Annotated in this window: 46 protein-coding genes (1 of these 46 only partly in view); 4 read left to right on the top strand and 42 right to left on the bottom strand. The window is 46.1% G+C overall.

The features are described from left to right. Nucleotides 1-1388: the 3' portion of a protein kinase domain-containing protein gene (locus tag ACRJJO_RS01940; protein ID WP_431064292.1), read on the top strand. It extends 496 nt beyond the left edge of the window; 1388 of the gene's 1884 nt are visible here — the last part of the coding sequence; its start codon lies off the left edge, out of view; it ends in the stop codon at nucleotides 1386-1388. On the opposite strand, the gene ACRJJO_RS01935 is transcribed toward ACRJJO_RS01940, so the two are convergent. The 27 genes from ACRJJO_RS01935 to ACRJJO_RS01805 all read right to left on the bottom strand — a co-directional run bounded on the left by ACRJJO_RS01935 (nucleotide 1385) and on the right by ACRJJO_RS01805 (nucleotide 36642). Then, nucleotides 1385-1606, bottom strand: a complete 222-nt coding sequence (locus ACRJJO_RS01935; protein ID WP_431064291.1) for a Uma2 family endonuclease — start codon at nucleotides 1604-1606, stop codon at nucleotides 1385-1387. The two genes, ACRJJO_RS01940 and ACRJJO_RS01935, sit on opposite strands and share 4 nt — an antisense overlap. A gap of 9 nt (nucleotides 1607-1615) precedes the next feature. Beyond that, nucleotides 1616-1786, bottom strand: a complete 171-nt coding sequence (locus ACRJJO_RS01930) for a hypothetical protein (RefSeq protein ID WP_431064290.1) — start codon at nucleotides 1784-1786, stop codon at nucleotides 1616-1618. Nucleotide 1787: 1 nt separating this feature from the next. Further along, the gene (locus tag ACRJJO_RS01925) at nucleotides 1788-2408 is read right to left on the bottom strand and encodes a DUF6484 domain-containing protein (RefSeq protein WP_431064289.1); all 621 of its coding nucleotides are present in this window, start codon (nucleotides 2406-2408) and stop codon (nucleotides 1788-1790) included. Next, the gene (locus tag ACRJJO_RS01920) at nucleotides 2377-2700 is read right to left on the bottom strand and encodes a contractile injection system protein, VgrG/Pvc8 family (RefSeq protein WP_431064288.1); all 324 of its coding nucleotides are present in this window, start codon (nucleotides 2698-2700) and stop codon (nucleotides 2377-2379) included. The genes ACRJJO_RS01925 and ACRJJO_RS01920 overlap by 32 nt, the downstream gene beginning before the upstream one ends. Nucleotides 2701-2763: 63 nt before the next feature. Next, nucleotides 2764-3324 (bottom strand): papain-like cysteine protease family protein, encoded by a 561-nt coding sequence (locus ACRJJO_RS01915; protein WP_431064287.1) that lies wholly within the window; start codon nucleotides 3322-3324, stop codon nucleotides 2764-2766. Nucleotides 3325-3441: 117 nt separating this feature from the next. Further along, entirely contained in the window at nucleotides 3442-3693 is a 252-nt protein-coding gene (locus ACRJJO_RS01910) for a PAAR domain-containing protein (RefSeq protein WP_431064342.1), read from the bottom strand. Between the two features lie 210 nt (nucleotides 3694-3903). Further along, complete coding sequence (locus tag ACRJJO_RS01905) at nucleotides 3904-4491, bottom strand: DUF6931 family protein (protein ID WP_431064286.1); 588 nt, start codon at nucleotides 4489-4491, stop codon at nucleotides 3904-3906. 10 nt (nucleotides 4492-4501) lie between these two features. Continuing rightward, nucleotides 4502-6445, bottom strand: coding sequence for a type VI secretion system Vgr family protein (locus tag ACRJJO_RS01900; RefSeq protein ID WP_431064285.1), 1944 nt, complete (start codon nucleotides 6443-6445; stop codon nucleotides 4502-4504). A 125-nt stretch (nucleotides 6446-6570) separates the two neighbouring features. Next, on the bottom strand, nucleotides 6571-7185 hold the full coding sequence (locus ACRJJO_RS01895) for a hypothetical protein (RefSeq protein WP_431064284.1): 615 nt from the start codon (nucleotides 7183-7185) through the stop codon (nucleotides 6571-6573). 656 nt (nucleotides 7186-7841) lie between these two features. After that, nucleotides 7842-8573 (bottom strand): hypothetical protein, encoded by a 732-nt coding sequence (locus ACRJJO_RS01890; RefSeq protein ID WP_431064283.1) that lies wholly within the window; start codon nucleotides 8571-8573, stop codon nucleotides 7842-7844. Between the two features lie 57 nt (nucleotides 8574-8630). Then, nucleotides 8631-11348, bottom strand: coding sequence for a type VI secretion system ATPase TssH (gene tssH, locus ACRJJO_RS01885; RefSeq protein ID WP_431064282.1), 2718 nt, complete (start codon nucleotides 11346-11348; stop codon nucleotides 8631-8633). Nucleotides 11349-11500: 152 nt separating this feature from the next. Beyond that, entirely contained in the window at nucleotides 11501-12517 is a 1017-nt protein-coding gene (gene tssG / locus ACRJJO_RS01880; RefSeq protein ID WP_431064281.1) for a type VI secretion system baseplate subunit TssG, read from the bottom strand. Then, nucleotides 12481-14361: a type VI secretion system baseplate subunit TssF gene (tssF, locus tag ACRJJO_RS01875; protein ID WP_431064280.1), complete on the bottom strand. Its 1881-nt coding sequence runs from the start codon at nucleotides 14359-14361 to the stop codon at nucleotides 12481-12483. Before tssF ends, tssG begins: the two co-directional genes overlap by 37 nt. Before the next feature lie 3 nt (nucleotides 14362-14364). Next, nucleotides 14365-14865, bottom strand: a complete 501-nt coding sequence (gene tssE / locus ACRJJO_RS01870; protein WP_431064279.1) for a type VI secretion system baseplate subunit TssE — start codon at nucleotides 14863-14865, stop codon at nucleotides 14365-14367. A 3-nt stretch (nucleotides 14866-14868) separates the two neighbouring features. Continuing rightward, on the bottom strand, nucleotides 14869-15672 hold the full coding sequence (locus ACRJJO_RS01865; RefSeq protein WP_431064278.1) for a type VI secretion system accessory protein TagJ: 804 nt from the start codon (nucleotides 15670-15672) through the stop codon (nucleotides 14869-14871). 350 nt (nucleotides 15673-16022) lie between these two features. Beyond that, nucleotides 16023-16514: an Hcp family type VI secretion system effector gene (locus tag ACRJJO_RS01860; protein ID WP_431064277.1), complete on the bottom strand. Its 492-nt coding sequence runs from the start codon at nucleotides 16512-16514 to the stop codon at nucleotides 16023-16025. Between the two features lie 118 nt (nucleotides 16515-16632). Further along, nucleotides 16633-18132: a type VI secretion system contractile sheath large subunit gene (tssC, locus tag ACRJJO_RS01855; protein ID WP_431064276.1), complete on the bottom strand. Its 1500-nt coding sequence runs from the start codon at nucleotides 18130-18132 to the stop codon at nucleotides 16633-16635. 3 nt (nucleotides 18133-18135) lie between these two features. Next, complete coding sequence (tssB, locus tag ACRJJO_RS01850; protein WP_431064275.1) at nucleotides 18136-18666, bottom strand: type VI secretion system contractile sheath small subunit; 531 nt, start codon at nucleotides 18664-18666, stop codon at nucleotides 18136-18138. Nucleotides 18667-18713: 47 nt separating this feature from the next. Continuing rightward, nucleotides 18714-19766 carry a type VI secretion system protein TssA gene (tssA, locus tag ACRJJO_RS01845; RefSeq protein WP_431064274.1) on the bottom strand — a complete coding sequence of 351 codons (1053 nt, stop codon included), beginning with the start codon at nucleotides 19764-19766 and terminating at the stop codon, nucleotides 18714-18716. A 27-nt stretch (nucleotides 19767-19793) separates the two neighbouring features. Then, entirely contained in the window at nucleotides 19794-21392 is a 1599-nt protein-coding gene (tagF, locus tag ACRJJO_RS01840; protein WP_431064273.1) for a type VI secretion system-associated protein TagF, read from the bottom strand. Continuing rightward, nucleotides 21392-24961: a type VI secretion system membrane subunit TssM gene (gene tssM, locus ACRJJO_RS01835; protein ID WP_431064272.1), complete on the bottom strand. Its 3570-nt coding sequence runs from the start codon at nucleotides 24959-24961 to the stop codon at nucleotides 21392-21394. The genes tagF and tssM overlap by 1 nt, the downstream gene beginning before the upstream one ends. Continuing rightward, a complete protein-coding gene (gene icmH, locus ACRJJO_RS01830) occupies nucleotides 24958-26319 on the bottom strand; it encodes a type IVB secretion system protein IcmH/DotU (protein ID WP_431064271.1) in 1362 nt (453 codons plus the stop codon). Before icmH ends, tssM begins: the two co-directional genes overlap by 4 nt. 5 nt (nucleotides 26320-26324) lie before the next feature. Next, nucleotides 26325-27662 (bottom strand): type VI secretion system baseplate subunit TssK, encoded by a 1338-nt coding sequence (gene tssK, locus ACRJJO_RS01825; RefSeq protein WP_431064270.1) that lies wholly within the window; start codon nucleotides 27660-27662, stop codon nucleotides 26325-26327. 340 nt (nucleotides 27663-28002) lie between these two features. After that, a complete protein-coding gene (gene tagH / locus ACRJJO_RS01820) occupies nucleotides 28003-29475 on the bottom strand; it encodes a type VI secretion system-associated FHA domain protein TagH (RefSeq protein WP_431064269.1) in 1473 nt (490 codons plus the stop codon). A gap of 1154 nt (nucleotides 29476-30629) precedes the next feature. Further along, the gene (locus ACRJJO_RS01815; protein WP_431064268.1) at nucleotides 30630-35324 is read right to left on the bottom strand and encodes an NAD-glutamate dehydrogenase domain-containing protein; all 4695 of its coding nucleotides are present in this window, start codon (nucleotides 35322-35324) and stop codon (nucleotides 30630-30632) included. A 545-nt stretch (nucleotides 35325-35869) separates the two neighbouring features. Next, on the bottom strand, nucleotides 35870-36295 hold the full coding sequence (locus tag ACRJJO_RS01810; RefSeq protein WP_404361229.1) for an ATP-binding protein: 426 nt from the start codon (nucleotides 36293-36295) through the stop codon (nucleotides 35870-35872). Between the two features lie 8 nt (nucleotides 36296-36303). Beyond that, on the bottom strand, nucleotides 36304-36642 hold the full coding sequence (locus ACRJJO_RS01805) for an STAS domain-containing protein (RefSeq protein ID WP_341328712.1): 339 nt from the start codon (nucleotides 36640-36642) through the stop codon (nucleotides 36304-36306). Between the two features lie 546 nt (nucleotides 36643-37188). Between ACRJJO_RS01805 and chrA the strand changes: the two genes are divergently transcribed. Then, nucleotides 37189-38523, top strand: a complete 1335-nt coding sequence (chrA, locus tag ACRJJO_RS01800; protein ID WP_431064267.1) for a chromate efflux transporter — start codon at nucleotides 37189-37191, stop codon at nucleotides 38521-38523. Here chrA and ACRJJO_RS01795 read toward each other — a convergent pair. Continuing rightward, nucleotides 38513-38902: a C40 family peptidase gene (locus tag ACRJJO_RS01795; RefSeq protein ID WP_431064266.1), complete on the bottom strand. Its 390-nt coding sequence runs from the start codon at nucleotides 38900-38902 to the stop codon at nucleotides 38513-38515. The two genes, chrA and ACRJJO_RS01795, sit on opposite strands and share 11 nt — an antisense overlap. A 566-nt stretch (nucleotides 38903-39468) precedes the next feature. Between ACRJJO_RS01795 and ACRJJO_RS01790 the strand changes: the two genes are divergently transcribed. Then, the gene (locus ACRJJO_RS01790) at nucleotides 39469-39831 is read left to right on the top strand and encodes a hypothetical protein (protein ID WP_431064265.1); all 363 of its coding nucleotides are present in this window, start codon (nucleotides 39469-39471) and stop codon (nucleotides 39829-39831) included. Between the two features lie 86 nt (nucleotides 39832-39917). On the opposite strand, the gene rplI is transcribed toward ACRJJO_RS01790, so the two are convergent. The 6 genes from rplI to ACRJJO_RS01760 form a co-directional block, all read right to left on the bottom strand. Beyond that, nucleotides 39918-40364 carry a 50S ribosomal protein L9 gene (gene rplI, locus ACRJJO_RS01785; RefSeq protein WP_431064264.1) on the bottom strand — a complete coding sequence of 149 codons (447 nt, stop codon included), beginning with the start codon at nucleotides 40362-40364 and terminating at the stop codon, nucleotides 39918-39920. A 57-nt stretch (nucleotides 40365-40421) separates the two neighbouring features. Then, the gene (locus tag ACRJJO_RS01780) at nucleotides 40422-41321 is read right to left on the bottom strand and encodes a hypothetical protein (RefSeq protein WP_431064263.1); all 900 of its coding nucleotides are present in this window, start codon (nucleotides 41319-41321) and stop codon (nucleotides 40422-40424) included. Nucleotides 41322-41337: 16 nt separating this feature from the next. Further along, the gene (rpsR, locus tag ACRJJO_RS01775; protein ID WP_341328708.1) at nucleotides 41338-41565 is read right to left on the bottom strand and encodes a 30S ribosomal protein S18; all 228 of its coding nucleotides are present in this window, start codon (nucleotides 41563-41565) and stop codon (nucleotides 41338-41340) included. A gap of 24 nt (nucleotides 41566-41589) precedes the next feature. After that, a complete protein-coding gene (gene rpsF / locus ACRJJO_RS01770) occupies nucleotides 41590-42027 on the bottom strand; it encodes a 30S ribosomal protein S6 (RefSeq protein WP_431064262.1) in 438 nt (145 codons plus the stop codon). A gap of 525 nt (nucleotides 42028-42552) precedes the next feature. After that, a complete protein-coding gene (locus tag ACRJJO_RS01765; RefSeq protein WP_431064261.1) occupies nucleotides 42553-43275 on the bottom strand; it encodes a dienelactone hydrolase family protein in 723 nt (240 codons plus the stop codon). Between the two features lie 392 nt (nucleotides 43276-43667). Continuing rightward, nucleotides 43668-44150 (bottom strand): low molecular weight protein-tyrosine-phosphatase, encoded by a 483-nt coding sequence (locus tag ACRJJO_RS01760; RefSeq protein WP_404361222.1) that lies wholly within the window; start codon nucleotides 44148-44150, stop codon nucleotides 43668-43670. A 1498-nt stretch (nucleotides 44151-45648) separates the two neighbouring features. Between ACRJJO_RS01760 and ACRJJO_RS01755 the strand changes: the two genes are divergently transcribed. Next, nucleotides 45649-47394 carry a methyl-accepting chemotaxis protein gene (locus tag ACRJJO_RS01755; protein WP_431064260.1) on the top strand — a complete coding sequence of 582 codons (1746 nt, stop codon included), beginning with the start codon at nucleotides 45649-45651 and terminating at the stop codon, nucleotides 47392-47394. Nucleotides 47395-48017: 623 nt separating this feature from the next. On the opposite strand, the gene ACRJJO_RS01750 is transcribed toward ACRJJO_RS01755, so the two are convergent. From ACRJJO_RS01750 to ACRJJO_RS01715, 8 genes are all read right to left on the bottom strand, one after another. Then, complete coding sequence (locus ACRJJO_RS01750; RefSeq protein WP_431064259.1) at nucleotides 48018-49859, bottom strand: V-type ATP synthase subunit A; 1842 nt, start codon at nucleotides 49857-49859, stop codon at nucleotides 48018-48020. Nucleotides 49860-49869: 10 nt separating this feature from the next. Beyond that, a complete protein-coding gene (locus tag ACRJJO_RS01745; protein WP_431064258.1) occupies nucleotides 49870-50556 on the bottom strand; it encodes a DUF2764 family protein in 687 nt (228 codons plus the stop codon). Further along, nucleotides 50553-51242 (bottom strand): hypothetical protein, encoded by a 690-nt coding sequence (locus tag ACRJJO_RS01740; protein ID WP_431064257.1) that lies wholly within the window; start codon nucleotides 51240-51242, stop codon nucleotides 50553-50555. The genes ACRJJO_RS01745 and ACRJJO_RS01740 overlap by 4 nt, the downstream gene beginning before the upstream one ends. 11 nt (nucleotides 51243-51253) lie before the next feature. Next, nucleotides 51254-51703, bottom strand: a complete 450-nt coding sequence (locus ACRJJO_RS01735) for an ATP synthase subunit C (protein WP_014148134.1) — start codon at nucleotides 51701-51703, stop codon at nucleotides 51254-51256. Beyond that, nucleotides 51703-53499: a V-type ATP synthase subunit I gene (locus ACRJJO_RS01730; RefSeq protein ID WP_431064256.1), complete on the bottom strand. Its 1797-nt coding sequence runs from the start codon at nucleotides 53497-53499 to the stop codon at nucleotides 51703-51705. Before ACRJJO_RS01730 ends, ACRJJO_RS01735 begins: the two co-directional genes overlap by 1 nt. Further along, nucleotides 53500-54102 carry a V-type ATP synthase subunit D gene (locus ACRJJO_RS01725; protein ID WP_431064255.1) on the bottom strand — a complete coding sequence of 201 codons (603 nt, stop codon included), beginning with the start codon at nucleotides 54100-54102 and terminating at the stop codon, nucleotides 53500-53502. Beyond that, nucleotides 54083-55444, bottom strand: a complete 1362-nt coding sequence (locus ACRJJO_RS01720; RefSeq protein ID WP_404361215.1) for a V-type ATP synthase subunit B — start codon at nucleotides 55442-55444, stop codon at nucleotides 54083-54085. The genes ACRJJO_RS01725 and ACRJJO_RS01720 overlap by 20 nt, the downstream gene beginning before the upstream one ends. 669 nt (nucleotides 55445-56113) lie before the next feature. Beyond that, a complete protein-coding gene (locus ACRJJO_RS01715) occupies nucleotides 56114-57262 on the bottom strand; it encodes a DUF484 family protein (protein ID WP_431064254.1) in 1149 nt (382 codons plus the stop codon). Between the last annotated feature and the right edge of the window lie 409 nt (nucleotides 57263-57671).

Below are 57671 nucleotides of genomic sequence, written 5' to 3'. Positions count from 1 at the left end.
CGCATGCCAAAGGCGTCATTCATCGCGATTTAAAACCCGCGAATATCATTGTCGGTAATTTCGGCGAGACCATCGTGGTCGATTGGGGATTGGCCCAGGTTCTGGATGATGACGACAATACCTATTTTTACCGAGAAGCGCTCACTCACCAACGCGATAGTTTAAGCGACTCAAGCACATCGGAAGCGCTTGGAACACCTGCCTATATGGCGCCGGAACAATTCAGCGGCCGCGCGGATAAAACATCGGACGTTTACAGCCTAGGAATGATCCTCTATAAAATTATTACCGGCAGACAACCATACCGAGGTTCGATTACCGTAATACAGCAACAAATGGAGAAAGACGTCGAAACCCCCTCTCCTAAACGATTCAATACTGCAGCACCTCCGGAATTGATTGCGATCTGCGAAAAAGCCGTGCATAAGAATCCTTTGCAGCGTTTTACCGATGCCGGAAAATTAGCTGAAGAATTGAAGGCTTTTCGTGACGGACGCATGGTCAATGTCTATGCCTATTCAAGACGTGAATTATTAAGCCGTTTTTTTGCGCAAAATAAATTTGCCGTTTTCACGACCGCATTACTACTCATTACCATTAGTATCGGAGCGGTATTTTCGCTTCATTATGCGCATCAAATGAAGGAAGCTAATCATGAAGCCGAACAAGCCTTAAGCCGAATCACTTTTTACGGAGAACGTTCACAGCAACAAGCACGATCTATCGTGCATGCGCTGCAATCGAAAATCGCATTGGTATTTTCTAATCTAAACCAAGCCTCAGAGAAACTCGGTTCCGGCGACATTGCCGAGTCATCGATCTTAGAAGAATTACAAAACCGTTACCCGCAGTTTGATTCGTTTTCTATTCAACCTATTTCAGTGCTAACAGGAGCGTTTATCGCAAGTGAAGAAAACGATGAGCCAAAACCGATCGCCGACGTCGAAAACAACCGCCTCATAATCAAATACCGAGTACCGATCGAAAAGAACGGCCGCATTACCGAATATCTTGAGGCTAAAATGTCGCCTGAAAAGGTGCTGCCCAAACTGTTTACGGCTATTCTGAAACAAGATGAAACAAACCGGGATATATGGATCATGCTTAGCGACGGCCTAATTATTTATGACGCCAATTCAGATTATATCGGCACGAATCTATTCATCGATCCGGTCAGCCGCCAATCATCTTCGCTGCAGGCGTTCGGGAGATTAACCATGATCGATGACGACAGCATCGGCTATTACAGTTATCGCGAAGACGGTACCGAAGTTTTTAAGATTGCCGCTTGGGATTCAATTGAATTCAACACCAAAAACGATTGGAAAATCATTGTCGACTATACTTATCTGCGCAAGGAAATGAGAAACAAATTCCGTTTATTCTAAAAAGTAACTGCGAATTCGGCCAAAGATGCAAATTTCCTGTAGTTGGCAAACTTCTCTCCCCGGTCATAGGCTTCCGTGGATTCGGACAAGACTTCGATGATCGAACGTGGTTCGGACATATAACGTTCGGCTTTATGATCCGACTCGGAACAGGTGACAAACACATCTGGATAGAAAAAAGCATCCGCCAAGTCCAGTTTCAATTTCATGTCGGCCATGTAGACACGTCAGGTCGTCCCGGCAAGATGGTTTCCTAGGCTTAAGACTTTCGTGTAATTGCCGTTCAATACAATCAGCATTACAGCCACATTGAGCAACTTCCGCGACAGTTCTCGACCATCGACTTGCAAGCCTTGAGTATAGGCTGCCTGCATGCGGGTGGCGTTGATCAGATCCATATCAGTTGATTTGCACCGAGCCGCCCTTGATGCGATTGACGCCGGACGAGCGGTTGAGAATATAAGTGCCTCGGATGATGATTTTACCGGCGCGGGCCAACGTAATGCTGGCCTTGCCGCAGCGTAGCACGATTTCCTGATCGGCTTGCAGGACTACCCGTTCTCCGTCGATTTCTGCATCGAAAGTTTGTTCATTCGGCTTTTCGGTTGAAATAACCGGCTGCTGCATGCGAACGATGATCATCGGCCTCGCCGGGTCTCCATTTTCGAACAATAAGGCCACCTCGCAGCCGATATCCTCGCGCGTCAGGTTCGCGGTCGAACGGGCCGGCACTGCCTCCGCCTGAGGATTGCCGGTAAAACCGACTAGCGGCGCACCTTGACCGTCGAATCCGATCAATAAACCGATAACCACGCCGTCGATCTTTTCCGGCATGATTTCTTCCTCCATCAGGCGGCTGATGAAATCGAAGTCGCTTTCGCGATACTGCAGGCAATAATCCAAGGGCTGATAGTCGCCGTCCAGTTTGTATTGAACGTCGGCGAACGAGTAACGACTAAAGACATCCTTAATCACATCGATCACCGACTTATCCTGAAATATCCGGCAATCGGCATTCAACGTCAAATACCATAGCCAAGGCCTCAACGTAGCCAGATAATAGATATAGCGCCCGGCGCAGGCCGGTATGTTTGAATTGCACGATCTCGCCGTTGATATGACGCGTCGTTCCGTTCGGCAGATCGAGATTGACGGTCATGCCCTTGCCGAGCAATTGATCGGCCTTGACGCCACCCAGTTTTTGGTCGCGAATCATCTCGACGTCGAACTCGAATAATCGGCCGATTTCTTCTTTACCGGTCAACCGGTAGAATATGAGCTGATCGTCTCCGAGCGGAGTGCCGGCTTTCACGGATCGATTGTTTTGGGCTATGAAACAGCTTGCCTGGAAAGTTGTTTCGGATTACCAAACAGTTTACTTTGTCGGAATCATATGCTGATATTCGCCGCCCGCTCTACGCAAAGTAAACCCGGCTCCCCAGATAAACTGTTTATTCAGATCCGAAACCAGAATTTCAAAAAATGGACGGTTTTCCGGATCGTGAATGATCGCTTTATTATCTTTAACGCCAATGATTACAGAGGCATGACCATAGGTATGGCCGTTATGCGTTTTCAGCCAACCGAAAAAAATTGGCCCATATTTCTGCAGCAAGTTGTACAGGGCATCTATCGACCATTGTCTATCTTTAGGTTCGGCAACATCGACTAATTGCTCTCTGGATTTAAGTGTCGGCATCCATCCTGCATTGATCACATAATGACCGTATTGAACGACGCCTTTATCGTTTTTAGACAGCGGAAGCGTAAATAACTCGGGAACTCCCATTCGCGGTCCGGCTTCAAAGGAATAACCTATCATGCAGGCGCTGGCATACCAGCATCCGGTTGGATCGTCCCTTGGTGTCACCCCTTTGGCATGGGAGCCAATACCAAGCTGCGTTACGAAGGGGACATTTAAACAATAATTCTTCATTTTCTGTATCCTAACTTTTGTGGTGTATCAAACAGCTTGATATTGGCCAACTTGCAATCCAAAATCACTTGCCAACTATTGGCTTTGACTTTTGTACTAGGGCATATAAAGAAAGCTTTAACCGCCTATTAAAACGGTCGGACAACCAGGACCGACAATTACTCCGCCGTGCGAAGTACTATCCAGCAAGCGCGCTGCAGGCATGTTACAAATTAAAACCGTGGATGAGCCTTTGACAATAGCATCAGGGGGCCCTACACAAGTCGCCATATCTCCGACTTTTGCGGCCGGTAAATTGCCTATCAATACGGTTGGGGCTCCAGGCGGTAAAATAGGCCCGCCTACATGGGGCACCACCCCTGTAACCATAGGACAAACATGCATGTCTGTCACTCTAGCTGCTGGAAACATACTCACTCCTTTAGGATTTCGTGATAAATAACGTCCAGGGACTATGAGCTAAGTTGAGGGTGAAAAGTCCATCTCATCGGACATCTTGAGATTGGGCGAGGGAACATGATTCCGAAATTCGAATTGGTAAAATTATAAAACGGTTTGGCTAGCCGTTAGTTAATTTGATTACTGTACAACCTTACGACCGTCGCCACCCTTCGCAATATCAATACCTTGCCGAATAAATGTCTGAATTCTGTTATTGACCTGAGCGGCACCATCTTGTGAAGCAGCCAGCATAATGGCGCCTGCAACCGCTTTTGCGGTAAGATCCGGAGCCGGAATAACAATATTGTCATCCAAAGGTGAAAGATTATCGCCGCTCCAAAATGCCGCTGTTGCCGCCCAACCGGCAGCCGTTTTAAAATCTGTCGCTTCGGCGGCAGTAAAAGCGGCTTTGGCATTTTCTTGAATAGGCTTATACACCCAAGCTTCAGCTAACTCCACCGCCTTCGCATCCGTTGGATTCGTTTGAGTACTTTGACAACTACGAGCACACAAGCAAGCCCACCATGTTGCTTCTCTTTTGGGTAAGCCATAAGCGATAAAATTAATACAGTCGGTAAAACATTCTTCTTGTATTAATTTTTCAATAAATTCAGCAGGCGTGACTTCTTGAGTTAATAACGATTGACCTAATTCGCTTAACTCGAAAAACCCAGAAATTTCGGAAGCCTTTTCTTGTTTTATTTTTATTAAATTTATTTCAGTCATTGCCCATACGCTAGTTAATTTTTGTCAAACCGCCCTGCAGAATCAACATGCCGTCTCCTTTGATCGTGGTCATTGGGCTCTTTATTTCAGACATCGCACTGCCCTCCACTTTTATCATCGTTCCTTTGATCGTGATCCCTGCTTGGGTGATTTCGATACTGTTGCCACCCACTTTGAGCTCGATGGATTGCATCGCTTCAATCGTGCTTTTACCGGAATCGATTTTGACCGAATGATTGCCGGTCGATACCTTCAAATCGTAATTACCCTGATCGATCTCGATGTTACGATTGCCTGTTTCAATTTTCAACTTATCGTTACCGTCATGCAAAGTAACGGTTCTATCGTTTTGGATCTCGATCGTTTGATCGCCCTTATCTTTTTTATCCAAACCGATCTTGCGAGTCTCATTATTTTCGATTACACAATTGAGGTCTTTTTCGGCATGGATGTAAACCTCTTCCTCGCCTTTTTTGTCCTCGAAACGTAATTCGTTGAAGTTATCGGCCGTACCTTCTTTTGAACTGCGGGTCTTGATACCGCTTTGAGTTTTGTTGGAAGGTAAATCATAAGGCGGCATTTGATCGTCGTTGTAAACTCTCCCGGTTATCAATGGGCGGTCCGGGTCGCCCTCTAAAAAGCTGACGACAACTTCTTGACCGATCCGTGGCAACGATATCCAACCCCATTTCTTACCGGCCATCGGCTGTGAAACTCTGACCCAGCAGGAACTGTTTTCATCGTCTTGCCCTTCTCTATCCCAATGGAACTGCACCTTGACGCGGCCGTATTTATCAGTCCAAATCTCCTCACCTGAAGGACCGACGACAATCGCGGTCTGCGACCCTGAAACCGAAGGTTTGGGTGTCGACCTGAGCGATCGAAAGGCTTGCTTTGCATCGATCGCGTCGAAACTGCATTGAAAAATTTCACCACTGCCACCCATGCCTGAAACACTATCGTCGCCTTGAATAATATAGGATGCCGACACAACGACATGTTCGATGTTTTCTTCGTCAAAATAAAAATCGCTTAGTGTAAATTTCATGCCGGGAATGAGGCCTAAAGCATTGCCTTGACCTCGCTTAATGGAATAGGCATTTTGCCGTTCTTCCAAGCGCTTATCGACCAGCTTGCTGTCTACTGTTGATGACGAGAATTTTCCTGGAAAATCGTAGACTTCCTGTCCGGATTGAGAATACCCCCCCGGATTATGTTTTTTGATCGTTAAATCGGAGCTCGGCGATTCAAAATCGAAATCATTCAATTCGAATTTACCTGCTGTGACTTGATTTTCTTGTAACCACTCGTGAATGTGATCGCGCTCGCGGTTTACTATGTTTCCCTTCGGGAAATATGGAATGGACTGATAACCGCTTTGAGTTTCGAAAGCTTTGTTCGAATCGGTAATCACTAATTTATGTTTACCGTCTTGATGCTCAAAGTAATAAAAGATACCGTCGTGTTCCATCAAGCGACTGATAAAATCGAAATCGCTTTCTCTATACTGAACGCAATAATCCAAGGTTTTGTATTCGCCGTCCAATTTATATAGAACATCGACAAAAGCATAGTTGTCCAATACGGCCTTTATCACTTCGATAACCGATTTGTCTTGAAAAATTCGGCAATCGGCATTTAAGGTTAAATACCATAACCAAGGCCTTAATGTTGCACGGTAACAACTAAAGCGACTACGGAGCCCTATATGCTTGAATTGCACGATCTCACCGTTAAAAAACCGCGTGCCCCCGTTGGGCAGATCCAGCTTGACTGTCATTCCCCTGCCCAACAATTGATCGGCTTTGACACTACCCAGTTTCAGATCGCGAACTAACTCAACCTCAAACTCGAATAATCGACCGATGGACTCCGTACCTGCCATGCTATAGAAAACTAGCTGATCATCACCTAAAGGAGTATCGGCAGTAACGGATCTATTGTTTTGTGCCATAAGTTATAAAATTCCGGTTATAAAGTGGTCTAACAGAGGCGACTGAAAAATTGGTTTTATTGACTTATTTATATCAAAGTTTATAGCTTATATGCTGTCAGTTCCATTGCTTACTTAACTTAATTTCAGACTGGAAACACTCCAATCAATGTCTTGATAATACCGTTTGCGCCAACACCCATTTTGGTAAGCTGGTAATAAAAACTCCATTGCCTAGTTTTTGAGTTACGGACACCAAAAGTGATCACATGAACAGGATCTTTATCCGAGCCCATATACATATGCGGGCTCACGATCGTACTTCCCAGTTTGCTACCCTTCAAGATAGCGTCCTGTTTGTTCCATGCATTATTTTGCGATTTCATATTAATGTGAGCGACATAGCATGAACCATCCTCGGCTGGAGAACCAACGCCAAAGCTGCAACCGTTCATCGGCGCAGTAAACATGATATTTGCGGCATTGCTTACTGTCGTAGACTGAATAGAGTCATCCTGGTAAGGGCACCAATATATTTCCATTATGCCCTCAGCATTACCCCCATTACCTGCAGGCCGAGCCATATAAGTTGCAATCTGCGCCCCTGGACGTTCGACACTACTTGCTAGACCATTAAGTTTTTCCAGAGTAAAAAATTTTTTACCTCCTGTTTTATTAACATCACCTCCTTCAGGCGTGGAAACGATGTTATTTTGCATAAAATCAACAGGGTCAGAAAGAAAGCGGTCTACAGCTGGCATAAATACCTCAATTTAATGAATAATAATTTTATCGACTACCTAACATGCAGTCATGACACAAATGTTTGTTATGAACAGTTAGGCCTTGCATTTTTCTTAACTACTTACACCTTTCGCACTTCAAGTTTCGGTAGTGCCCGAAGGGCGCCGGGGTGTTCGGGTCCTCACCTATCGCTAGTGAGGGGCCGGCATGGAGCTGGCATAGAGCCTACATGGACGTATTCACGGCGTCCTTTGACGGGGGCACCCCGGTGCCGAATTTTGATCTACGATGGGTATAACGTTTCGGGTAACTATTCACTCCCCCTGCAATTATAGTTTCAGAGCTCCCAAAAAAATGATTAGTAGAAAATGATTTATATAATATGTTTCAAGACATATCTGGCAATTATTGATTGTTTGACTTTTTATAATTGTAGAATAATCTGGCATTTAGCTTTGATTTGTTTGTTACCTACCACCTAATTAAGTCAATAAGTTATGATCTCAATTTCCCAAGTCAAGACATCCAATATGCCCCTAATTACCGACTATAATATATTATAATTCAATAGCTTGCGAATATTCGCGAACTCCGAAATTTAAGTAACAGATCTAAAATTCAACGATCCTCAAAAAAACACAATTTTAAGGTCAAATGTAAGACCTATTATTAATTAACCCGTACCACCTCCAGTAAAAGTATCGCCAAAATGCATATTCAGGTTGTCATAACGTATACGCCTCGCTACACCAATTTCATCGCAGATCGGCCCTTCATGATATATGTAATTTTCCCATTCGATTGCCGATGAGAATGCTTTATGCGCATTGCCAAGGATCCTGTTTGCCTTGGCATCTATACCCCAACTCTTACCTGTTTGACGAGCAATATTTTGGAGAACATCTTGCTTAACTATACTGATGTAATCGCTAGTATTCTGATTTGAACGAAACCACGATGGATTATCAATAAACTGCTTCGCGTGCCCAACCTCATGCAGTATTAATACAAAGTTGTTAAGCATGTTATTTTTATTCTGATCCTCAGGATTCGGAGTAGCAACAGAAACCAACTGATCCAAGTTTACGAATATCGTACCTTCATTCGGCATTGGGCTGTCATTTGAGAACATACTAAATCCAGGCTGGATTGGGTTCGTGCTTCTCCAAGCAATGACATTGATTATTGTCTTAGAATTCCGCACCTCATCCATTATTCTGAGACCAGTTGAAGTATGTTTTCTTGCCCATATTCTTGCTCTCTCGAAGTTAATCTCGGCTTCAAGTTTGTTCACAAGCATAGACTGTGTAATTACGCCACTAGGCCCACCTGGATTGTTATTGCATTCGTTCCTCCAGTGCGCATTACTATATATCTCATTGGCGTCGTAAAATTTAAAAGCCATGATATTCTCCCGTTAATTTAGATAAAAAACAGTAATATATGTACACTTTTATTCCAGTCAAAACTCATAAACAAACTCTCCATCCGCCACACCGACATGCACCCTTTCAACTGTCTTACCTTCCATCATCCGCGTTAAAAACTCGGAGCTGATACTGGGCAAAACCGTATTAGTCAATATTGCGTCGATCATGCGCCCGCCGCTTTCGACTTCGGTACAGCGTTCGGCTATCAACTTGATGACGTCGTCATCATAGGTGAACGGTACTTTATGATTTTCAACAATACGTTTTTCGATACGTTTTAACTGCAATCTCGCGATTGCGGCGATCATTTCGTCGCTTAACGGGTAATATGGAATAACGACTAGACGACCCAACAATGCCGGCGGAAAGACTTTTAGCAACGGTTCTCTCAAGGCTTTGGCAATGCCTTCCGGCTCCGGCATTAAATCCGGGTCTTTACAGAGATTGGCGATCAGCTCGGTACCGGCATTGGTGGTCAAAAGAATCAGCGTATTCTTGAAATCGATGATCCGGCCTTCGCCGTCTTCCATCCAGCCTTTATCGAAAACCTGGAAGAAAATTTCATGAACGTCCGGATGCGCTTTTTCGACTTCATCGAGCAATACAACAGAATAAGGCCTGCGGCGAACCGCTTCGGTCAACACCCCGCCTTCGCCGTATCCGACATAACCCGGAGGCGCACCTTTCAGCGTCGATACGGTATGGGCTTCCTGGTATTCGCTCATGTTGATTGTGATAACATTCTGCTCGCCGCCGTACAAGGCTTCGGCCAAAGCTAGAGCGGTTTCGGTCTTGCCGACTCCCGACGTGCCGGCCAACATGAACACGCCGATCGGTTTGTTCGGATTATCGAGACCCGCTCGTGAGGTTTGAATACGCCGCGCTATCATATCCAACGCATGGCGTTGTCCGATGATTCGTTGCTCGATAGTATCGGCCAGATGAATAATGGTCTCGATTTCATTCTTGACCATACGCCCGACAGGAATTCCGGTCCAATCGCCGACGACGGAAGCCACGGCTTGAGCGTCAACGCTCGGTAAAATCAACGGCGATTCGCCTTGCAAATCATGCAATTGAGATAACAAGTTTTTTAAATCTTCAAGCAGACTATCGCGTGTTGCCGAGTCGGACTCGACTTCCGCAACTTCTTCAACCGCTTTTTCGAGTTTGCTGTCGGTCCCCTCTACTTTACCGCCCTGCTCACGCAGTTTTTGACGAATATCTAAAATGTTTTTTACGAGTTCCCGTTCGTTATTCCAGCGCTCTTCTAGCAATGCCAAGCGATCTTTTTCGGCTTTTAGTTTTTCCAGAACAATCGTTTCGCGGTCTTTGATATCGACGCCAACCGACTTTTCTCTGCCGATGATCGCCAATTCGGTATCCAATCCGTTAATCCGTTTTCGGCAATCATCGACTGCGGCAGGAACGGCATGCTGGCTGATTGCTACGCGTGCCGATGCAGTATCGAGCAAACTGACCGATTTATCGGGCAACTGCCTGGCGGGAATATATCGGTGAGACAGCTTTACCGCAGCTTCCAGAGCCTCATCGAGTATTTGAACCTGATGGTGTTTTTCCATGACCGATGCGACACCTCGCATCATCAGTATCGCTTTTTCTTCGCTGGGTTCCAGCACCTGCACGACTTGAAAGCGCCGCGTCAATGCAGGGTCTTTTTCGATATGTTTCTTATATTCGGCCCAAGTCGTAGCCGCGACGGTTCTGAGCGTACCTCGAGCCAGAGCCGGTTTTAAAAGGTTCGCTGCATCGCCGGTGCCTGCTGCGCCGCCGGCGCCGACCAAGGTATGCGCTTCGTCGATGAACAAAATGATAGGTTTTTCGGATGATTGCACTTCCTCGATCACTTGACGTAAGCGGTTCTCGAATTCGCCTTTCATACTGGCGCCTGCCTGCAGCAAACCGACATCAAGCGTACGCAACGTGACGTCCAGCAAGGACGGCGGCACGTCCCCGGCGACGATCTTCTGCGCGAAGCCTTCAACGACGGCAGTTTTGCCGACGCCGGCCTCGCCAGTCAATATCGGGTTATTTTGACGGCGACGCATTAGAATATCGATGACCTGACGGATTTCTTCATCGCGCCCGACGATCGGGTCCATCTTGCCTTGGCGTGCCTGTTCGGTTAAATCGACGGTGAATTGTTTCAAGGCTTCTTGTTTACCCATCTGTGCCGGTGACATCGCGCCGCTGGCTTCGCCCGGAACAGCACCGCCCCCGACTTGAAAACCGTCGCTTGAATGAAGACCTTCTTCAGGCGAGCCGCTGACAATCTCCGCGAAACGTTCGGTTAAGGTATCCGGCTTGACTTTTCCGAATTCATTGGAAATTTCGAGCAAGGCATGATTCAAACCCTTTGTTTTAAGAATACCAACAACCAAATGTCCCGAACGTACCTGCGATTCACCGAACATTAGGGTACCATATACCCATCCTCTCTCGACAGCTTCTTCGACATGCGACGATAAATCGGAAATCGATGTAGAGCCTCTTGGGAGCCGATCCAACGATTCGGTAAAGTCGCGCGCCAATTTGGACGGGTCGAGATTAAACTGACGAATGATTTTATGGAGATCCGAGTCTTGCAACTGAAGAATCTGATGCAACCAATGCGTCAGTTCCACGTAAGGGTTGCCGCGCATTTTACAAAACACGGTAGCTCCCTCTATTGATTTGTAGCACACTTTATTCAGCTTACCGAATAATGCGACACGACTGATATCACCCATAACTCACTCCTAAAATAATTGTCAAAATGACCCGCATCTTATATCTGCGCTCAAACTTCGGCACCACTCATCAATAGGCTTTTCCGCCAACACTTAAACGCTATTTCCATTCATTACGTACTGCCCACTACTCAAAAATTTAGATCAACTCATCATCGTATCGGATTGAGCAATAGATCATTCGCATCTTCGGTGCTGTGTCGCTCACCGAGCCAGCTTGTCCAGCCCAGTCGTGTGCCGCCGTCCAATTGACTCATCGGTACCTCGTCAGATTTCAAGATTAAATTGACATCCCAATCGAACTCAAAGCCACTGTAGTTTCGTACGATCGCAATCAATTTTTCCAACCGTTTACCGGAAGGCAGCAAGCTGACATATTCTGTTAGGGTCAAAGGCCCGAACAGAACCCGGAATTTATGCTGACAACTCCAAACTCTGGAGCCCAATACGACCGACTCGCCTAATCTACCGGTTTTGGTCGATTCACCTAATCGGGTCAAATCCTCGGTTTCTATCTGTAACCATTCGCCGATGAACTCATTGAGTCTCACCGGTAATTTATAGAAATCGGCCAGGATAGCAATCAGCCCGTCAGCATTGTTAGCCTGATTCGCTAAATGGCCTATGTAATGAAACTTGGCCAGATCCGGCATCGCATCGCGATCTTGAAATACCTCATCGCCGATCCCCGCTAACGCTCCTAAATAATCGCCAAACCGGTCTTCGTCGGGCCGGTCGAAACTGAAGGCAGGTTCGGCATCCGCTTTGGCGCGATAGAACAACGCAACCAAGCGATGATGAAAAATATCGGCAAATCGAGCCAGAGTATGATCATGAAAATTATGCTCCCGGCTTCGCACATATTCAGTCAGATGCAAAGGCATCGGACCGTTGGGTCCGAACAGTCCTAAAAAACGCTGAGTCAATCGGGCCGGCTTCCCTTCGTGAGCCGTAATAAATTGACTCAATGTCGACGACTCAAATGCCATGGAGACTTCTTGACCAAACCTTACCGCGTCTTCTACAGGCCGACCGGATTGTCCTATCAAAGGTTTATCGTCATGGCTACATTCAATCAACCGTAAGGCATGAAAAAAATCGTATTGATGCGGCTGTTCGAGTAAGCCTTCGATTAAATCGTTTTTCTTCGACCTATTCTCGCCGGCCATCTGATGATTTCTCCACGATCCGGGGACTTGACCACGGTTTCGGTAAACGAATTAATTGAAACATAGCGGGCTAAAAAATTTTCCAGCACTGCTCCCATCAAGAAGACCCCGATGCCTTCAAAAGCGGACTCTTCGAAGTTCAAGGTTATTTCTAAGCCGCGCCCAAAAACGATAGGGCCAGCCGTATTGATCCGCCTAACGATATCTTTCGCTTGAATCGACAACAATCCCTCGATCTGATTAGTAATAGCGGCAACATTGTATTCGCTATATAACTTCAATAAACTTCTCAGAGCGACGGCACCTTCTTTGTCATTACGGTCGATTAAACTTAAATAGTTCATCGACAAATGATTGATTAAACTCCAATTGACATTGCCATAGGCGGTCGATGCCCGAGGCTTAGTGGGACCTGAAAGGCAACGGATGCTTTCGACCGGTGCGCCCTTCTGCATCGTGAAGTCGGTTTTTCCGCCGCCCAACGGCATCAGCAACGGTAAATCGCGATTACTGCAAAGCGCCTTGATCGATAGCTGTTTAAGGTCTTTACCGTAAGGCGCCGATTGTCCGTCGACCAGCGTAATAAAAGTCTCATTGCCGATATAACTCGATCGCGGCCCTTGACGTTTTTGTTTCGACGAAGCCTTCCGTTGTTGACGATGTAACGAATAATAAGCAGGCCGGACGTCATGGCTTCGTTCGTCGCTGTATCGATAAAAAGGCTGAAATTCCTTTTTTTCATTGACGCCTCCGCTCCCAATGCCAATGACTTCCTTGACTTGGCAAATTTCAAAGTCCATCGGTCTAGAGCGATCCGGAATAATATGAAATTCGGATGACTTCTGATCGATATAGATAGGATCGGCATGCTTGGGAAACAGATTGATCGCCGGAGTACAAAACAACGCAAATTGAGATTTGTCGACGGCATTAATCAGTTTTGCGTGACTTCGTTTTAGCAGAACGATTAAATCCATCTCTTCAGCATCGCACTGATTCAAAGCTTGAGCGAAACCGTTAAATTCTGCAAACATAAAGCGCTCCGGAAAGGCAAAGTATTCTTGCAGAAGACGGTAACCCTGGAAAGAACGAGGCGAATAATTGAGCAAGGCTTCTTCATCGGAAAAACCGATCCGGGTTATCGCATTATCTTTGACTAAATGTTGCCAGCGATAAGGTTTTTCGGTCGGCTGCATGCAAACGGCTAACGAATCACCAATCAATTGTTCATACAAGTGCATCGGCAATTCTCCATGCCCGCGTAAAAAAACGGGTAAGGAATCCAGTTTTAACTCATTGAATTTCAAACCTGCAGTGGTTTTCAGCCGGATGCGAATCGCAGCTTTTACACCGCTCAGATTATGTGAGCAGAGGTTCGCCACGGCACCAAGATTCGGCAGATATTCCGCCTCTTGAATTTGTAAAGGCCAAAGTTTGATTTCGTGCGCGGTGCGATATTCGCAGGGGGTTTGTTCGCCTTTTGACGTCTGGCTTCGTAGCGCGGTTGCTCTTTCTATCGTAAAACCTTCACTTAACGAACCTTCCGTTAAATCGGGTTGAAATTGCACGACGGCCATAGACGGAGTCGGCTCGAGATAATTCGGATATATCATTTCCAGCAAATGCTGGGTAAATCGCGGAAACTCGGCATCGAGCTTCAATTGGACGCGTGCCGCCAAAAAGGCGAATCCTTCCAATAATCGTTCGACATAAGGATCGGCGCATTCAAAGCTATCCATGCCCAAGCGCGCTGCAATCTTAGGAAACTCGACGGCAAATTCGCCGCCCATTTCCCTCAAATGGTGCAGTTCCGTGTTGTAATAACGCAATAATTTCGGATCCATGCCTTAACCGCCCATGTCGCGTAGATTAACATCGCCGGTCAATACATCGATTTCAGTTCGTAAATAAAGATGTATTGGAAGGGGCTGCGCCCAAAGATTGGCCTCAATGTCGAAACTGATAGCTTGCTGATTCATCACATCCGCCGACAATACTTTAACCGATAAACTATTGGGAAGAATTCGCGGCTCAAAGACGGTAATGGCTTGTTTAAGTTTTCTTTCTATATTGGTTAAATCCGCGCCGACCACAGAAGTACCCGCCAGATTTTGTATGCCGAAATTGATAACCGACTGAGCGACTTCCGGATAATCCGTCAAATCGGCAACGGATTCGAACGAATCGGCATTCAATAGCCAGGAAACGTCACGCAGTACAGACTGCCTCAATTTCTGCATCGATAACACTCGTTTATCTCTGGATTCAACTCGATTGTTCGGCTCATCATCCGTCAATCGATCGAGTAACGAAGGTTGGAGGCGTTCTTTTTGGGTTAGTTCGGCCATGACTTATGTGTTATCAGTGCCATCAAAACTAATTTCACGGACATCCATTAAGGCATAATCATTGTGATTAGTGCTTAACAAGCGCTGTCCCAGACCGATGAATAGCCCCTCATGCGGCTCTTGCCATTCGGTCTTGCGCGCCAGTTGAATAGCCGCATCCCGATTAGTTTCGGAGTTGACATAACGTGTCGGAATAAACCCGACCGATTCGCCGCCATTTTGCCAAGCAAAATGCACAGGCATCCAAACTAAATCGCGCAGGTCTTCCGGCAATTCTATTTGGATAGTGGTGATATGTTGAAAAGGAACCCAATAATATTGTCCATTTATAATTGTTTCAAGCATGGGACCGAGCCGGACATCAGCATCCGCCAACCAGTCAAAACGCTCGCCATCAATCGAACCGGCCGTAACCGGAGCACTGTCGAAGGCTTGATTACGTAGGTTTTGAGCGTCCTGGTATTTTTCTTGCGCAGTGAGATTAAGGGCCTGTAACAACAAGGCCATCCATTGTTGAGGCTCGCCGAAAATCAACGGTGTTTTCAAGCCCAAGAAAACTTCTTTACGCAATATTTCGCAACGAAGCGCCTCACGATAGGTTTGTACCATCGCCAGAGTTGCTGCATCCATGTCAGCCAAAACATTGAGTTGGGTCAACGCTCTTTCCCATTGACCTAAAACCGATAATAACTGAAAGAGAAAAATTCTATTCTTGACATTGGCAGGATCTTTTCTGACGGCCTGTTGAATGTCGGCCAATGCTTGCTCAAGATTGCCGTCTTTCAATGCTTGTTCACAGTTTAACATGTATCGATCCTCGGCTAGCGTAAATCCAAATACCTTTCGCACTTCAAATTTCGGTAGTGCCCGAGGAGGCACTGGGTTGTCTGATCCCTCGAAGCATAGAGTCTACATGGACGCATTCACCCATCACCTAAATTATCCAAAATAGTTAAGCATAGCTAATGGACTATGGAATTTAGGTGCTGGGCCTTTGACGGGCACCCTGGTACCAAATTTTGATCTACGATGGGTATAAATAAAATGTGGGCGGCATAAACCGCCCATTCGGAAGGATGAGTAGCTCCTTTATTTTATTCGCCTAGCTGAACTTTCAAAAAACACTACAACCACTATTCAGCTAAAACAGGGAGTCATCAGATTTTATTTTTGGTTTTATTGGTTTTTAAATCATAACCTTTAGCTTCGCCTTTTTTAACGGTGCCGCCTTCTTCGAATTGGTTATATTGCAATGTGATACCAACATAGTTGATGGAAAAGGATTCATTCGGCCTTTCACCTCCGCTGCTCATGCTATAGCTGCTGATCAGCGGTTTTTCTAAAATAATTTCCACAAACTCTTGTCCGGAAGCATCTTTTCCGCCTGTTTGAATAAAATGAAAAGTCGCTTTATCCAATGTTTTACCGCATGCCGCTTCCTGCATTAACTGAGCAGAGGCAATATCCATACTTTTTGTGCATGTGACTTCGGAAAAGGATGGGTTACTGGTATCACGGTCGGCGCCGGTTCCGCTAGAGCTGACGGCGCGCCCGGTCCCCCATTGTACTGAGTCGATGGTTATCCAACCATCATGCTTATCGACTTTGGAATCGCCTTTTAATTCGGGTTCAAATTTTAATAAAATCATTGTTTATCCTCATAATTTACAGAAATAAATAAAATTACACACTGCTGATGAATAATCTCAAAAGGATTTAACCATTTTCCAAGAGATTTTATCTACCGCTTAAATCCATTTACAATCATCAACCGCCTTTTTGTGAAGGCAATTTGGAAGTGAGTCGTAAGGAAACAGTCAAGCCCTCCAACTGATAATGCGGTCTCAAATAAAATTTGGACGCATAGTACCCCGGATTACCTTCTACTTCTTCAACGACCACCTCGGCGGCGGACAAAGGACGAATGGCTTTGTCCTCTTCCGTTGCCAATGCCGGATTAGTCAAAACATAATTACTAATCCAGCTATTAAGCCATCTTTCCATATCGTCACGCTCTTTGAACGACCCTATTTTATCCCTGACGATACATTTCAAATAATGCGCGAATCGGCAAGTTGCGAACAAATACGGTAGTCTTGCAGCTAGATTGGCATTTGCCGTTGCATCGGGGTCGTCGTATTCAGCCGGTTTATGTAGAGACTGCGCACCGATAAATGCGGCGAAATCCGAGTTTTTCTTGTGAATCAATGGCATGAACCCTGACTTAGCCAATTCCGCTTCGCGGCGGTCGCTGATCGCGATCTCAGTCGGACATTTCATATCGACGCCGCCGTCATCGGTCGGAAAGGTATGGACCGGTAAACCTTCAACCGCACCGCCGGATTCTATGCCGCGAATTCTTGAGCACCAGCCATAAAGTTTAAACGAACGGTTAATGTTGGTCGCCATCGCATAGGCCGCGTTAGACCAAGTATAATTGGCGCTGTTGGCCGCTTCGGTATCTTCTTCGAAATCGAATTCCTCAACAGGGTCGGTTTTTGCTCCATAAGGCAGACGGGACAAAAATCTCGGCATCGCCATTCCCAAATATTTGGAATCGTCGGAATCTCGTAACGATCGCCAAGCCGCATACTCGGGGGTGGAAAAGATTTTGGTCAAATCTCTAGGGTTAGCTAATTCACCCCATGAGTCCATTTGCAATGTAGTCGGCGACAAACCGGTAATAAACGGTGCATGCGATGCGGCGGAAATTTTCGCAATTTGATTCAATAATTCGACGTCGGGCGGTGAATGATCGAAATAATAATCCCCCATTAAACAGCCGAAGGGTTCGCCGCCGAATTGACCATATTCTTCTTCATACAATTTTTTGAACATGGGACTCTGATCCCAAGCCGTCCCTTTAAACTTCTTGAGCGTCTTGCCTAACTCGTTCTTTGAGATGTTCATGACCCGAATTTTAAGCATCTCGTCGGTTTCGGTATTGTTGACTAAATAATGCAGTCCTCGCCAAGTACCTTCTAGTTTTTTAAAGTCTTCATGATGCAGTATTTTGTTGATTTGTTCGGTCAATTTACTATCGATTTGCGCGATGATAGACTCGATTGAAGCTATCGCGTCATCGGATACCAACGAAGTATCCTTTAAAACAAATTCGGCAAGCGTTTGTACCGCGCTTTCAACTTCTTCTTTCGCTCGTTCGGATTTCGGTTTGAATTCCTTGGTCAATAATGCCGAAAAATCGCTGCCTTCAGCGACCTCTCCGGTCGTTACTTCTGCTTCTGTTGCCTGTTCTGCTTCAGCCATGGTTTACTCTCCTCCTTCCTCGGTTTTTGCTTCGGCTGGATCGGCCGGCTTCGGCGCTGCGGTCAGCGACTGCAATAAAGCCGGATCATTGATTACCTTCGCTATCAATTCTTCGGCGCCGCCTTTTCCGTCCATATAGGTGACCAAATTGGCCAATTGCGTTCTCGCTTCCAGCAATTTATTCAGTCCGTCTACTTTTCTTGCCACAGCCGCCGGCGAAAAATCATCCATGTTTTCGAAAGTAAGATCGACATTCAAATTGCCTTCGCCTGTCAAGGTGTTGGGCACCGTAAATGCAACCCGAGGTTTCATTGCCTTCAGTCGATCATTGAAGTTGTCCACATCGATTTCGAGCATTTTACGATCTGCGACAGGCGCCAATGGATCGGCGGGTTTTCCCGACAAATCAGCGAGTACTCCCATCACGAAAGGCAGTTGAACTTTTTTCTCTGCACCATAGAGTTCGACATCGTATTCGATTTGTACTCGCGGCGCGCGATTACGCGCGATAAACTTTTGACTGCTTTCAGCCATTTAACACCTCCTCGATAGAAATTTGTAACGAAAATTCTGAGTCCAATTTATTCATCTTCACCCTTAGACCCCATGATAATACTGGCTTGGCTGACGCCGTCCGGTGCAATATCCATGAGTGCATCCATGAAACTTTTTCCGACTAGCCGCTGCGCTCGCTCAAGAAGCAACGGCACAGGACTCGACGGTTCGTTTTTTTTATAATAGTCGCAAATCAACTTGAGCGCATTTAGGACATCTTGACTGTTATTGATGGCACCTGAGATCGATTTTTTCGTGGCTTGCGGTCTACTTGCCATCTCGTCCTGGCTTTCCGGATCGACTTGTGGGGCGTCGATGTCGTCGACCCCGCGCGACTCCAGCCAGCCCGATAACAAATGCTCGAACTCCTTCAATAAGTGCCTAAGCGCCTCAAAGTTAGGAGCATTGTTGATGCCTACTTGCTGAGTAACGAAGTCTTCCAAACTATTCAGGCTTTCGGCGCTTGCCACGATCGATGCCAAATTACTTTGTAATGCAGCAATATCGCTATCCTGAACAGCGGCTTCGATAGTCCCTAATTTCGGGGCATTATCATCTTCGGAAACCGTCATTTTCTCGGCGGCAATCATGAAATCGCGAAAACAAAAACGGCCTAATGCTTTCGACTCGACTAAAGAAACAAGCTGCAAAGGACGCAACATCGTTTCATGATCGCATAAAGCCATCAAAATATTGACGCGCTCAGTAGGGTCGTTGTCGTCATCGGGGTCGAGCCGAGGATACACAGCGTCCCAGTGCTTTGCGATCAATGTGTCGATTAACTTTAATCCTTCGCTAAGACCGGTAAGTCCTTCGAGTGCAATCAAGGTGCGCAAGTAATAAACCAGAACTCTTAAATCGCGCGTCCGGTCTAGCAAGGCTTCAGCGGATTTTTTAATTTCCTTCCAGTCCGGCGGTTCGGCTTCTTGAATAGTGTCGCCGATTTCCTGTTCCGGCTTGCCGATTATGTCTTGCTCCAACGCGATAAAAGCGGGGTCGTATTCCAGATCGTCGCCGCAAACATTATCAGGATCGATGTCCTGTAAATATTTTTCGATATCGATACTCAATGCACTCACTCCTTAAACGACAATTTTATTAAAATTTTATTTTTCAACCGAATTGCCGTTGGTACTGACGACAATTACACTGACATTGTCTCTAGCGCCTCTATCAAGAGCGAGGTCGAGCAATGCCTTAGCACTCGTCTTCAAACTTTGTTTAAGTAGTATAGACTCAATTTCATTAAAGCTTAGCTCTTTATCTAAACCGTCGCTACTTAACAAAAACAAATCACCGAGGCGCACGTCGGAGTAGCCGCAATCCAGCTCCAATTCGTCATCGGCTCCCACGGCACGAGTGATAACATTCGATTGTTTGACCGTCCAACCTGCCGAAGAAACCGATTGTTCCGGTGCAATCTCATTTTCAGCACAATGATCACGGGTCAGTTGCTCCAATTTGTTGTCCCTTAGCCGATATAAGCGACTGTCTCCCGCCCATAAAAAAGCGCAACGATTTGAATTACCGATCAAGACCAGGACGGTGCTGCCAACAATCGAATCGTTATAGCTGTTACTGGAAAGCTCCCGTAATTCCTTGTTGACATTAACGATACAGGCGGAAACATCTTTACAATATGCTTCTAAGTCAGAACGCGGCGATACTTTATTCAATCTATCGACAATCAATTGGCTAGCCACATCTCCCGCTTGATGTCCGCCCATTCCGTCGGCAACCGCCCAAAGACCTGCTTCAGGCCTGTCGAGTATCGAATCTTCATTGAATTTACGGCGTTTACCGGTATCGGTGAGAGCCCAAGATTGCCAATGCCCTTCACGTTGGTCCGGTAAGATTTCAGTCGTCATATAGAACGGCAGGGTATCATGCTCATTTTCAATATTCTGAGTCTTCTCGATAAAAGTCTCAGGCGTATTGGCCGAATGGTGTAATTTATCGAGGTTTTCCGGAACCGTACCTTTTTCAATATCCCATCCTCTTTCCGTAATAAGCCCATTTAGAAATCCGGAGAATGCAGCGATCGGCGGTAAACCTTCGCAAGCCAACAATGACGGAGTCTGATCCTCGGAGCCGCCGGTAGACCATAGTGTAAAGCCCGGAACAAAGCGGTTCATTAACGATGAACTCAATCCGACAAAAGCATCGGCAATCGATTCAGGACGAGCCATCGACAGATAAAATGCTTTTTTTCCGGCATTTCTGCGCATATCCCGAACATTGCTTGAAACCTCGGAAGCCCCTAACGGTGCGGCGGGAATATTTTTGATCAATCGATCGAATACTTCAGGATCGAGCCCGTCTTCCAGGCCGCTCAATGCCGCTTCTTCGAGATGCTCAAACCACTGTTCGGCCGAAGACATCAAATAAGCCAAGCAATTGCCGCTGTCGATGCTCGCCGCCACCGTCAACGGAAAATATCGTCCTACCTTATCGACGCTGGGCATTAATATTCCGGCCCAGGCGGAATATCCGCAAACTCCGGGGCTCAACGCAAAACGCCAAATCGGGCTACTTAAATAGCTGTTCAACCATGCGTCCCCCAATTCTTCCTTGCTGGCGGCAATCGAGCTTTGCAGCCAACTATCCCAAGGATTCAGAAAGTCGCGCGGCAAACGTCGGGTAACAAAGTCGCCCAATATCGGCAGTTTGCCGTAAAACCCGGGTTCCGAATGAGGCAAAGTCATTACAAGCTCGTTGGAAATTGAAAATTTTGCAGTTCTTTGAGCGCAAAAGGATTATCGACGCTGGTCGCGCTCAATTCATAACGCGCTTCCAAGTTGTCGATTGCAAATGTCAGCATGAACCTGTCTTGCGCGGTAATTTGAATTCGGGCTTTATCAAGCAGCTTAAACCATGCCCAAGCGCCCTCCTCGGAACGGCTGACTTGACGGCCGTCTAAGGTATCGAAACCGTAACGCACAGAACCGCTTCCGTCCGTTCCAGGCCACTGCAGTTGAGTACTTCGCGCCGGACCATGCCGGTAATCCAATTGCTGACCTTCCAAATTCAGCCAAAACCGTGAAGCTTTGGCATCGAGCGATACCGGTCTCAGGTTGAATCGAACCGAGGGTAATTGACTACCGCCTTGAAAAAATACTTCACGGATTTTTGCCGCATACTGAAACTGCATCAGCACCGATCGCGAAATACCGATCGATTGATTATTTTGAGTGATCAATCGCCAGGTTCGGCCGCTGGTATCGACAAACGGTTTGAGATTGGCATTGAAAAACTGATCCAGGATACCGTTCGGTGCAAAAAACCGGCTAAAATCTTGCAATGTAATTTCTCGACTGGCGCGTCTGGACAGCGGATAACGGCCTTCGAGTCCCGATTTATAGAGCGGCATGACCTCGCTCTGCCAAAGCTTATTGAGCTGCGCCTTGCTCGACCCCATGATCAGATTCAAATTGCCGCTGGAAAGCTTCTCGGTCATGCTTTTCAAGGGTTCGGGCAAACGCGCCGATTCCATTTTCATGCGCGACATCACATCGCCTCCGCCGCCCCCTTCGCTGCGCTGTGCGGCGATCCTTATCGCCGCCCCGCCGCTATCTGAAGTACTGCCCAAATCGATCATGAAGCCATACAACTGACCGAGCAGATTGATGGTCTGGTCGAATGGCGCACCGGCGCCGCCGACGCTTCTGACTAATGAGGCTAGCGGTTGAAAATGGCGCTCGACGACGGTGCCCGGCGGATCGGTCGGCGCTTGCACGACACCTTCGGCTTGTGCGGCTTGCAACAGTTTTTGCGTTCGCGAATCGACCGTCTTTTCCGCGCCTTCCTTGACTGCCGCCAAAGCATCCAAAGGACTCGGCGGTTTGCGTGTTAAGGAGGTCTGCTTGTCGATAGTCTCCAGTAATAGCCGAATCGGCGAGTTGGGTGCCGAGGCGAATTCGAGTAATTCGATCGACTGCTGAATATTACCGACGCTTCGGATTTTTAGATTGCCCAGCATATTGCTCCAATACTGAATGAAATCCTTGTCGTAATAGGTCTGAACGTCTTGCTGCAAGCGTTCGGGATCGGGCGCGCGGGCTCTACCGACATCGCCCAACACCCAATTATCCTCGACTGTCTCTTTCGCCAAAGCTTGGTTTTGTTTTAGAAATACTTGATAAAAACCGTCGTGCGTGAACAAATAAGGGATGGTTTGCTGTTCGAATTTTCCGGACGCGACCGTAAAAACCCGAGACGCATTCGGCCCTAGCGCATCCGACAAACGAAGATCGCGGCTGCCATCCTGCATCGCCTCGCTCTTGATGCGCATATAGACTTGCTGCGCAACAGGAATGCGATTTAACACTTGCCGCGTTGCGGCGACTAAACGCTGGTCGAGCGGCTGGGGCTCTATTTTTAGCTTGAGCAAATTATCGAGATGACCGAGCAAGCCGACTTGAACATCGTCGGTATAATTTTTTTTCCAATCGATAGCAACCCAAGGCCGCACCAAGCCGGGCTCGAGCCGTTTGGGCTCGCCGAACATCAAATAGACTTTTAAGAGTTCATAGAGAATTTCGGGGTTATTCGCCTCTTCGCCTCGGATACGTTGTTCTAGCCTTGTCTTGATCAATGGTAAAAATTGCTTCAATAAAACTTGGTCATAGGTATCGTTAATGACCGGTTGCACTTTGTTGCCTTGAAACAAGCCGAAACGCATCGACAAGGGCTTTTCGTCGCCATAAACTCGTTGAATGTCTTGCATCGCATTCATGCGTTTCAATAAGTCGGCAAAGTCCGATCGATTCGGATAATTCGCCGCGGTTTGTTCGTATTGTTCAATTTTTTGACTCAGATCGTTCAATGCCGACTGATTTTGAGTAAAACTAAAAGTCCATAAGGCCGCCATTAATAGTGTCACAGCCAGTGCCGAACCGTATGCAACCTGACGCAGCAAGGCATAACGACGCTCTACGCGCTTGTTCAAACCGACGATCAGGGCTTCGTCGAAAATGACCTCCTTCAGCAAACGGGTAATGAAAAAACTCTTTCCCTTGCCGCTGAACATCGGCACCGAAAAACGATCGAGTCTGAAAGTACTCGCCAAAATCCCCATCAGACGGTCGATCGGCGTGCCTTCTTGCGTTCCGCTGGTAAAATAAACGCCTCTGAGATAAGGGGCTTGTTGATATCGGTTCGCGCCGTAACACTCCTTAAGAAATTCCAACAAACTCTCTTTCAGCAAGGCCATGCGTTGAGGAAAGCCGAAAATCGAATGACGGCGCTGCAAATCACGCTCTTCTTGAAGTCTTTTCGGCAAACGCGCATTCAAACGATCCAACAAGCCGTCGAAATCGTCGCCGACCCGACCAACAACATCGATAGGGTGATCTTGATCTTCTTCAGGAAAAGTAACACCCCAAACTTGGGTTCTTTCTTCTTTGCCTAGATCGGCAAAGAAGTCGTTGAAACCTGCAACCAGATCGCATTTGGTAAACAGCATATAGATCGGAAAGCGAATGCCGAAATGTTCGTGCAGCTCCTGAATACGCTGCCGAATCGCTTGCGCATGTTGAATTCGCTCCTCCTCGGTCTGCTTGATCAAATCGGACAGGCTCATCGTGATCAGCACGCCGTTGACCGGCCTGCGCGGCCGATGTCTTTTCAGCAAATTCAAAAAACCGAGCCATGCCGCCTTATCGACCGCCTCATGGCTGTCTTGCGTCGTATAGCGCCCGGCGGTATCCAACAGCACCGCTTGATCGGTAAACCACCAATCGCAATTTCGGGTCCCGCCGACGCCTTTGACCGCGTTTTTGCCGAATTTGTCGGCCAGCGGAAATTCCAGTCCCGAATTGATCAATGCGGTGGTTTTTCCGGAACCCGGCGGCCCGATGATGATATACCAGGGTAATTCATAGAGATACTGACGTCCCTGGCCCGACTGGGTTTTGATTTGTTTTAGCGTGCGTAGCGCATCGTCGAAATGCTTGCCGAGTTCGCCGATTTCCTCTTCGCTGTCTTGCTCGACTTGACTGGGCCCGCTCGTTCCGTGCGCTCCATCGCCCCCGACCAGTTCATTGACCATTTGCGTATTGGCGCGATTGGCTTTGACCTGAATGCGTAGATTATTCAATCCCCAGAGCAAGACGATCACTAGAATCGTAATTAGCCTGGAAACTTCGGACTCAAGGGGGACACTTCCTGCTATCGCAATGAGCGGCCCGAAAAACCAAATTAACAGGCCGACGGCAATAATGCCGATCAGTTGAATGACCCATTTATTTTTGAAGAAACCGATGATTTTTTTCACGTTTGTCCTTTTAATCCTGAAAAAATGATTTCGACACGACGGTTCATCGCTTTATGTTCGGCGCTGTCATTCGGCACCAGCGGCTGCGTTTCCGCACGCCCTTCGGATGTAATGGTCGCAGCGATTCCCGGCTTGCTGTTGAGCATATCGGCAACCGACTGCGCGCGTGCTCTCGATAAATCCCAATTGGATGGAAATCTCGCCGAAAAAATCGGATCGCTGTCGGTATGACCGACAACTAGAATACTGCCGGTAACTTTGGTAAGCGCTTCGCCGATTCTATTCATTAACGGATAATATTTCGCGGTTATCGAGTCCCTACCGGAAGCGAAGAACCCCTTGCCCATAATGCGTAACACGATTTTGTCGTTCTTGCGATCCAACACGACTTCGCCGCGCGCAATTTCCGGCGCAAGAAAACCGCTGATATCGTCATACAATGAATAAGCGGGAGGCGCATCGGGCGGTTTAGGCGTTTCGGGCAACGGTTGGGCGACTGCGACTTGTAGCGGCTCAAGGCCGTCCTTGATCGCATAGAGTTTTGCCAGCAATGGATTGGACGCGGCATTGATTAAATAGAGATAGCCGAGATAGGCCAGCATTAGAACCATACCGACCACCGCGCCGATGACCCATAGCGGAACCAAGCGGGTCAACACATTACGTTTGTCTTTGATGCCCTGCCATTGTATCGACAGTTCCTTTTCTATATCGCCGCGCTGCCGCTGTATGATTTGATACAGATTTTCCCGAACTTCTTCAAGCCGGGTCATGCCGTGTTCCTGAATGCGGTATTTCCCTTCGAAGCCGAGACAAAGGCAAAAATACAATAATTCCAACAAATGCAGATGCGTGCCGGGCTGCTGCATAATGTTTTTCAAAATTTGGAAAAACTTTTCTCCGCCCCAAGCTTCCTTATGAAAAGTAATCAACAGACTGTGCGTGCTCCATATACTGTTACAGCCCCAAGGCGTATTTAGCACCGTTTCGTCGAGTAAGGTACAAAGACAATAACGCGCGGCCTGTACTTGATCGGGCGGGATGCCACGTCCTAACGCTTTTGTTTCGAATCGCTTGACTTCGTTGATCACATTATCTCTCAGACCAGCAATGTCTGGATGCGATGCGGTATTGCGTAATTGCGCGACTAAAGATAACAAAGACAACGCGCTAGCAGTCAACGGGTTATCTTTCGAATATACGATTCGTTCGTGTAGGCCTTCAGGAGGCATTGGCGCTTTATCGGGTGCATGCGCCGGCATCGGCTCCTGAGGTTTGGGCTTTCTTCCGCCCGGCGTAGGCCTGAGGATGGTTTTGTCGTCATCGATGTAATTACCGAATGGGTCGTCTTGATTCACTGTCGTTAACCGTTTTTGATTGCCCAAAATTCAAGTTCAAGCCCTGGAAACTCACCGGCGATATGGATCGCAAAACCGCCCGACTGAGCCATTTGCTTCCATAGCTCGCTTTGTTTGTTGAGCTCGAAATAAGCGAAACCCGCATGATAAGGAATTTGCCGTGGCGCGACCGGCAGTGCATGAATCGAAATACCGGGCAAGGCCGAACGCACCAATTGCTGAATCTGTTCGACCGGACCGATTTTGACCTGCGTCGGAAAACTGCTGCGCAATTGTTCCTTAGACACTTGCGCATTGGCGGCCAGCACGAATACCGCATCCTTGAGCAAATTCGGGTCCGGCACCTTCGCGCCGCGAATGCCGTACTTCGGAGCTGTCAAAGGAATCGGAATCGCGTTTTGCTCCAATACCGCACTCAATAATTGCCGCAACTCCTCCATGACTTGCATGAAGGTCGCTTGTAAATCGTCGTGCCTATAAACCGGAAAACTCACCGGTCTTTTATTAGGCCTGCAAAATGTCGATAACTCGCCGGCCAATTGCACCGCAATTCGGTAAAAACTTTCCGGATGCAATGCGGGAATGGATTGCAAATGTTCGAATAGCGGCTCGACACGATTAACCATTTGCAACAGCATGTAATCGGAAATTTCGGCAACTCCGCCCCTGCCCGCTTCGGAAGCCCGTCCGCCGAGAGCTTCTCCGCGCGTATGTAATAAGCCGAATAATTCTTTGATAAACCCGCTCAAGACAGGCATAGCGTTGCAATCGAGCGAAGGCGGAATAAAACCCTGATCGAGAATCACGTTTTTATCGGCCCTCGACTCGATGACTCTTGCCACCCCGATACAAACATGACCGGAACGCTCTTGTCGCTCCAATAAAAGTCTAGTATGAAGTTTGCCGACCAAGATCGCAGAGGTCGTATTCGATCCGGTATTATGGTCGCGAACTTCGCTTTCGAAGGCATGATAGCGCGCCAGATTATGACGGTTCTCGTCGGTATCGATTTCAATCGTACCCGGTTGGCGGACCGGTAGCGATAGATAAACGATATTATTCTGCACGTCGCTTGGAATATCGACCGGCAAAGGCAAGTCGTCGTCTTCGGGTAAATTAAACGGCGTTCCGTCCGGAAAGATCCCGCTACATTCGGCCAATGCAAATTTGCCCATGGCAAGCTGCCGCTGGTCTATAACAATCTTTTTGACTCCCCAATCATAAGGCGTAAGGTTGCCGCATCGTTCCTTGACGAGAGTTTCGATATACCGGTCGTGTTGTTGAAAATGTTGGGGCCGCAAAAACATGCCTTCCGACCAAACCGTCCTGTTATTTTCCGCCATTGTTCTTGTAACCTTTTACCCTGTGATATGAATTTTCGAACTAACCTTAGGTTTAATATTATTAAGGATTTCGTGATAATTAACGTCCTGGAACTATGAGTCTTGTTGAGGGTTCGGTAACTCGCTTGGCAGGACGCCGTGAACCCAGCACCTAAATTATCGAAGGTAGTTAGCCATAGCCAACGAGCCATGGAATTTAGTTGCTGGGTGAATATACGTCCGTGTAGGCTTGACGGCGGCCTTATCTGCCGCCGAAATCCTCGCCAAGCATGCTCCACACCCTTTTTACCCTCAAATTGGGAGTTTCTGTTGAAAAACGGCTTTCTCAAACCTCCAATCATCATAGTCCAAATTTTTTATTTTTGTTCCGCGCTGTCGTTAGCGCTTTCATTTGTTCTTCATAAGCCTCTACGAAGGCATCGCCGAAAAAATTCTCAACGGCTTCTTCGGACTCAATGCGATAAGTTTCCTGATAACTGTCCCAACACTTGGCTTTTTTTTGTAACACGATGCCTTGCTCGAATTGTTTTTCGATCGTTTTCGGGTCGAATCTTTTCAATAAGTCGGTCAATGAGGCTTGAATCCCTGCTTGCATCGCGAGCTGATGATTCATGATGTCATTGAAGCCTTGCTCGATCGATTCGACCGATTCGAGAAAACCGCCCTCTTTGTTTTGAATCAATTGCTTCAAAACATCATCAGTCGAAACGGCGAACTTCAACGGATTATTGTCGGCCGCTCTTATTACAGTCACATTGACACGGAATAAGCTCTTGAATTCTGCTCGGCTTCGTAAGACCGACACGGTACCGGCAACCAATTGCCGAAACATTCTGCCAACTCTTTGCATCGCCTCCGATTGATTCTTAGTTGCGCATTCGTTTTGATCAAGTCCGGCACCTTGCAAAAAAGCATTAAATAGGCCGTCATCTGAAATACTCTGTACGGGTTGTGCGGGCGGCGTTTCAGGGGAAGAATCTGACGAGTCAACTAGAATGCTGTTTAATTTTGAAGTTTGCGTACTATTAGGGTAGGCGACCGGCGATGGAAAAGGTTCTGAAGCCGATGGCTCAGGATCGGCTAGAGACGATTTCGGAGCGAAATCGTCGTTGTTAAGCAAATCCGTACCCGATGATCTTGAATCGTCCTCTATCTGTCCGTTACTGGAGGGCGAACCGGAGTCGGCGAAAAGATCCTCGAAACTCAAGTTTTCAGGAATTTCCTCAAAAGGTTTCGTTGCTGCTTCTACCTGAGGAGCGATAAAGCTGTCGAAAAGCGGTGAAGCATGATCTTGCAAGTGACTTTCAAATTCGGGCGTTTCGTTTTCTTTGGCGTCGATCAATTCTTCATGCCGTGGAAAGGGTGAACCGCTATCGCCCATCAGTCGATTGGCTTCCCTATCGATCGGCGTTGAAAACAACTCTTCGGGTTCTGTCGATTTTGACGGCGAATCGGCAAAAATATCCGGAAAAGGAAAATCATCCTGGCTAGTTTCTTCAGTAATAATGGCTTCTATTTCATATTCGCCGACTTTTAAAAGGGTACCGTTATGAAGAGGTGTCGAATCGTTATGCAGCGGGTTAACTTCATTATCGATTAATACGCCAGCCAGACTTGAATCGGTCAGATAATATGTGCCGTTTTCGTACTTGATCGATGCATGATGTCGAGATACAAATTTATCAGGATCAGGTAAAACCAGCGTATTATCATCGGAACGGCCTATCGTGCCTTCGTCGTTTGGAAAGGCTGCTAGTTTAGGTTCGGACAAAGGCTTGCCTTTGTACATTGTGATCTTAAGAGATAAAGCCATTTCAACTACTCGATGAGAAATACAAAATCGTTATTTTCAAACAAATTTCAGGCTAAGTTCGCGTTAATTAGGTGACATTAAACTACGCCTATCTCTAAACTTGAAGACTGTCGGGTACGCTGTGCATACCACAGCGGAACCAACCGTTTAGAAATATGCACAAAATAACTTCTACAAGTAGTAGGCTTTGCGACGGTTTGGTGGCTCGCTTGACAGGACGCCGTGAACCCAGCACCTAAATTATCGAAGGTAGTTAGCCATAGCCAACGAGCCATGGAATTTAGGTACTGGGTGAATACGCCCATCTAGGCTTGACGGCGGCTTTCCCTGCCGCCGACACCTGTCAATCGAGCCACCAAACCACCTTTCAACAGTTGTCGAAGTTATTTCATGCTCGTTCCTTAGTTGAACGTGCCCGCATGTTGCCTTGCGCCGACATTAGGTACGCGCAGCGTACCCTACAATCCACTTTGGATTGATAAGTACACTTCCGATGCGGTGGATGTTCTCAACTATTACCGCATACATAGCCAAATTTAAACAGGAAAATTTAGTTCTACTCACGTCTTAATAAAAATACGTTCGATCTTAATTCAATTAATTCTAGTCTCTGTCCGATGGTTCTTCAAATACGCATTAACTTTGGATTTACCGAATTCTATACCGTAGATCAACATTCGGCACCGGAGTGCTAGCAATTCCCAGTTTGAGAAATTTCTCCGTGTTCAGGGTGCGGGGTATGTCTGTCGAGGAACGCCGTAAACCCATCCATGGGGGCTTGGCGGCGGCTAAACGCCAAGGATGGCGTGAATGCAGATTTTGCATTACGCCGGGATGGCGTGTATTAGGGCAATGCAGGAGCAATTGCCGAGGAGCAAAAATCTGCCCCTGCTGCCGACATCGTCGCCAAGCACACTCCGCACCCTTTTTTATTCTCAAATTGGGAATTGCTGCCGGGGTACTCGACAAAGGACGCCGTGAACCCAGCACCTAAATTATGCAAGATAGTTACCATAGCCAAAAGGCTATGGAATTTAGGTGCTGGGTGAATACATCCATGTAGGCTTTATGTCAGCTCCATGCTGGCAAAGCCTTTGCCAGGCACCCCGGTGCCTCCTTAGGCACTGCCGAAATTTGAAGTGTGAAAAGTATAATCAAATCAAATTCATCAATGCTTTATTCAAGGTTAAATAAGGCATCAAGCTGTTTGTCGCACTTCTCGAAACTTCTTGAAAAACGCGTTGATAACGGATGAGCTTCTGCTTATTAGATGAGCCTGCAAAATAAGCTTTACAATCGTATGCATCCGAGGCCAAAAGAGATTGCACGAGCCTTCCTTGAGTTTGTTTGATTTCAGCCTTGAGATTGTTAAAAACCTTGCGCTCCCAATGATTTTGCACCGTTATAACCGTCAGTTGATCCAACAACTTGTCCAAGTCCAAAAATTTCGCAACATCGATAAACGTCTTGCGTACTGTACTGAAGGAATGCCCGGATTCAGTAGACAATAGCGCAATTTGTGGAAAGTCGTTTAATGAATTGATGAATGCGATGCGCTTTGCCAGCTTGACGGGTATACCATTAACCGCTTCATTCTCTGAATCGGGCGAAATAAACTCATTGGCGAAAGCCGTTAAACAAGAGCGATAATTTTCCAGCGTAAGAGAATCAGGACGCACAACCAGTTCGTTCATCAATACCCATTGGCTGAATTCGGCCAAGACATTTTCCAGTTGCAATAGCAGACCGTACTGTTGTTCGGCAGGAATGAGATTATCCAAACTAAAAACTTCACGGCGAAAATCCTCGGCTTCCAGTACTTGATCGAAGGTCAAATAAACGGTAATGCTGTCGATGATACTGCCGCCATTGTCATTATGCCAATTCAAAAAACTGCACCCTGCTTGATTGATAATCGTATTACTGATTACGGTCGCCTTAATTGCCGGCGCGAGAGGATGACTGGTTAAATGCTCGGCAAAGTTCTGCCGTATCGGATCTGGAAAGTAGCTTTGCAAATAAATATCGTAATCGGAAACCGATATCAATTCGCTTCTATCCATGATGTCTTGCGTCAGTTGAATCTTACAGGCGGCCATCAGCACGGCAAATTCAGGTCGTGTAATGATTTGACCGGATCTCCCCATCACTGCTTTGTAAGATGGAAAAGACTCGACGGAACGGTCGAGTACACCGGCACTTTCCAATCGTTCTGAAAGCAACAAGTACTGTTCGGCATTCCCTTTTACACGTAATTGTTCGAGCGACAAACATAAACTTTGTTTGTAATTATTGGTTAATACTGCAGCGCATACTTCGTCGGTCAAGGATTCGAAAGTTTGCCGATAATCCTTCAAGCCTTGTTTTTTCTGAAGCCCGGTCAATAATATTTTGAGGTTGACTTCATGATCGGAACAATCGACCCCACCCGAGTTATGAACCGCATCAGTATCGATACGCCCTCCGCCAAGCGCGAACTCAATTCTGGCCTTTTGAGTGAAACCGAGATTAGCGCCTTCGCCGACAACCGCCGCACGCAATTGCAACGCATCGACACGTACATCGTCGTTGCTTCGGTCGCCTACATCTTCATGTTTTTCGTTAGTTGCTTTCACATAGGTACCGATACCGCCAAACCATAGTAATTCAACCGGCGCAGTCAATAATAAGCGAATCAAGGTCGAGCCATCCAAGCTTTTATAACGTATACCCAACCATTTGCGCAATTGCGGAGAAACTACAATGTCCTTCGCATGCCGCGAATAAACTCCACCTCCCTCGGAAATCAGGCTTCGGTCATAATCGTCCCAACTCGACCCCGGCAATTCAAACAAACGCTTACGCTCTAAATACGATTTTTCAAGATCGGCCGGTGCGGGATCGATAAAGATATGACGACCGCTAATTGCGGCAAGCAAGTGCGTGCTATTCGATAACAACATGCCGTTTCCGAACACGTCGCCGTCCATGCTGCCGATACCGACGACTGTAAAAGGCTCGCTTTGGATGTCCTTGCCGAGTTCGCGAAAATGCCGTTTAACGCACTCCCAAGCCCCACGGGCGGTAATTCCTAGCGCTTTGTGGTTGTAGCCATTTGAGCCGCCGCTCGCAAAGGCATCGCCGAGCCAAAAATGATATTGAGCTGAAACCGAATTCGCCAAATCCGAAAATTGAGCCGTTCCTTTGTCGGCGGCGACGACCAAATAAGGATCATGATCGTCGTAGCTCACGATACCTGGCAAACGCACGACCCGATCTTCGACATAATTGTCGGTCAAATCGAGCAAGCCCTGAATCAACTTGACATAAGCCTTCCGGCCCACTTCCTTGAAATCGGGGTCTGTAACCGGCGTTTTAACGATAAATCCACCTTTCGCGCCTTTCGGAATGATCAGTGCGTTTTTGCTCATCTGAGTTTGCATCAGATCCAATATTTCGGTTCTGAAATCGTCCGGTCGGTCCGACCAACGAATGCCGCCCCGAGAAATCTTACCGCCCCGCAAATGTATTCCTTCCATATCGACCGCATGCACATAAATTTCATTTTGAGGCTTTGGAGGGGGCATGTCGATGATGCCGAGGCTGTTGATCTTAAATGCGATAAAAAAATCGTCCCGCTTTTGCCTAACATGAAAATTACAACGCATCGTTGCATCAATTAAATTAAACAGCGTACGCAAAATTTTGTCGTGATTGATATCGGTAACGCCGCTAAGATTCTCTAGCAATTTAAGACGTAACGGAAACAACAACTGTTCCTCGCGTTGCATCGGCTCCCCTAAATTAGGGTCGGGCCTAAAACGGGCCTCGAAATACTCAAACAAGGCGAAGGCGGTACTAGAATTAGCGAGTAATGCCTGGTTGAAACTGCTAGTCGTCGTCGGGTAGCCCAATTGCAGATAATAATTGCGATACGCACGCAGCACATCGATCTGCTGCCAAGTCATACCTGCCAATACCAGCAAGCTATTCAACTGATCGTTTTCAGCTTTTCCGTTAAATACCGCACCGATACCGGATAATAAGCGAGATTTTAACTCGGTAAAACTGTCGTGTTGAGACTTCGCAGCGGAAATCGTAAAACTTTTAATGAAAACCGGACTGCCGGACACTGTCAATGGAAATTGAACCTGATCCAAGACTCGCAAATTAAAGTTTTCGAGAATTGGAATATATTCATCCAAATAGCGTTCTTGCCGGCTGCAAAAATGCAAACGATAATGCCGAATCTGGCCGTACGGGCGCAACAAGCCGATCGTCATCGGATCATCATTCAACAACGATTCGATTAAGCCAATGTCCTTGATGGCATGGCGCGGAGGCATCAAGGCTTGATATCCGGGCGGAAAAACCGTACGGTATTTTTGCCATAATTTACAGGCTTTGTATTTACCGTAGGCGCGCTCCAGAGTTCGACACAACGACGTAGACCAGGGCCTGATCTGTTTGTTGAGATCTCTATCTAATTGATCGACATCGATCGTAATTGTTTCGGAAGTCGGCCTCAGCAAAAAATGCAGCCCCAAATAAGGACCGCTAAGCACAATTTTCCGGACTAATTCGGCGCTGCTATCGAGACTTGACGACAAGCGCCCTAACAATACGGATTCAATTTCTTCGCTATACAAATGAACTGGGGCAATAATCAGCGCGGACAACGACTCCAACCCGAAGCCACCGAGCACCACTAACTTGATGCCTTCCGGACGATACAGGTAACGCCTGAGCGATTGAATCAATAAATCGAGTTGGGGTATCTCGAGCAAAAATAAATCGACTTTCGGAAATAAATTGAATATCTCTTTGAGCTGCAGATATTCATAACTGTTTTCAGGGGTTTTATGATGCGCTAATGTTTGTTCGATTTTACGCTGTAAAAACGGGATATTGCTACATGCTCCCCCCATTTCGGTCTCGTCAAAAACGCCGAAAAAACCATATTCGCAAAAACCGCCTCCATCTGGCAACGAATGCTTGAACCCTATGTAAATTAAGGGTTGGTCGTGAATCAATGGGCTTCGTATCGGTAAGTATTGGATGATCAAAGGATAATCGCGCGCCAAAACAGCCTGCATCACTCGGAGAAAGTTCGATAGTGCAGTGGGATTATTGTCGTGACAAAACTCTGAACCCAAGGCTTTAAGCGAAGTGAACGCGTCTTGATCGTCAACCGACAGTCGATGACTCTTAAAAGGAATAAAAGCCTTTTGCTCAAGCCAATCGATCAAAGCGCTAAATTGAGAAAACTCGGAAATATCATTGAGGCCAAGCAAGCTCTCTTTCAAGGCTATGCGGTCTCGATCAAGGACTTCGGCCCATTCGATAATTGCCGTTATCCTTTCGAAAAAAGCATTTTTTATACCTGGATCAACCGCTTCTAGACGCAATACAATCAACAGTTGCTTGGTTCCGGATAAACCGTTACTTTCTAATCCGGTTATCATTTCTCCCTGACGCTTAACAGTCAAAACGGGATGTGCCAATAATTGAAACGGAAGTTGTTGATCGCTTTGTAACGCCAATAATGAATCGACAACATGCGTTAAATTACGACAGACAATTACGATAAATTGTTGAGGATCATTCGGTATCCTTAGTTCTTTGACGTTATGCGTTTCGATATTGTCAGTAAAAAGCTCAAATATCCTGACAATCAGCGATGACGATATATTAGGCGGCAATGAAACAAAATAGCTGTCCGGAAACAACAGCATTTCCGCCAATTTGATTAAAAACCGTCGGTTTTGATTGTCGCCTTGTCCTTCTAGGATATGTTGTACCGCCTTTAATTTCCGACGCTGACGCGATGCCTTTAGAGCAAGATTACCGGCTCTCAGATATACTTTCACGAACTACTCCTTGACTGGTTTCTGTTATTAAACGTCACGGCTAAGAGTCGCGCATGGAATAAATGTATCAAGACTTACTCCCTTTTGATTGAAAAACCGTCTAAAAATATAAGGTATGGAATGCGTCTATCGAGGACCGCCGTGAACCCAGCACCTAAATTATCTCAGATAGTTAACCATAGCCAATGGACTATGGAATTTAGGTGCTGGGTAAACCCATCTATGGAGGCTTGACGGCAGCTATCGAGCGCCAGGGATGGCGTGAATGCAGATTTTGCAGGAGCAAAAATCTGCCCTGCTGCCGACATCCTCGCTAGCCACACCCCATACCTTCATAAATTTAACTAATTTTTGAGTATAAAGGGAGTAGAAAACCATTCCTTTCTAAGAGGGGGTCGGGGAATCACTTGAGACTATTATTTCATGCACAGTTATTACTCTACCACGCGAAAAATGTAGCGCATGAAGATTTGAGATAAAGATTGGCTATTTAGCAAGGAGATTGCTCATCAAACATAGATTTGATCAACAATTTGGGACGATAATTATCGTAGGCTTTTTTTAATTTCTAAAACGTTGGCTTCTTCCATTCGCGTATAAGTGACCGAGTCCATCAGTGTCTTAATAAAATAAATACCCATTCCGTTTTCCTTCGGATTATCGAAATCCGGAATCGGCACTGACTCGATATCAAAGCCTTGTCCATGGTCGAAAACTTTAATATCGAGTTCGTCTTCCTGTATGTGAATCGTAATTCTGACACAGTCCTTCGGCCCTTTATATTTAGAATGTTTAATTGCGTTTGTTGTCGCTTCGGTTAACACAAGGTTCAATTGATAAGCCAACGCATCTCGATCACCGGAATAATGATCCAGCTCTCTACCGATCCGCTCCCCGATGCTGCCGATCAAATCCAGGTATTTGGTTTGTGTCGGAATAATTACATCAACCTGAATATCCGCACTTTGCATAAAAGCCTCTAAGATTCACTGGTGGTCGCTTCGTCCAAATCATTATAAATTTCGAATACCCGATTCAGTCGGGTCAATTCAAACATAGACAACACTTGCGGCTGGAGGTTCGACAAAGCTAATTTACCCGATTTTGCAGTCGCATGTTTAAATCCCGCCAGCAACGCACCCAACCCCGAACTATCGATAAACTTGACCTGTTGTAATTGCACGACGATATTAGGTTCGCCTTCTTCTATCATATCGATAATAAATGCTTTTAAATCACTCGAATTGTGAGCATCGATCCGTTCTTCATTGATGTGAAGGACATTGAAACCGTCTAATTGTTGCTGCGTTAAATTCATATCTTTTATATTCGTTAATCAAAAATAGTCGAAATTAGCCGATTGTAGTAGTTATACTCATCGTAGATCAAAATTCCGCATCGGGGCAGCAATTCTCAGTTTAAGAAATTTTGCCGAATTCAGGGTGCGGAGCCTGTTAAGCGCGAGTGACCGCCCCTTCAACAAAGCGCATAGTTCTACTCCCTTTATACTCAAAAAATGGCTAACTTTATGAAGGTATGGGGTGTGGCTAGCGAGGATGTCGGCAGCAGGGCTGATTTTTGCTCCTGCAAAATCTGCATTCACGCCATCCCTGGCGCTCGATAGCTGCCGTCAAGCCTCCATAGATGGGTTTACCCAGCACCTAAATTCCATAGTCCATTGGCTATGGTTAACTATCTGAGATAATTTAGGTGCTGGGTGAACGGCGGTCCTCGATAAACACATCCCTTACCTTTTATTCTTAGACGGTTCTTTGATCAAATGGGAGTAGGAAGTTATATATGACGACATCGTAATCTGAAGCACTTTGCAAATCAAGAGACTCAATTCACTTCGGCAATCACATTGAACAAGAATATCGACACGATTCCTTTTAAACAAGCACTTTGGTATTGGTTTAAACTCGGCTTCATCAGTTTCGGCGGTCCGGCCGGCCAAATCAGCATGATGCATCAAGAGTTGGTTGAAAAAAGAAAATGGATCTCCGAACACCGCTTTTTGCATGCATTGAATTATTGTATGGTTCTACCCGGCCCGGAAGCCCAGCAATTAGCCACATACATCGGATGGTTGATGCATGGTGTAAGCGGCGGTATTGCCGCCGGAGTTTTATTCGTACTACCTTCGCTGTTTATTTTAATCGCTCTGACTTGGAGTTATTTGGTATTCAACGAGGTTCCCGCCGTATCCGGCATACTCTACGGTATTAAACCAGCTGTCACCGCCATTATAGTTTTCGCCGCCTATCGAATCGGTTCCAGGGCGCTAAGTAACCGATATCTTAAACTGATTGCAACACTTTCCTTCTTCGCCATTTTCGCATTGAATATTCCGTTTCCCTTGATCGTGCTTGGTGCAGGCATCCTAGGCTGGCTAGGCGCGCATTATTTTCCGAACCAATTTCATATATCCGAACATCCTGTGAACTCTATAATATCCCATGGACCTGCCGTTATTGACGATCATACGCCCATGCCTGTCCACGCTAAGTTTACGTGGTCAAAAATCTATAAAACCGGTTTGACCGGTTTCGGGATTTGGGCAAGCCTGATTATAGTATTGCTGATCAACTTCGGTCGACACAGCTTATTGACACATATGGCTTGGTTTTTTACCAAAGCCGCTCTATTAACCTTTGGCGGAGCTTATGCCGTATTGCCCTATGTTTATCAAGGAGGAGTCGAGCACTTTTCTTGGCTGAACGGCACACAAATGATGGATGGCTTAGCATTGGGCGAAACAACTCCCGGACCGTTAATTATGGTCGTTGCGTTCGTCGGCTTCGTCGGCGGTTGGAATCATCCGGTGTTCGAACCTGACAGTTTAGCTTGGTCCGGCATCGCCGCGGCAAGCATCGCAACGTTATTTACTTTTTTACCGTCATTTTTATTTATATTGATCGGCGGGCCTTTAGTCGAAGCCACTCGCGACGATCTAAAATTGACTGCACCGCTCAAAGGCATTACTGCCGCCGTGGTCGGAGTAATTTTAAATCTTGCGGTATTTTTTGCTTGGCACGTTCTTTGGCCGCAAAACCTGAATGGGTCTTTTGATCCGTTTTCCGCATTAACCGGCATAGCCGCTTTCTTACTGTTGTTAAAATTTAAACGTGGAATTGTGACAGTAATCGGCTTAAGTGCAATTTTGGGATTACTTTATTCGTTGTCCATTACGAACTGAGCACACGCACCGATTTCCAATATCTATCGGACCAGTATTGATTATCCAAACTGGAAATCGCAACTCCCTTGATCGTCGAGACATGCAAGAATCTTCTTTGCTCGATATATATGCCGACATGATGTTGTTGAGGCCCCGTATTAAAAAATACCAAATCTCCGGTTCTCAATTGTTGCTGCGGTATAGATTTACCAGTCTGAGCTTGGCGGTCGGATGTTCTAGGCAAATGAACACCTAACTTTTTTGCGAATGTCAGATAAACAAAACCGGAGCAATCGATACCGGATTTCGAAAGCCCGCCATATTGATAAGGAATCGACGCCCATTCGCGGTAATGGCCATAGAGTGTTTGCTTTAATGCCGCTTCGGAATCGGGCATAGTAGCTATTAAGGAAGTTTTTTTCTGACCTTCCGAACAAGCAGTTAACAGCGCGAGCGCAAAAACTAAAACAATAATTTTTAAATCACTAGTTAAGAAGCGCATAGGAAAACTCATATTGATTCAGATAAAATCATTATATTTCCGTCAATTCTAGCGCAAACTTAAAAAATATTATGCTATATAAAATCCGCCAATCGTGTAGAAGACTTTCGATTATGCTCAAAACAAACAGAAATTGGAGGGATTCAATCGCGCAATTTTAATATAAAGATGCTTTAATTAAAGCTATGTTCGCGTTAATAGTTGATACCCATTTGAGAATAAACCAAAGGATATAGCTCTAAATAACTTGCTTTATTCAATATTGAGCGGATCGTTGAAAGGAGGGTACGGTTGCTCGATTGGCAGGTGCGGCGGCAGGGAAAGCAGCCGTCAAGCCCCCCATGGATGGGTTTACGGCGTTCCTCGACAGGCATACTCCGCACCCTGAACACGGAGAAATTTCTCAAACTGAGAATTGCTGTTACTCTTCATGGTGAAATGCTTTTTCTAGGTTAAAAGTTATGATCAACAATTACTCTAAAAAGGTTAAACGCGAGTTACGAGAATTAGCTGCACAAGCCTATGAAAAGGAACTTGCTCTTGAGCTCAAAAAACTGGAGAAAAGTTTTGCTGAATGGCGCAATGGTTCGATTAGCAGTGGCGAATTGAGTCATTGCGTGCATCGTCATGAAACAGGCGCATCAAAATCTCTATATAAAAAATATAACTACGGAGATATTCATCTTAACGTTGCTTATGCGATTGTAACAGGCATCGTTGATGAACAAGCGGCATCGGAGGACTTAAAAAAAGCCATTGCCTCATTCATTAACTATTACCAAGTTGCGAAAGACGATGGTGATATCAAGGCACTGGAGCATTAAACCGCTGAACGGTGGGTGATATAAGACTAATGATTAAATGGCAACCAAGGCAGAAAGGTCCTGCCTTGGTTAAACGAACTTGAGATTTATTCGGCTGCGACAATCAATTTAACGGTTGCAACAACATCCGAATGCAAATCGATATCGATTTCATACTCGCCGACTTGGCGAATAGCCCCTTCAGGCAACCGAACCTCATGTTTTTCAACCTTTGCACCGGCTTCAGTTAATGCATCGGCAATGTTTTGAGTACCGACGGAGCCGAACAATTTGCCTTCGTCTCCAGCTTTATGTGTAACGGTTACCGATAGGTTATTCAATGCTTCCGCTCTCGTTTGAGCCGCCAAATATTTCTCGGCGGCCGCTTGTTCTAATTCGGCCCGGCGCGCTTCGAATTCAGCTATTTTTGAAGCGGTTGCGGCAACGGCCTTGCCTTTCGGCAATAAAAAGTTTCTACCGTAACCGGATCTTACGCTAACTTTGTCACCCAGATTGCCTAGTTTTGCAATTTTTTCAAGAAGAATCACTTCCATCGTTATCTACCTCTGTTTCGGCTATTACCGAATTATTGTGCGCCATCAGGCGCCGGATTATTTGGAAAATTTATTTCGTAAGTTCAACCACGCATCAGCCAGGCCTATACCGGCAACCGGGAACATGACATGAGGTATGATCAATAACGTGACGTAAAACATCGGTACCAAAAAACGCCCGGAGCTCAACCTTGATAACATCAAATGCAATACTGCAGCCCCGATGAAGGTATAGAGCACAAACAATAGAATTGTGATATTCCACGCGACTTCCGAAAATATGCCGCTGTCAAACCACGCAATTGCTATTACGATGATGCTACCGATGGCCAGACGAGGATGGGTGCTCAAGGATAAATATTCAGCCCTGAAGCCTCCGGGATTATAGAGTATCGATTGCCACCATCTGCCTAAAAAAAGCCCAAATAAAAGGCTAAATATGGTGCCTGCAGCTACGACGCCTGTCATATAATGAGCCATGGCATGAACCGATTGCTCGATATTGTCAACAGGCACATCCGGCGATGACGCCATCATTGGCTTAATCATCTGTTCCAGCATCGGCAGCCAAAATTCGGACGGGGAGGATTGATAAAGATAAAACCCTAGCACTCCAAACGCACCGAGCAATATTGCTATTTCAACCGCAAGAGACAAATGCCTGCCTTCTCTCAGAACGATTGAGATAATCCAGATTGGTGACCACATCACCAAACCGTATAGCAGCGCAAATTGATATCCGCCTAAAACCAAAAGGCCCAATGCAGCAGCTGCGGCGCTGGCAAATAATAGCACCCATAACCCTTCATACGCGCCTCGGCGCAATGTCACCAATGCAACAGTAGCCGAACTTACAATACTTACCGGGGGAATGATCAGCGATATTAAAGCCAAGGTCGATGCAACCATGATGGCCTGCATCCTCCCTCGCATGATGTATTCCGCTAAAAATTTCATACGCCCGGTTTAAATTTTATTTATGTGCGTCGCAATACGGCAATAATGCGATAAAACGCGCGCGCTTAATTGCCGCCGACAACTGTCTTTGATGCTTGGCGCTCGTTCCGGTGATGCGACTAGGAACTATTTTTCCGGTTTCGGTAATATATTCGCTCAAGGTATCGATATCTTTGTAATCGATTTCGTTTGATCCATCCGTACTAAAGCGGCTTAGTTTTTTACGTCTCATGTTACGTGCCATAATATTCTCTCGATTCAATAACGGTTATTCTTCGGATACTGTTTCGTCGGCCTTATCATCTTTTGCCGAGTCTTTGACTTCTTCGACATCGGAGTCGTCAGCGTCGGCTTTAGCCTTTAATTCGGCCGCTTTATTTTCATCCGCTGTCGAGGTCGCTATTTTAGAAGGCTCGGTAACGGCTTCCTTTCTCAGCAACGTCATGCTCCGCAAAATTGCATCGTTAAAACGAAAACCGCTTTCCAGTTCTTCAAGGGTTGGTTGATCGCATTCGATGTTCATCAACACGTAATGAGCTTTATGAATCTTGTTGATGGGATAAGCTAAATGCCTACGCCCCCAATCTTCAAGACGGTGAATTTTGCCAGACGCAGCCTCAATGGTCGCTTTGTAACGATCAACCATCGCCGTAACCTGAGCACTTTGGTCGGGATGGACTAAAAAGACAATTTCATAATGTCGCATGATTACTCCTTTCGGGAAAAAGCCTTCCATCTCTGTCTTAAGTAAAGATGGTAAAGCAAGGATATGGCACGGAATGCGCCAAAACCGGAAATTATAAATGTTTTATTCATACTGGGCAAGCGATTGCTTATTATCTCAGCAACCCCAGTTTAAGCAGTTTCGCAGACCTTAGGCCGTGGGATATGCTTGACGAGCAATACCGTCACCTTGCACCTAAATTATCCAGATAGCCAATAGACTATGGAATTTAGGTACTGAGTAAACCTATGGGGCTTGATGGCAGCTCTAATACCAAGGTTGGCGTGAATGCAGGTTTGCATTACGCCATGGATGGCTTGTATTAGGGCACCAACTGCAGGCGCTTTAGGCGATGAAGGGTTGAAAAATGCTCCTGCATTTTCTGCATTCGTTACATCCTTGTAACTCTGCAATTGTCGAAGAGCAATAAAATCCGCGCTGTCGCCGACACCTATCAGTCAAGCCCCTTCCAGCATTTGTCGAAGTTATTTCATATTCGTCCCTTAGCTATTGCACGAAAACTTCTTGCAAAAAAGCAACCAAACTTTTCCATGAACGCTTATCGGCAAGAGCGTTATAGACGGTACCGAAACCAGGATCGTTAGCCACCGGATTTGTAAACGCATGAACGGTATTACCGTATATATGCATTTGCCAATCAGCACCTGCGTCGGTCAATTCCTTTTCCAATGTCACGACATGGTCGACCGGCACCATCGGATCATCATTACCGTGCATCACTAATACCTTAGCCTGGATATGAACTGCAGACAGATTGGCCGGTGGAATCAGCAAACCATGAAAACTAGCCACACCTTTTAGATCGGCACCGGTCCTAGCCAAATCGAGCACACATAGGCCACCAAAACAAAAACCGATCGCCGCAATCATTTGATCGTCGACCCAAGGCAATAATTTAACCGCCGACAATGCTGCAGCAATTCTTCTTTGCAACATCGAGCGATCATCCATAAAAGGCTGCATCAATTGAGAGTTTTCTTCAACGCTGTTCCCTCGTTTGCCTTTACCGTACACATCCAATGCGAAACCGACATATCCCAACTCTGCAAGCTTTGTTGCCTTATCGGCAACAAATTCGTCTCGCCCACCCCAAGCATGACTAATCAACACAGCAGGACGTCGACCTTTCAATGCATCGTCATAGGCAAAAAAACCTTCTAAAACCGCATCGCCATCCAGATAGTCGACAGTATTCGATACAATCGCCATATTGTTCTCCTCGTTGATTGAATTTATAAATTACACCCATCGTATATCAAAATTCAGCGTCTCCTCGGGCACTGCCGAAATTTGAAACGCGAAAGGTATATATTTTTCACACATCAGATCTCGGCACCGACTTTATTTTCTGTTTGATTTAAAAACAGTAAAAGGCATGGGATGCGCCTATCGAGAACCACCGTGAACTCAGAACCTAAATTCCATAATTTATTGGCTATGATTAACGATCTTGGATAATTTAGGTGTTGGGCCTTTGACAGGCACCCTAGTGCCGAATTTTGATCTACGATGAGTATTCTTCGACGAACTCTTCGCCGCCTAACGAACGGCTCCGCTTTTTTAAGCCAAGCCAGTACAACTTGGATTTAATTTTTTCCGGGTCATATCTCGCCTTTCTCTCTTAAGCGATTCAAAAAACCCGCCGCAGCTTCCTCAACCAAATCCAACACACGTTCAAATCCATACCGACCGCCGTAGTATGGATCCGGCACCTCACGTGTACCAACATGTGGCGCATGATCCAACAAATAACTTATCTTGTCCCGATGAACTTCGGGACAAGCTTCAAGCAGAATCGAATAATTGTCGTCATCCATCGCCAGCAAATAATCATAGTCCTCGAAATCCCCATAAATAACTTTCCTGGCTTGCAAATGTTGCAATTCGATACCACGCTCTCTTGCGGCTTTTTGAGCCCTTAAATCCGGCTGTTCGCCAACATGATAGGCATGCGTTCCTGCTGAATCGATTTCAAATAAGTGCCTAAGCCCTTCCTCTTCAATTAGCTTGGTAAACACTCCTTCGGCAGTCGGAGAACGGCAAATATTACCCATGCAAACAAAAAGAACTTTGATTTTTTTCATAGCTGTTCGATCTTTTTTGATTAAAACGCCCTATAGTTTACATTAGCTTGATCACGATTGAAGGATTGAAGGATTGAATCCTCTCGACTAATCTTCGATATGAACACCACTATCACTCCCTTTATACTCATAAAAATGACTAATATCTAATGAATGTATGGAGCGTGGCTAGCGAAGTTGTCGACAGGCATGCTCCACACCCTAAATTCCGAGAACATGTTCAGCATGGGAATTGCTGGCAATAACTCTTTGGAGTATCGATTTGGTCTCATCTAATTTATACTTTCAAGCCGATAAAAACCGGGCACCGGCGCTGAAAATCTTGGAAACGGAGCGCCAGCGAAGTGAAGATTTTTAGTCCCCGATAGCCGTAGCGCCGGGTGTTTTGCCGGAGTCTGCGCGACTAGCGCAGGCGGAGGCAAAATACAAGGCATCGCGACACGGCGTCAAGCCATTTGTGGGAGTGCTACGGAGCCGCATCGAGTTGACGATGATGTGGCGTAGTGGCACGGACGCAGGGCGAATCGGGGCCGCCGAAGGCAATAATCGCCAAGTCATTTTTCGCTGCTGAAATCGGACGGACCCCATTTCAGCTTTCGCGAAAAATCTTGGCGCGCTTGGAAGCAGACTACTCAGACAAAACCGCAATTTGATATGCGAATGATCCGATTTTTCCGCGAGCATACTCTAATACGATGCATACAAGCGATTTCTACAAACCAACCAAGCTTTACCATCTTCCGCTTATAAAGCATTGAATAATAAAAAATAAATATTATAACTCTATATAGAATCCAGTCATGCTTTTAAACGTCGGGTTAAAAACCAGGGTGACTTTTAACTTATGTAGTTCAATATGTTAGACGATAGGCACTGCACTTATTAAGACTAGGTTAAGATATTTATTTATGATAAAAAATCAATAAAGCGGTTCCGGATTCGTGTTTACGCACCTGATGACTCAGGTTATTTTTATGATTTGATTCATAAAATTCGTTATTTAGCGACATAACCTTACGACGATTAAAGTAAAATACTCATCAGCCGATTTATAAGCTATCCTAATTAACGATGCGATCTTCGCGACCGCTCCATTAAACCGCTCTTTAGATATAAATACGTAATAGAAAGTACTGTAAAAATTAAATTTTTAATGTAACTATTTTCTACGTAAATTACCCTGATCCGATCGAAAAAAGGCCTACTCTATAGGAGGTCCGAGGCGAGGCTGTTTTTTAATCATACAAAACCCGCTACTTCGGCAGTCGGATTTGTAATCAGTCCATAGGCAAGAACTTAAGTCGATTAGATTGAAACTTACAATACCGGCTTCGAGCTAATCGGCGCCTCGGGTCAAGCTTGTCCATGAATAAAGAACCTACGTCGAAGAATTACTTTTTAACAACTAAATCCGTAACCAGGCTTGACGGTACGGCCAATTGATAATGCATATCGCATATAATACTTACTCAGGATATGCTGGAGAACAAAAATGATAATGATGAATTGGAACTCTGTTGGCGTTAAAGTAGTGGCTATCACCCTTACGGGACTGGCAATCATAGCTTGCGGCTTATTGGTAACGTACGGGATATCGGAAAAACAAAAACTGATCGAATCCGAAATTCAAAATGCCAAGAACCTGCTATTGGTTTCCGAATCGGTTAGGGAAAATACCAATCAAAAATGGGAAAGCGGTATTTTTTCTGTCGAGCTAGTAAAAATAATGGCCGGCGACAGCATTAACCCCGAACGCAGAGCAAAAATTTTGGCGACGGTCCCGGTTATGAATGCAATGGATGTCGTCGAAGCCAAAGCTAAAGAAGGGAACTTCCGATTCAAAGCACCTCGAGTCGGAGCACGGAACCCTGCTAACGAAGCCGATGCGCTGGAACAAAAAGCCCTTCAGTTTTTCCAAAATAATCCCCAGTCCACCGAATACTCCTACATCGACGAAGAAACCCAAGAAATCCGTTACTTTCGACCGGTAAGATTGGCCAAGCAATGCGAAGTCTGTCATGGCGATCCGGCTACTTCAGGCGAACTATGGGGCAATTATGCAGGAAGCGATATACTTGGTTATCGCATGGAAAACAAACGTGCCGGCGACCTTCATGGCGCTTTTGAAATCATTACACCTTTGAATCGTGTCAATGAACAACTAAGAACCCATGTACTTTACGCAATCGGCTTTACGATTATCACATTGATCGTAATAGGTGCGGCCGGTTATATTTCGATGAACCGCATCATAATTGCACCGCTAACCGATCTGGCGATAAAACTACAGGACATTGCCAGCGGAGAAGGCGACCTCAGAGCCAGGCTAAAAACCGAAGGAAAAACAGAATTTGCTTGGGTTGGGCACAGCTTCAACAATTTCGTGAAAAAAATAGCCAAGACAGTCGACCATATCAGCACGACCAGCGAACAATTGACTCAAGCCTCGCAACGACTTGCTAATATTTCCGAAGAAACCGAACACGGTGTCGATAGGCAACAATCCGAAACCACACAAGTGGCAACAGCAATGGAAGAGATGACAGCCACCGTTCAAGAAGTCGCTCGCAATGCTGTTAAAGCCTCAGAGGCCGCATCAAAAGCAGACGCAGAAGCGTTGACAGGAAAAAATGTTGTGACGGCTGCCGTCGCAGACATTAACCGGTTGGCATCCGAAGTGGAAAATGCCGCGCATGTCATTCATGAACTACAGTCGGATAGCAATAGCATCGGCGAAGTATTGGGCGTCATTCAAGGTATCGCCGAACAAACCAACCTCCTGGCACTGAATGCCGCAATTGAAGCGGCTAGAGCCGGAGAGCAAGGCCGAGGATTCGCGGTTGTCGCCGACGAAGTCAGAACACTGGCAAGCCGCACGCAAAATTCAACGCTGGAAATCCAAAAAACGATCGAACGCTTACAGACCCGTGCCGAACAAGCTGTCAAAGTTATGGAAAACGGCAAAAAACAAGCCACAACCAGCGTCGATCAAGCCGCATCGGCAGGCGAGGCGATCGCCAGCATCAGCGACAAAATTGATACAATCAACGACATGAACAATCTAATCGCGAGCGCGGCCGAACAACAAAGCATGGTCGCCGAGGAAATCAACCGCAATATCAGCAACATCAGCTCGGTTTCCAATGAAACATCGGTCGGCGCTAGAAACACAACGACCGCATGCCGAGAATTGTTGACCTTAGCCAGTCAATTAAAAGAAATGGTCGGTCAATTTAAAACCTAAGAATATACAAAAATATACCTTTCGCACTTCACATTTCGGCAGTGCCTAAGGGAGGCACAGTGGTTTTCGGTCCCCTCACCTAACGCTAGGCGAAGGACTGGCATTGAGCCTACATGGACGTATTTATCCAGACCTAAATTATCTATGTAACCAATCATGGCCAATAGGCTATGGCATTTAGGTGCTGGGTTTACGGCGTCCTGTCAAGCGAGTAATCGTACCCCAGCAATTCTCAGTTTGAGAAATCTCTTCGTGTTCAGGGTGCGGGGTATGCCTGTCGAGGAACGCCGTAATCCCATCCATGGGGACTTGGCGGCGGCTAAACGCCAAGGATGGCGTGTATTAGGGCAATGCAGGAGCAATTGCCGAGGAGCAAAAATCAGCCTCTGCCGCCGACATCTTCGCCAAGCACACTCCGCACCCTTTTTTATTCTCAAATTGGGAATTGCTGAATCGTACCCTCTTCCACGATCAATGTATTGGAAAGCAATCATTGACTATTTACTAAATGGTTTATTTAGTAGGAAAGAGAACCGTTTCAACTGCTAACGCGATAAAGCGCTAAGTTCACGACATTCTTGGACAGGCATGCTCCACACCCACCCTAAACTGCGAGAACATGTTTAAGCCGGGAATTGTTGATTAGCGGCCGATTTATACAAGTTCTCTATTTTAGCGAGTAAATCGTTATATTCGGTTGAACGCCAAACCGCATAATTAAGATTTTTGAACAGTCCGGTCAGCCGAGTAAAATAATCCCGCACATGGTTTTGGTCGGTAAAGCGATACTCCGCATCGACCAACTTGATAATCAGCATAAATATTTCTTTTTGCCGCTCAAGCGGCACCGACACGTCAACATCGTCGAAAGCATCCTGTTGCAGATAGATCATATCGATGAATATGGCTTGCTGATACAGCACAAAATCTTCCAAAGTCACGCCTTCCTCACCGGCGACTTGTATCATTTGATAAACACTGTCGCCCCGAACAAGCAACTCTAAAATTTTAGATACAAGTTCAGTCCACCCTGTAATAAGCTCACGATCATACCAAGTCCTAAGCTGCTCTAAATAGCGAGACCAGGACAGCAACGGATCGACAGCCGGATAAAAACGTTTATAGGCCCGGTCGGCGCTTAGTCCTAAAAAAGTCTTGACCGTGCTCAATGTCGATTGCGTAACCGGTTCTTCGAAATTACCGCCGGCCGGCGAAACGGTGCCGATCATAGTCAGACTTCCGATTCCTCCGTCACGATTTTGAATTACGCCTGCTCGCTCATAAATATTTTTGATCGCAGAATCTAAATAGGCCGGAAAAGCCTCTTCGCCCGGAATTTCCTCGAGCCGCGCAGAGGTTTCGCGCATCGCCTGCGCCCAACGTGACGTCGAGTCGGCAAGCAACAATACATTCAAGCCCATTTGCCGATAATATTCACCGAGCGTGATTCCTGTATAAATCGACGCCTCCCTAGCCGCAACCGGCATCGACGAAGTATTACAGATAATGATAGTACGGTCCATCAACGATCCGCCGGTTTTTGGATCGATCGTCAACGGAAACTCGGTAATGGTCTCGACCACCTCGCCGGCTCGCTCTCCGCAAGCGACTACGATAACAATGTCGACCTCCGAATTTCTCGAAATCAAGCTCTGTAAAACTGTCTTACCCGCACCGAAAGGCCCGGGAATACAGCCGGTACCGCCTCTGGCAATCGGGAAAAAAGTATCGATCAAACGTAAATGCGTTATCAAGGGATCGGTTGGATATTGCCGTTCCACCACATTATTGCGTAGTAATTGTTGCGATAATGGCATGCGAATCGGCCATCGTTGTTTGAGCGTAATGATTTGCTCTTTGTCATTGGCCAGTTTGATTTTTGCGACAGCCTCATCGACCGTAACACTACCTTCTTGAATCCAAGTGACCTCGACCTCTCCATTGATGTCGAACGGCACCATGATCTTATGGCTGAAGCGTCGCTCCTGAACGGCTCCGATTGCACAGCCGGCATAAAGTTTTGCACCGGTTTGCACACACGGCGTGAATGCCCATTTGGTATTTTTATCCAAAGCCGGCAAATCGACGCCCCGAGGCAAAAAATAGCCGTATTCGGTTGCCAATAAATCGAGGGGATTTTGCAAGCCATCATAGACTTGCCCCAGAAGCCCGGGCCCAAGTTCGACCGACAGTAATTCACTGGTTTGTACAACCGGATCGCCAACACCAACCCCTGAGGTATTTTCATAAACTTGTGCATCGGCACGATTACCATAGATACGCAATACTTCTGCTTTAAGCCGCTCCTTATGTTTAGCTTCGCTTCGGCTCGGCAAAATAAAAATGACTTCATTTTTTGTCAGCGGCGTGTCAGCAACCGACTCGATCGAAACGATATCGTCCTGAACAGAGACGACTCTCGCCGACGCTTGATCTAAATCAGCTATCAATTTGCTTTCATTCATCGTAGGGTTTTTATCCAAATTCAATCGAAACGCCTTCCAGTCCGGCCGAGATTAATTCGTCGAAGCGCAGCATGGCATGCTCTTTGTCATAACTCGACCAACGGCTGATGACATCCCATTTCAATACATAAATAACGACTGCGGGAAAATCGAAATAATGCCCCTGCCCAACTCTTTGATAATGTCGCCAAACAACCTCGAGCATCAGTTTTTCTAATTCCAGTGATCGATCTTGTTCGATTAGTTCACTGGCTTGCCTAACCCAGGGCAATATAGAATCTAACCCGAAAGCGGCATCACGCCAATGCTGTCTAATGAATCGCAACCGATCGCCAAAGCCGTAAAAAGGCATGTCCGGCGCTAAGTTCATGCCGTCCCGCCTTCTTCTAAGCGCCGATAAAATAGTTCTTAATTCCAATCGCCACATAACGATCTCTTTTAAAAACGGACTCCTGATCGAATACCAGTCGGCCATACCTTGCTTAACTATGGCTTCGTCATCAAGCTCTTTCATTTTCGACCAATGCAGCAAAGCTTCAATACGCGCCAAATCCTGGGCATCTTCGGCATCTAACAAAGCCAAACGTTTATCTAATTGAATTCGAGAAACCGGAAGCTGGCGAGCTTCGAATAAATCGACCGGGTGGACAGGCAGACTGCTAAGTAACAAGGTATATTTAAAATTCCAGCCGCTCACTTAACGATACCTTGCAATAGCGCTCTAAAGCGAGGTTGCAAATGCTCGAGAAACAATGTCGCGACCGCCTCATCTGTAAAGTCGATCATCATATTGTTCTCTTCGAGCTTGATTACCAAGCCCGTTTTAATTTGATCCGAAACCTCAAACGATACACCGTCCCGCAACAAATCCGATGCAATCGCGGCAGTCAAATGCGATAAGGCACCTTGCTTGAGCTCTTCCGGATTTCTTCGCAAATCCTCGACGCCGACAACGTCTTCGGGTAATTGAAAAATAATTTTAGAATTTTGATCAAGGCCGGTTTTTTCCCGAACACGCCCTGCAAGCGCCAAAATCAACTGTTCGATGAACTCACTTTTCGCCATTTGTTTTCCGACCACGCGCATGACTTCCTGACTGAAGCTGCCAAGCAAAGTATCGCGTAATTTAAGCAACGCATCTCGGCCCGCCAAGCGTAGAGCATCGACACCGGAAGCTTTTAGGGCATCAGCCTCTACACGAGCTTTTTCTATCAATAACTGTGCCTCTTGCTCGGCTTCTTCGATAATCCAAGCCGCACGCTTTTGAGCATTTAGCACGATATCCTCGGCTTTGGCTTGTCCGGCATTAATCGCTTCATCTCTCAAGCGCTCGATCAGCTTCTCAACGCCGCTTGACGCGATTCCCGCTTTTTCCGCTTTCATACTCTCGACTCTTAAGATTGAGGAATTCCGCCGCTGATAACGAGGGCGAAAATAAATGCAAAGACGGCAAAGCCTTCGACGATCGCGGCAGGAGCGACCGATAAACCGAAAATTTCAGGTTTAGCTTTCGAGGCATGAATCGCCGAGGCGCAGCATTGTCCTTGATAAATCGCACTAAACATCAGCGCGAATCCGGCCAAGACGCCTACCGCAAAAATGCCGGAAGCATTCGCTTCGGTAATCGGCCGATTCAGTGTAAACATCACGACAATGCCATATATCACCTGAGAAGACGGCATCGCCGAAACGCCGACATAGCGACCGTGCCCGGTTTCGGTATCGAGCATCGCACCGATCGCGGCTTGACCTGCGACCGCACAACCGATAATGCTGCCGATCGCGCCCAAGGCCATCGGGGCGTATAAACCGATCCATCCTAAAATCACTAATACCTCAGCCATCAACGGACTCCTTTTTTGGAAAATGCTTTAAAGGGATAACCTTCATCGGAAACGCTCCAGTTATAAAACTCGATAAAATTCAGACGCAAGCCATGCACTAACCCGCTCATCAGACATAGCATCAGATTCAAGACATGACCGACGATTAAAATCAAAATACTAAACAACAAACCGGGACCGGGTAAAGCATGATAAACCTGCATCGCTAATTGATTGAAAGTCAGCGCTAACGAAGCACTCGCTAAACCCAATGCGAATAAACGCATATAACTGAGTACATCGCCGAATAATTGGGTAATGCCGATCAAGCTCTTAGAACCGTCCAGTAAACGCCATAACAAGTCGTTCCAGCGTTTTAAACCGCGTTCACTACTGAAAAGCAACAACAAAACGCCACCAACGCTCGGCAAAATAATGCCCATTTGGCGCAACAGCACACTATCTATCGCCTCAGACAACCAAAAACAAAATCCGCCAACGACTGCCAACAGCCATCCGCCAGAGGCCAATGCCGTTAAAGAAGGGTATCGCCGATAGGCTCGAATCGCATTGGCCAACGCAATATGCCCGACACCGACCGCGATCGACAAGCGCATCATGCCATCGAAATCGTTAATATCGATGACCTTTAATGCGGACACTAATCTTTCTTCGGGCGGACTGTAGCCGAAATAACCGCCCGAAATAACGCCCCAGACGAGCGAGATAACCACCGTATTAGCGGCCAACACCCTCAGTCTCCGACCCTTGAGGCTTTGTCCGAGGCGGCGCCATTTAAACAACAATATAAATCCGAAAACCGCGGCATAACCGGCGTCGGATAAAATCATCGCAAAAAAAACGCTAAATGAAAAAAACACCACAACCGATGGATCCCAACCGTAATAATTCGGCGTTTGATAAAAATTTACGATGTCTTCTCCGCCAGCCAATTGCCGGGGATTATCAAGCAAGGTCGGAGGATTATCCTCTGGCGACGGGTCTTCGACCAATAAAGCCAAGCCTTGATTATCGGCAAAACGGCTGAATTTATCGATTTGTGCTTCGGGCAACCATCCCTGCAATGCAAACACGCCGGCCTCGTCGTGCGTGATAGTTTGTGCCTTAGTCAAATCCGCTAGATCGAGCGCCTCGCTGAAATGCACTGTCATTAAAGTTATCCAGCGAGTTAAAGACTCTCGTTCGGCTTGTAAATCCTCGAGCGTCAACTCGACCTGACTGAGCTGGCTTTTCAACGTCGAAAGAGGAACGGATCCGGTATGCGTTCTTGCCACCGGCATGCTACTTTCGGGCGGCTCGGATTCGGCAACGACCACGACATAACAATACAAATTGTTTTGGTAAACCGTCTGCCAAACCCAATCTAAGCCCTCGAGTTTTTTCATCATTCTTTTCGGGACGATGTAAAACCATAATCGGTGGCCGGCCAAGTGCTCTGTGGCAGGCAAATGAAAATCGCCCCAGGGCCCGACCTCCTCGATTCGTTTTAATAATGTGTCGTAAGTATCTGTATATTCACGGACTTTCGATTTAATAGCCAAAACTTCTTCGGTAACCTTCTCAAGATCGAAGCGAGTACTGTCTCTGATCTGATGTCTTTTGTTTCCGCAAGCGTTCAAATATTTAAGCGCTTCAAGCACGCCCTCAGTATTTTTAGGTACGCCGAACTCCTGATCCGGTGGATCGGTGAGCGGAATCAAATGCAATCCGCCAAATGCTTGCACTTGCTCCAAAATTTGACGCTTATCAGGTAGCATGCCGCAAAATGTAATCTTTTTCAGCTTAACGATTGCCATTTAAACACCCTGTTTAATTCGGATTTGTTTGGTCATTTTAGCCCGGACCACATCGGCTCGTTCGGCATCGGAGAGATAAATACGGATTTTGCGTATATTACGCTCCGTTTTAGGAATCAACACCTTATCGAACAAATTAACCTTTTGTGTTACTTTTTTGACTGCCGCTTCTAAAATCATCAAGCGCTGCCTATCGACTTGTTGTCGCAATTTCAATTCCAACATGATCTTTAATTGCACAACCAGCGCATCGACCCAATGCGGCTTAAGATAAGGCGAATAGGCCATCAGCGCCAGTTTGTGATTGATCAATACCGGCACATTGACACCGACAATATTTTCTTCGCCTATTTCAACGCCCGAAACTTTAACCAGGTTATTTAAATTAATCTCTCGATAAGACAGCATCGGTAATGTTTCGCTAACTTTTTGCCGGCACTGTTCGATTTGCAGTTCGGTATTTTTGAGCCGTGCCAAGGCTTTTGCACGCTCGGCCATCAACTGTCTTCGCTTGAGATCGAGCGAAGGTAAATACTGTCGATAGCGCTTGAGTTTAGCGCTTTCTTTATGCAATGAAGCCTTATTAAGCGACAGTCTTGCCATAATTTTTCTTCGGGAAATATTTATCGATCAACGCTTGTTTCATCAACAGTTCATTTTCCTCAAAACATTCGGCCAAGGTTTGCCATCCCAAATCCAAGGCCTGCTCCAATGAAATTGAAACATTGATGTCCATGAAACGTTTTTTGAATAATTGTCCGAATCTGAGCAGTTTTTTATCGTAATCGGATAAATCGAAGGCCATTGCCTGCTTTTGTTCGGCATCGACCGAGCCCGCGTAAAAACGGATCATCGTATTCATGATTTGTGCGTGGTCTTCGCGTGTGACCTTACCGATGACATGCTGCTTCAATCTAGACAACGAACCGAACGGATCGAGCATGCCGTCATGCAAATAAAACTGACCCTCGGTAATATAACCGGTATTGTCCGGAACCGGATGCGTCACATCGTTACCCGGCATCGTTGTCACCGACAAAATTGTAACGGAACCGGCGCCTTTATAATCGCAGGCTTTTTCGTATCGGCGCGCCAACTGCGAATAGAGATCCCCCATGTAGCCGCGATTCGACGGTACATGTTCCATTGAAATACCGACTTCCTTCATTGCATCGGCATAAGCGGTCATATCGGTCATCAACACCAATACCCGTTTACCCTCTTCGACTGCGAAGCGTTCAGCAACCGCCAATGCCATATCCGGCACCAATAGGCGTTCAACGATAGGATCGGAAGCTAGATTGCAAAACATCACTGTCCTCGCAAAGACTCCCGCTTCCTCGAATTGCGACCTGAAATAATGAAAATCATCGAAAATTAGGCCAAGGCCAGCAAAAACTACGATATCGGCATCGGCCTGAATACCGATTCTAGCCAAAAATGCGTTAAACGGCTCACCCGAAATCGAGAAAATCGGTATTTTCTGACTTTCCACCAGACAATTGAATAGGTCGATCATCGGAACTTGCGTTCGGATCATTTTCGAAGCTAACACTCGTTTCATCGGGTTCACCGACGCACCGTTAATCGTCACTTTCGGGTCCGGTTTAAGCATCGAACCACCGTCCATCGGACCCCCCGTACCATTAAAAATCCGGCCGAGAATATTCGCCGAATAAGTCACTCGCATCGAATGACCTAAAAACCGCACCGAAGCTGCGGTCGAAATGCCCCGAGTTCCCGAAAAAACCTGCAAAGCCACCTTGCTTCCATCGATTTTGATGACTTGAGCCAAAGATTCGCTTCCGTTGACGTCTTCGACTTCGGCTAAATCCCCGAATCGAGTTGTGATTTCTTGGTTTGCAAAGGCACTGTCAACATTTACAGTAATGATATTACCGACAATGGACAAAATATTGTAATGTCTGACCATATGCTCGATCATGTGCTACCCCGAAAATTAGGCTAAATATTAGCGGATTATAATATTGTAAGATGACATTATGATAACAAGTCTAAGCCGATAAAAAGTCTAATTTTTGACATGTGGCACGGAACAGAGAAGTTATATTGAACGCACAGAGCGGAAGTTGTGATTTTATACTTAGGCTAGTGATAGCTCGGAGGGATTATTTAAGCACTTCAAGAGTAATTATTCACACCCACTATCGTTCCCACGCTCCGGCGTGGAAATGAAGACCGAGACACTCTAGCGTCTCGTACCGCTGGAGCGGTACTCAGGCGTTCCCACGCAGAGCGTGGGAACGATAATTGCCGGGGGACTGAATAGTTTTACCTTCAAGAAGATATTTTCATAAACTATGAATAACCGTTCAAAATAGCGAAGTTGTTTTGCAAATGCATATCAAACTATTCAATTAAGGATTTCGCGATAAATAACTTCCTGGAGCTAAGAGTTCGGCGGCTCGCTTGGCATGCCCAGGCCAAACAACTAGACTATCCAAGATAGTTAACCATAGCCAATGGACTTTGGAGTTTAGATGTTGGGTGAATATGTCCGTGTAGGCTAGACGGCGGCTTTCCCTACCGCCGACACCTACTTTTTGACCGAATCCTAACTTCTTATTCTTGATGGTTAAATACTTTTTCTAGGTTAATAGGATACCGCGCTTTCCATTAGCGTTCGGTCAATAATAAAGCCATTATTTTCAATACGATTGCGACCGTTGTGCTTGGCTTGATATAACGCAGCATCGGACGACTCAATTAGCCGCATCGCAATATCGGCTGCGCTCGAAAGTATATGCTTAGATGCCGAGTAAGACGCGGCCCCTATCGAAATAGTCACCTGAATCGGTTTACCATCAAAAACCATATTGAGCGATTCAATCGTAGATCTTATACGTTCAGCGATAGCTATTAATTTACTTTCATTAAGGTTCGACAACAAAGCTACAAACTCCTCTCCACCGTATCGAGCCAGAACGTCATTATTGCGTAGCAGATTTTTTACCGATCCGGCCACTTGTTTTAGAACATAATCTCCGGCTTGATGTCCGTGGGTATCGTTGATTGACTTAAAATAATCGATATCGAGAAACAAACAAGACAATGGCTCACCGCTTCGTTGGCAACGATCGATTTCTTCTCCAAGTCTTTGCTCAAGAAAACGTCTGTTGTTGACGCCGGTCAGTGTATCGATAAAACTGGTCCTGCGCATCATCTCGAAATTGAGATTATTTTCCAAACAAATACTGACCACCGAAATCATATGTTCGATAAAATCAGTTGCCATCGTATCGATAAAACGTTCCTGCTGAAAGCTACCGAAATTCAACGATCCGAGGTATTTCCCCCGTCGGATTAACGGAATCAATGCGACACTAATAGGCTTTCGATCAGTATAATTAAAAAATTCAGAACATTTTGGATGATAGGCACCGATATAGGGCTTTACTGCAAAACCGAAAAGAGTTTTCAGCTGATGACGATCTTTAAGCAAGGTCAATTGCCTTGCGGCCTTGATATCGAAACCGTCTTGTATCAAATACTCCGATAATTCGTTTTCTTTATCGACCAAACATAGACTAATGGCATCGAGGTCGAAAAACGCCTTCCCGTCTTCAAGGATATGAATAATCATTTCGGATAAAGAATTTAAGTTAAGCAAGTGTCTTTCAAATGCTTGAAATCGCCTTAAGGCATTACTGTTCTGTTGGACCCGATTGATCATGCCATCTAAATGACTTTGTAATATCGACAAATCGGTCGTTAAATCTTCTTCCAAAGCTAAATCTCTCATTAATAAAAAGCCCTACTCCCCTATTAATAAAACTGTTCGATGTTTTAGCGAAATTCGATCCAATAAGAAAGATGGAAAGATTTAGGAGCCGGAAAAAACTCATCTTTAGGGAACTTGACGGCAGATCCTAACCACGAAGGATGACGGAAATACCAGTTTTGCTGAAGCAAAAGCCGATATACTACCGCCATTCCCAACAAACGCGCCCAAAACCAACTGAAAACTAGACGTTTTCCACTCGGATAAGGAGTAATAACCATCTCTACAGTTCGCACATTAAGATTAGCAGTAAAATAAAAATTTACGAATGCCGTCATCTTTCTTATTGATATAATTTTTTATAGCACAACTTGTTCGTTGAAACTTTGATGATAACCTTTTAAAGAGGTAAGCTTTGTATGGATACTCT

It is taken from the genome of Methylotuvimicrobium sp., from assembly GCF_050611805.1.
Lineage (GTDB): Bacteria > Pseudomonadota > Gammaproteobacteria > Methylococcales > Methylomonadaceae > Methylotuvimicrobium.
Note: the sequence above shows the minus strand (reverse complement) of the source record. Positions and strands in the feature narration are given on the sequence as shown.

Coding starts and splice junctions, on each gene's coding strand:
- tagH (WP_431064269.1), bottom strand. CDS start 29,475: ATGGCTTTATCTCTTAAGATCACAATGTACAAAGGCAAGCCTTTGTCC.
- ACRJJO_RS01725 (WP_431064255.1), bottom strand. CDS start 54,102: ATGGCAAGACTGTCGCTTAATAAGGCTTCATTGCATAAAGAAAGCGCT.
- ACRJJO_RS01740 (WP_431064257.1), bottom strand. CDS start 51,242: ATGAAAGCGGAAAAAGCGGGAATCGCGTCAAGCGGCGTTGAGAAGCTG.
- ACRJJO_RS01905 (WP_431064286.1), bottom strand. CDS start 4,491: ATGACTGAAATAAATTTAATAAAAATAAAACAAGAAAAGGCTTCCGAA.
- ACRJJO_RS01750 (WP_431064259.1), bottom strand. CDS start 49,859: ATGAATGAAAGCAAATTGATAGCTGATTTAGATCAAGCGTCGGCGAGA.
- ACRJJO_RS01720 (WP_404361215.1), bottom strand. CDS start 55,444: ATGATCGAGCATATGGTCAGACATTACAATATTTTGTCCATTGTCGGT.
- tssF (WP_431064280.1), bottom strand. CDS start 14,361: ATGGATCCGAAATTATTGCGTTATTACAACACGGAACTGCACCATTTG.
- ACRJJO_RS01795 (WP_431064266.1), bottom strand. CDS start 38,902: ATGCCCGATTCCGAAGCGGCATTAAAGCAAACACTCTATGGCCATTAC.
- ACRJJO_RS01910 (WP_431064342.1), bottom strand. CDS start 3,693: ATGGTTACAGGGGTGGTGCCCCATGTAGGCGGGCCTATTTTACCGCCT.
- ACRJJO_RS01715 (WP_431064254.1), bottom strand. CDS start 57,262: ATGAGAGATTTAGCTTTGGAAGAAGATTTAACGACCGATTTGTCGATA.
- ACRJJO_RS01760 (WP_404361222.1), bottom strand. CDS start 44,150: ATGAAAAAAATCAAAGTTCTTTTTGTTTGCATGGGTAATATTTGCCGT.
- ACRJJO_RS01810 (WP_404361229.1), bottom strand. CDS start 36,295: ATGCAAAGTGCGGATATTCAGGTTGATGTAATTATTCCGACACAAACC.
- ACRJJO_RS01865 (WP_431064278.1), bottom strand. CDS start 15,672: ATGTTAAACTGTGAACAAGCATTGAAAGACGGCAATCTTGAGCAAGCA.
- ACRJJO_RS01790 (WP_431064265.1), top strand. CDS start 39,469: ATGATCAACAATTACTCTAAAAAGGTTAAACGCGAGTTACGAGAATTA.
- tssK (WP_431064270.1), bottom strand. CDS start 27,662: ATGGCGGAAAATAACAGGACGGTTTGGTCGGAAGGCATGTTTTTGCGG.
- ACRJJO_RS01890 (WP_431064283.1), bottom strand. CDS start 8,573: ATGGCTTTTAAATTTTACGACGCCAATGAGATATATAGTAATGCGCAC.
- rpsF (WP_431064262.1), bottom strand. CDS start 42,027: ATGCGACATTATGAAATTGTCTTTTTAGTCCATCCCGACCAAAGTGCT.
- rplI (WP_431064264.1), bottom strand. CDS start 40,364: ATGGAAGTGATTCTTCTTGAAAAAATTGCAAAACTAGGCAATCTGGGT.
- tagF (WP_431064273.1), bottom strand. CDS start 21,392: ATGACTTTGCCTCATTCGGAACCCGGGTTTTACGGCAAACTGCCGATA.
- ACRJJO_RS01805 (WP_341328712.1), bottom strand. CDS start 36,642: ATGAATTTAACGCAGCAACAATTAGACGGTTTCAATGTCCTTCACATC.
- ACRJJO_RS01915 (WP_431064287.1), bottom strand. CDS start 3,324: ATGAAGAATTATTGTTTAAATGTCCCCTTCGTAACGCAGCTTGGTATT.
- tssH (WP_431064282.1), bottom strand. CDS start 11,348: ATGGGTGATATCAGTCGTGTCGCATTATTCGGTAAGCTGAATAAAGTG.
- ACRJJO_RS01860 (WP_431064277.1), bottom strand. CDS start 16,514: ATGATTTTATTAAAATTTGAACCCGAATTAAAAGGCGATTCCAAAGTC.
- rpsR (WP_341328708.1), bottom strand. CDS start 41,565: ATGGCACGTAACATGAGACGTAAAAAACTAAGCCGCTTTAGTACGGAT.
- ACRJJO_RS01730 (WP_431064256.1), bottom strand. CDS start 53,499: ATGGCAATCGTTAAGCTGAAAAAGATTACATTTTGCGGCATGCTACCT.
- ACRJJO_RS01895 (WP_431064284.1), bottom strand. CDS start 7,185: ATGCCAGCTGTAGACCGCTTTCTTTCTGACCCTGTTGATTTTATGCAA.
- ACRJJO_RS01930 (WP_431064290.1), bottom strand. CDS start 1,786: ATGGATCTGATCAACGCCACCCGCATGCAGGCAGCCTATACTCAAGGC.
- tssB (WP_431064275.1), bottom strand. CDS start 18,666: ATGGCTGAAAGCAGTCAAAAGTTTATCGCGCGTAATCGCGCGCCGCGA.
- ACRJJO_RS01755 (WP_431064260.1), top strand. CDS start 45,649: ATGATGAATTGGAACTCTGTTGGCGTTAAAGTAGTGGCTATCACCCTT.
- ACRJJO_RS01780 (WP_431064263.1), bottom strand. CDS start 41,321: ATGAAATTTTTAGCGGAATACATCATGCGAGGGAGGATGCAGGCCATC.
- ACRJJO_RS01765 (WP_431064261.1), bottom strand. CDS start 43,275: ATGGCGATTGTATCGAATACTGTCGACTATCTGGATGGCGATGCGGTT.
- tssE (WP_431064279.1), bottom strand. CDS start 14,865: ATGGCCGAACTAACCCAAAAAGAACGCCTCCAACCTTCGTTACTCGAT.
- tssC (WP_431064276.1), bottom strand. CDS start 18,132: ATGGCTGAAGCAGAACAGGCAACAGAAGCAGAAGTAACGACCGGAGAG.
- ACRJJO_RS01900 (WP_431064285.1), bottom strand. CDS start 6,445: ATGGCACAAAACAATAGATCCGTTACTGCCGATACTCCTTTAGGTGAT.
- tssG (WP_431064281.1), bottom strand. CDS start 12,517: ATGGCCGGCGAGAATAGGTCGAAGAAAAACGATTTAATCGAAGGCTTA.
- ACRJJO_RS01935 (WP_431064291.1), bottom strand. CDS start 1,606: ATGGCCGACATGAAATTGAAACTGGACTTGGCGGATGCTTTTTTCTAT.
- ACRJJO_RS01735 (WP_014148134.1), bottom strand. CDS start 51,703: ATGGCTGAGGTATTAGTGATTTTAGGATGGATCGGTTTATACGCCCCG.